This window comes from Streptococcus suis, assembly GCF_019794555.1.
Taxonomy (GTDB): Bacteria; Bacillota; Bacilli; order Lactobacillales; family Streptococcaceae; genus Streptococcus; species Streptococcus suis_AB.
This window is the reverse complement of sequence record NZ_JAIMEP010000008.1, coordinates 55,882-104,843: the sequence shown is the minus strand read 5'-3', so window position 1 is coordinate 104,843 and position 48,962 is coordinate 55,882. Positions and strand designations below refer to the sequence as shown.

The window sequence follows — 48,962 nt, the reverse complement described above, 5'->3', positions numbered from 1 at the left end:
GAACGGCTATTTGGCACAGCCAAGGAATACCATAATCTGCGCTACACGAGGGAAAAAGGCAAGTCCAAAATGGAGGATAAGATTGGACTGACTTTGGCGTGCTTAAATCTCAAAAAACTGGTCAAAAGGATGGCGGGAGAGCCTTTTTATTTTGTCCAGATGAGATGGTTTAAGCGCCAAAACAGACATTTTTCACTAAAAATAGTAAAAAAGACAAACACCGAAACGATGTTTGTCTGCAATCTGAACCTGCCAGTCTTGGCAGGCTTTTTGCGTTGTCGAAAGGCTGGTGACTAGATGACTTGGAAACAACTTATGCTAGACATACCCGTCTATGCACCAGAACTCTTGGAAGAAATGAAAGCCATAGAGGAATACCAAACAGGCTTACTGAAAAAACTAGAAAGACAGGACAATGCCTTAGAGTTGGAGGCTGTTTACCAAGTGGAACAAGCTCGCCTGACCGATATTGTCAAAGGCTATCTGGACATCAAGCGTAAGCCTGGTCACTATGCCCAAGCAGAGCAGAAATTGGCAGATGCCCACGGTCAGTTAATCGGTTTCCGCAAACATCTTCTGAACTTGCTACAGAAAGTGAATGAAGAGGACTTAAAAAATTTTCAAGTCAGTCTGCGTTTACTACCTGGTCAACGGGAGTTGGTTGATCCTCAGGCTCTTTATCAGACCAAGAAGCCTGCTAATGAGCTACAGATAGAAGATGAACTCATTCGCCAGTTGACCAGCGGAGAGAGTCAGTGGGTCTACCGTCCTGAACTCAATAGTGAAGAACTCCTTTGGTCCAACTTTTTCGCCAAGCTAGAGGCCAATAACGTCCGCCATTTGGCTGACCATCCTCTGACAGACCAAGAAAAGCACCAAATTCGCAACCAGCTCAACTTTGTCAATTTCTACGAAGCTGCCAAGTGGCTAGCAGGTGAGAATGGAATTGCCAAGGTGCAAGTCCAGCGAGAAGATGCCAGTCTGGGAACAATCCGACTAGAGGTTATCTGGCGTCACAATGTCGCAGGGGGCAAGTCCAGTTATGAGGTTGTCAACCAAGTTGTGACAGGTGGTGATGCTGCCAGACAAAGACGGGGAGATGTGACCCTCTTGATTAACGGACTACCCATGATTCAGATTGAGCTCAAAAGCCGTTCCCATCCCTATATGGATGCCTTTCGCCAGATTCGCAAATACGAGCAAGAAGGTCAGTTTAAGGGTATCTTTTCGAGCTTGCAGATGTTTGTAGTGTCTAATATTACGGAAACCCGCTACATAGCAGCAGCCAAGGAATCCAAGCTCAACGACCGCTTCTTGACCAAATGGGTGGATAAGCACAATCAAGCCCAGCCCCATCTCTTTGACTTTGCCAGAGAGGTCCTTTCCATTCCCATGGCTCACCAATTGGTCATGCAATATTCGGTGATTGACGATGACAAAAAAGCCCTTATTCTGCTCCGTCCTTATCAAATTCATGCCATCGAAGCTATCAGAGAAGCCAGCCGTCTACGCCAGTCAGGATATATCTGGCATACGACTGGTTCAGGTAAAACCCTGACTTCTTACAAGGTAGCTCGCAATCTCCTGCAAATCCCATCCATTGAGAAGACGATTTTTGTCATTGACCGTACGGATCTTGACCAGCAGACCACCGCTGCCTTTCTATCTTACGCGGAAAATGACATGATAGATATTGACCAGACAGACGATACCCAGCACTTATTGAAAAATCTGTCTTCAGAAGACCGCCGTGTCGTCGTCACCACTATTCAAAAACTCAATACCCTCCTGCGTCAATTTGAAGAGGGGTTTCATGAGAAATTCCACCAACGTGTTAAGAACCTAAATCTAGCCTTCGTTGTGGACGAATGCCACCGGGCTGTCACCCCAGAACGCCAGCGGATTTTGGAACAGTTCTTTGTTAACTCACTTTGGTATGGCTTTACAGGTACTCCTATTTTCAAGGAGAACAAGCGGGAGCAAAAAGGTGATTTAGCCCAGACGACAGAAGAACAGTATGGGCCATGTCTCCATGAGTACACAGTCAAAGAAGCCATCCATGACCGAGCTGTTCTTGGTTTCCAAGTGGAATACCAGACCACCATGCCTGGCTGGGCTGAGGATGAAATCGAAGACGAGTTTTACGACGATGAGCGGCACATGCTGACGGTGTTGGATGCTATTTTAAACAAATCCAAACGCAAACTTGGTTTCCAAAACGGTGTAGGGAAAACCTATGAGGGCCTACTGACTGTCAAGTCCATCGCCCGTGCTCAAGCTTATTATGACCTGATACAAGAAGTCAAGGCTGGACAGAAGAGCCTGACAATTTCGGAATCAGTCAAAAAAGTCTTGCCTGATTTTCCAAAAGTTGCGATCACATACTCAGTATCTGAAAATGACGAGTCTTCCTTTGCTAATCAAGACTACATGAGCAAGAGCTTGGAGGATTACAATGCTATGTTTGGTACGCATTTCACTCTGGCGTCTCTTGGTTCCTATAATACTGACCTCAACGACCGCTTGGCACGCAAAAAAGACAAGTATGCCTTCCGTGAGGAGCAGTTGGACTTGGTCATCGTGGTGGATCGCCTCTTGACGGGCTTTGATGCTCCGTGCTTGTCTACCATTTTCATGGACAGGCAACCTATGAAACCTCAGCACATCATCCAAGCCTTTTCACGCACAAATCGTCTCTTTGACGAGGGCAAAAAGTTTGGACAAATCGTTACCTTCCAGACTCCAGAACGCTTTAAGGAAAGGGTTGACGAGGCCCTCAGTCTCTACTCAAATGGTGGCGAGTTTGCGGTGCTGGCTCCGACTTGGTTGGAAGAAAAAGCCAAGTTCACGGAAAAGGTTCAGCAGTTGTTGGCGATTGCCCCAAATCCTGAAATGGTTCCAGACCTAGATGCCAGCAGTGATGCCGAGTTGAAACGCTTTGCCAAGGCCTTCCAGGAATTTGACAAGCTCTTTGCCTCCGTACAGGTCTATGCCGACTACGAGCAAGAGGACATGCTCAAGGAAATCGGGCTTAGTCTGGAGGATATTGAGAATTTTTCTGGACAATACCAAAATGTCATTGAAGAACTCCGCAGACGGCGGAAGGATGACGAGGGCATAGAAGATACGCCTTTTGATATTGAATACGAGCTGGAGTCTGTCCGTACGGATGAAATCAACTACCACTATATCATCTCCCTCATCCAGAACCTGATTGACAGTAAAAATCAAGTCATTCCTGACAAGGAGAAAAAGATGGTGGACAACTACATCGCCGACTTAGACAAGACCAATCCCAAACTCTCCCAACTCATCTCCAAAATCTGGCAGGAAGCCCAAACCAATACCCAAGATTACAAGGGCCAATCCATCGCCCACAAACTTGACGAGATGATTGACCTAACCATCCGTGAACAAGTCGTATCCACCGCACGAGATTGGTGTGTTGGCGAAGACGAACTCCAGTTTATCGTGGACAACTACCGAGTTGGAAAGGATAAGCAAATCGGAGAAAAAGCCCTTGTTGATACCTACGATTATACAAGCTACAAGGAAAACAAGGGCGACCAAGCCCTCAACAAGCTCAAATACAAAAAAGCCCTCAAAGAGGACTATATGAACATGATTGCGGAAGAAATCCTGCCATTGAGGGGGAGATAAGTATAGCATATTTTGAGAGATGATAATGATGGAAATATGCATCTCAAGTTTTTCTAGTATGTTATCGACTTGAGTAGATTAATTACTTTCCTTTAAGAAAGTAAAAATGAGGTGATTATTATGGAATACGCACGTAGACTAAGTAGAGAGGTTGATGTTTGTTTAAAGCTGGAAAATCCATTCTCTGAAAAGGAGGTCACAAATACATTACTTGCTAGAGTAACTAGACCAAGTGTTGATATGACCTTTGTGAGCATGGCAAATGGATTTTTTGATACAGCTATCTTATATTTATCACACATAAAAGATAATGGAGAAGATGGTGATTGTGAAGTATTATGTATTTTGCATAATATATTTATTGCCTTGGAATTGTCTCTTAAATCAATTTATAGTGGTTTTCACCAATATACAAGCGAAGATTGGATGATAGTCCGTAGTCAAATCGAAACAGGTCATAAGTTGACAGTGTTAGTTGGAAAAATTAGAAGCTGCTATCAAAAAAGCACTTCGAAAGATCCTAAAAAAAATTGGGTTAACGATAGGCTGAAATTGATTGAACGCTTTGTAGAATTTACAAATAATGCAAATATTGATTTTCAAAGTACACGTTATCCGGTAAATCGAGATTCAAAAAGATATGAGTATATGACAAAAGATATTAGTGTGGATATACAGTTATTAGAAGAATGGATTTTGTTGCTATGTAAAGTGTGTAATGATTTATTTGCGATTCATGATTCGCTAGGTGAAGCACGCTCTTCATATTGAACATAAAAAGGAGATTAAATGAAAACAAACAATAATATCCCAGCCTATCGTTTTCAAGGCTACACTGACGCTTGGGAACTGCGGAAGTTGGGGGAAGTGGGAGAAATAGAAAGAGAGAGTGTCAACCCCAAACTTTCTCCGAACAATATTTTTGAGGAATATAGTATGCCGTCGTTTGATGTAAATAGAAGACCAGCTTATGTATTAGGGAAAGAAATGTTAAGTTCTAGATTGAAAATACAGCGTAGTTCTCTTTTGATAAATAAGCTAAATGTTCGTCAACAGCGTATCTGGTTAGTTGAAACTCCTTCAGAGAATGCTATTTGTTCTTCGGAGTTTATGCCATTTGTTTCGGAAATGGTAAATTTAGAGTTTTTAAGAGAATTTTTTCTATCAAATGAAACAACAAAAAAATTAGAAGAACTTTCCACAGGTACTTCTAACAGTCAGAATCGAGTTTCTCCAAAAGATATAATAAACTTTAAACTCGCCATCCCCACCCTCCCCGAACAAGAAGCCATCGGCACTTTCTTCTCCACCCTGGACCGCCACATCACCCTTCATCAGCGTAAGTTGGACACGCTCAAGGAGCAGAAGATGACCTATCTCAAACTCTTCTTTCCAGCCAAGGGACAAACCAAGCCAGCCCTCCGCTTCCAAGGCTTTGTGGATGATTGGAAAGAAGTAAAAGTTTCAGATATTTTTCAAGTCACTAGAGGTCAGGTTTTATCTACTAATTTAGTTAGCGATACAAAATCTGATGAATATCCATACCCAGTTTATTCCTCCCAAACTAAGAATAATGGATTGATGGGTTTTTACAAAGATTATCTGTTTGACACCGCAATTACATGGACAACCGATGGTGCAAATGCTGGTACAGTTAGGTTTAGAGAAGGTAAATTTTATAGTACAAATGTTAATGGTGTTTTGTTATCGGATGAGGGATACAGTAATATAGCAATATCAGAAATTTTGAACACTGTTGCATGGAAATATGTTTCCAAAGTTGGTAATCCAAAATTAATGAATAATATCATGTCTGAAATAATATTATTAATTCCTGGTGGTTTTGCCGAACAACAAGTTCTTTCCTCATTCTTCCAAACTCTTGACCAAGAGATTGCTCAGGTGGAGGACAAGCTAGCTAGCTTGAAAGAGATGAAAAAGACACTACTCCGTAAATTATTTGTATAACAGAAAAGGAAATCAAATGGCACAAGAAAACAACTCACAATCCCTTTACCAGTCCCTTTGGAATGCGGCGGATATTCTCCGTGGCAAGATGGACGCTAACGAATACAAGTCCTACCTTTTGGGCTTGATTTTCTACAAATACCTGTCAGATAAGTTGCTTTTGGCGGTGTGTGACAACCTTGATGAATCCTTTGATAGTTTGTCACAGGCTCAAAGGCTCTATGAAGAAAATTTTGCGGATCCAGATGTTAAGGAAGATTTGCTAGATGTCCTTGATGATGAGCTGGATTACTTTATCGAGCCTGGCTTGACCTTTACAGCCTTGGTAGCAAAAGTCCACACCAGCAACTTCCAGTTGGAAGATTTGGCACAGGGCTTCCGTGACATTGAGCAGTCCAACGAGATTTTTGAAAACCTTTTTGAAGACATAGACCTCTACTCTAAAAAGCTGGGACCAACACCACAAAAGCAGAATCAGGTCATTTCAGCCCTGATCAAAGAACTCCATGAACTCAACCTCAGTAACCATGATGGGGATGTCTTGGGGGATGCTTATGAGTACCTGATTGGTCAGTTTGCCAGCGACTCAGGTAAGAAAGCAGGCGAGTTCTATACACCTCAAGCCGTTTCCCACCTCATGACCCAGATTGTCTTTCTTGGACGTGAGCGCCAAAAAGGAATGACCCTCTATGACCCAACCATGGGATCTGGCTCTCTCCTTCTTAACGCCAAACGTTACAGCAAAGAGGCTTCGACCGTTTCCTACTTCGGTCAGGAGATTAACACCTCGACCTACAACCTGGCCCGCATGAACATGATGCTCCACGGTGTTGCCATTGAAAACCAAAAACTTCATGTCGGTGACACTCTTGATGCGGACTGGCCAACGACCGAGCCGACAGATTTTGATGGTGTGCTTATGAACCCACCTTATTCTCAGAAGTGGAGTGGAGATGCTGGCTTCCTGCAGGATGCACGTTTCTCTAGCTATGGAGTATTAGCCCCCAAGTCTAAGGCTGACTTCGCCTTTTTGCTACATGGTTTCTACCATCTCAAGCATTCAGGTGTTATGGCCATTGTCCTTCCTCACGGGGTTCTCTTTAGGGGAAATGCAGAGCAGAAAATCCGTCAGCACCTTCTAGAAGAAGGAGCCATTGACACCGTGATTGGTCTACCAGCCAACATCTTTTATAATACCTCCATTCCAACCACAGTCATCATTCTTAAGAAAAACCGCACCAGTAAAGATGTCCTCTTTATCGATGCATCTAAAGAATTTGACAAAGGCAAAAACCAAAATATCATGACCGATGACCATATCGCTAAGATTTTGAAAGCCTATCAAGAACGTCAAGATGTAGACAAGTTTGCCCACCTAGCTAGCTTTGAGGAGATTGTGGAAAATGACTACAACCTCAACATCCCTCGCTATGTGGATACCTTTGAGGAAGAGCCTGTTGTTCCACTAACAGAGCTTGCGGATAAGCTTGCTCAAACTGATAAGGAAATCGCAGAAACTTCAGCACAGCTTGAAGCCATGCTAGGTCAGCTAGTCGGTACCACACCAGAAGCTCAGGCAGAATTAACTGCTTTTCTGGAAAAATTGAAGTAGTTAATTTTATGTATTCGCTATCCTCCTAAACCAGTTCGTGATATAATTATTTCATGAATGACTTCAAAGGAGACAAAGATGACAAACTTAAAAGAGCAGGTTGGTATTAAGGCTGCGGAATTTGTTACGGATGGTATGGTTGTTGGTCTAGGGACTGGGTCTACAGCTTACTATTTTGTTAAAGAAATTGGCCGTCGGGTTGCGGAGGAGGGGTTACAAATTATTGGTGTAACGACCTCGCATGCTACGGCAGAACATGCTGCGTCCCTTGGGATTCCACTAAAAAATATTGACGAAGTTGAGTATGTAGACTTAACGGTAGATGGGGCTGATGAAGTAGATGGAGCCTTTAATGGAATCAAAGGTGGCGGAGCAGCTTTATTGATGGAGAAAATTGTTGCGGTCAATAGTAAAGATTGTATCTGGATTGTTGATGAATCCAAAGTAGTTGAAACGCTAGGAGCATTTAAATTGCCAGTAGAAGTGGTTCAATACGGTTCTGAAAACCTATTTCGCTTGTTCGAATCAAAAGGTTATCGCCCAAGTTTCCGAATGAGTGATGGTGAAAAACTTGTGACGGATATGAAAAATTATATTATTGACCTCGATTTACATCGGATTGAAGATTCACTTGCATTGGCAGAAGAATTGGATCGGACAGTCGGAGTTGTTGAACATGGTCTCTTTATTGGTTTGATTTCCAAGGTAATCGTTGGTACGCCTGACGGTCCTCAAATAGTTGAAAAATAAATAAAGTGAAAACGCTTCTCAATTACTAACAATGAGAGGCGTTTTTATGGTATAATGAAAATACGAACGTTCGAAGTTAATGAGAATTCGTTTCCAATTTTATAGATGTTTTTTGCTATCCATTGCTTGCAAACCCTATGAATGAGTATAGATTTTCTAGAATGGAATCTATGCTCTAGGTGCTCGGGGATGATCCGAGCACGAAGAAGGCAGCAGATAATGCATTTATTAAAAGATGAAATTCCAGATATTTTACTGGTATTATGGTTGGAAATTAATTTTCTGTAACTCATGATTTAAAAAAGGAGACAATTATGCCTAAATTTAAACGTGTTCACTTGGTTGTTATGGATTCTGTCGGAATCGGCGCAGCACCAGACTCAGATAAATTTTTCAATGCGGGTGTAGCAGATACAGAATCTGACACTCTCGGTCACATTTCTGAAAAAGCTGGGCTTGATGTGCCAAACATGGCAAAAATTGGTCTTGGCAATATTCCTCGTGATACAGCGCTTGCGACAGTTCCTGCTGAAAGCCATCCAACCGGTTACGTGACCAAGTTGGAAGAGGTTTCGCTTGGGAAAGACACCATGACAGGACACTGGGAAATTATGGGTCTCAATATTACTGAGCCATTTGATACATTCTGGGATGGTTTCCCTGAAGAGATTTTGACAAAAATCGAAGAATTCTCAGGTCGTAAAATCATTCGCGAAGCAAACAAGCCGTATTCAGGTACAGCTGTCATTGATGACTTTGGCCCTCGCCAAATGGAAACTGGGGAGTTAATCGTCTATACCTCCGCAGACCCTGTGCTTCAGATTGCAGCCCATGAAGATATTATTCCACTTGATGAGTTGTATCGTATCTGTGAATATGCTCGCTCGATTACCCTTGAACGCCCTGCTCTTCTTGGCCGTATTATCGCACGTCCATATGTTGGTGAGCCAGGGAATTTCTCACGGACTGCGAATCGTCACGACTATGCAGTGTCACCGTTTGAAGCAACAGTCCTCAACAAACTAGCAGATGCGGGTGTACCGACTTACTCAGTTGGTAAAATCAGTGATATTTTCAATGGTTCAGGTATTACCAACGATATGGGTCACACTAAGTCAAATATGCACGGTGTCGATGTCTTGCTTGAAACGTTGCAGTTGCCTGAATTCGAGGAAGGTTTTACTTTTACAAACCTAGTTGACTTTGATGCTGTCTATGGTCACCGTCGCAACATCGAAGGTTACCGCGACTGCTTGCAAGAGTTTGATGCACGTATTCCAGAGCTTATTGATGCGATGCGTGAAGATGACCTACTCTTGATTACTGCAGACCACGGCAATGATCCATCCTATGCTGGAACAGACCATACACGTGAATATGTGCCACTTTTGGCTTACAGTAAGTCATTCAAAGGAAATGGAGTCTTACCAGTCGGTCACTTTGCGGATATTTCAGCCACTGTTGCTGAAAACTTTGGTGTGGAGACAGCCATGATAGGTGAAAGTTTCTTAGGAGCTTTAGTTTAATGGAAAAAGTTGTGATTTATCATAATCCTGCATGTGGAACATCGCGCAACGTCCTTGCTATTATCCGACATGTAGGAATTGAACCTGAAATTGTTCATTATTTGGATACCCCACCAAGTGAGGAAGAATTGCATGGTTTATTGTCCAAAATGGGAATAACAGCTAAAGATTTGTTACGAACCAATGTACCACCATATCATGAAATGGGGATTGATTGGGAAAGTGCATCTGAGGATACTATCATTTCGGCAATGGTTGTTGAACCAATTCTTATCAATCGACCAATTGTTGTGAGCTCAAAGGGTGTTAAATTATGTCGTCCTTCAGAGACAGTTTTGGAATTATTGCCACCAATGAAAACACCCTATGTTAAAGAAGATGGTGAAGTAGTTTTGCCTTTATAAATAGTTAGATTCTTAGGGTTTATCAAAGATTATAGAAAGGAAGTTTAATTAGCTAAGCTAATTGAATTTGGACGACAGTCCAGTATCATTGAACTTATGACATTAGTAGAAAAAATTTATGAAACAAAAGCGTTCTTGGAAGAAAAAGGTCTAGTGAAACCTGAATTCGGTTTGATCTTGGGGTCTGGCTTGGGTGAATTAGCTCAAGAAGTTGAAAATGCCATTGTTATTGATTATGCAGAAATTCCGAACTGGGGCAAATCAACGGTTGTTGGTCATGCTGGTAAGTTGGTTTACGGTGATTTGGCAGGACGTAAAGTCTTAGCTCTTCAAGGTCGTTTCCATTTTTATGAAGGAAATCCTATGGAGGTCGTGACCTTCCCTGTTCGTGTCATGAAAGCACTCGGTTGTGAAGGTGTGATTGTGACAAATGCCGCAGGTGGTATCGGCTATGGTCCAGGTACCTTGATGGTCATTACCGATCACATCAACATGACAGGTCAAAACCCATTGATTGGTGCAAACTTGGATGAATTTGGTCCACGTTTCCCCGATATGTCCAATGCCTACACTAAAGAATACCGTGAAAAAGCCCATGCCATTGCGGAAAAATTGGGTATCAAGTTGGACGATGGTGTCTATTTAGGTGTGACAGGTCCTACCTATGAAACACCTGCAGAAATCTTGGCCTTCAAGACTATGGGTGCTCATGCTGTTGGTATGTCGACAGTACCAGAAGTTATCGTGGCAGCTCACTCAGGTATGAAAGTCTTGGGAATTTCAGCTATTACAAACTTTGCGGCCGGTTTCCAATCGGAACTCAATCACGAAGAAGTTGTAGAAGTAACCGAGCAAATCAAGGACAACTTCAAGGGCTTGGTGAAAGCTATCTTGGCTGAGTTGTAAATTGGTGAAAGTGAGAGTACAATGATTACTTTTCACACTCTTGCTTCAGTACTTTTATCGTTTTCCAATCTAAATAAGAAGAATAATTATCAAGAAAGGTAAGGATCTACATGTCTATCCATATTTCCGCAAAACCAGGTGAAATCGCTGATAAGATTTTACTGCCTGGTGATCCACTTCGTGCTAAATTTATCGCTGAAAACTTCCTTGAAGATGCTGTTTGTTTCAATGAAGTCCGCAATATGTTTGGCTATACAGGTACGTACAAAGGTCATCGTGTTTCTGTGATGGGAACAGGAATGGGTATGCCATCTATTTCCATTTATGCACATGAACTGATTAACGAATATGGCGTAAAAAAATTGATTCGTGTGGGAACAGCCGGTTCTTTAAATGAGGATGTTCATGTCCGTGAATTGGTACTTGCTCAAGGGGCAGCCACTAATTCAAAAATGATGAATATTGACTGGCCAGAATATGATTTGCCCCAAATTGCCGATTTTGAATTGTTGGATAAGGCTTATCATATTGCTAAGAAACTTAACTTGACAACCCATGTCGGCAATGTCTTGTCATCAGATAGTTTCTATTCTCCAAAGCTATTCAGTCGGAACTTAGAATTAGGGAAATTGGGTGTGAAAGCTGTAGAAATGGAAGCAGCCGCACTTTACTATTTGGGTGCTAAGTTTGGTGTTCAAACACTTGCCATTATGACAATTTCTGATAGTTTGGTGAATCCAGAAGAAGACACTACAGCTGAAGAGCGTCAAAACACATTCACTGATATGATGAAGGTTGGTTTGGAAACTCTGATTGCAGATGAATGATAAAAAATCTTGATTGCTAAAAAAACGCAATCGTTTGAAAGACGAACCAATTTCTATTTGTACGGAACTTGGCTTGTCTTTTTTTGTTGAATAAGGTATAATATAGAAAACGGTTACATTTTTTAACTGAAACAATCGTGAATACTTACATAAATAAGTTTCCAAAAGGAGGAAAAGAATGATCAACTTACAAAACTTTGTCCAGTCTATGTACGCCAAACGTATCGAAGATTGCACAGACCAAGAACTCTATTATGCTTTATTAGCCTTCACTAAACAACAAAGTGAAGCCAAGTATACCAACGATCAGAAGAAAAAAGTTTACTACATTTCAGCTGAATTCTTGATTGGGAAATTATTATCGAACAACCTAATCAATTTAGGACTTTATGATGAAGTGAAAAGTCAGTTGGTTGCAGCTGGCAAAGATTTGATTACCATTGAAGATATGGAACTAGAACCATCACTTGGCAATGGTGGTTTAGGTCGTTTAGCTGCCTGTTTCTTAGACTCGATTGCAAGTCTTGGTTTAAATGGTGATGGTGTTGGCCTCAACTATCATTTTGGTCTCTTTCGTCAATTATTTGCCTACCATCAACAGACTGCCGTTCCAAATGGGTGGATTACTCCGCATTCATGGTTAACGGAATCACCGATTTCTTATCAGGTGCCATTTGCTCACTTCACACTGACTTCAAAGCTCTATGATATTGATGTACCAGGTTATAAAATGGAACGGAAAAACCGTCTGCGCTTGTTTGACCTAGGCTCAGTAGATGATAATATCATTTACGATGGTATAGAATTTGATAAAGAAGACATTTTCCGCAATTTGACTCTCTTCCTTTACCCAGATGATTCGACGGATGAAGGAAAAGTCCTTCGGATTTTCCAACAATATTTCATGGTGTCCAATGCTGCGCAACTATTGATTGATGAAGCGATTGCCAAAGGTTCTAATCTGCATGATTTGCCTGATTACGCTGTAATTCAAATCAATGACACCCATCCTTCATTGGTCATCCCTGAATTGATTCGTTTGTTAGAACTTCGTGGTATTTCATTTGATGAAGCGGTTGAAATCGTGAAAAAGATGACGGCCTATACCAACCATACCATTTTGTCAGAAGCTTTGGAAAAATGGCCACTTGATTTCTTAAACCGTGTTGTGCCACATCTGGTACCATTTATCGAAGAATTGGACCGTCGTGCGAAAGCTGTCAAGAACGATCCAGCGGTGAACATTATTGATGAACAAGGGCGTGTTCATATGGCTCACATGGATATTCATTATGGCTATTCCATCAATGGAGTGGCGGCCCTTCACACAGAAATCCTGAAAACTTCAGAATTGAAGGCTTTTTACGAGCTTTATCCTGAGAAATTCAACAACAAAACAAACGGGATTACCTTCCGACGTTGGCTGATGCATGCGAACCCAAGTCTGGCAAGCTACTTTGATGGCTTAATCGGACATGGCTATCACCATGATGCGAGTGAATTGGAAAAGCTTTTGGATTTCAAGGGAAACAAGGAACTTAAAGACTGGTTGGAAGAAACCAAACAACATAATAAACGGAAATTGCAACGTCATATTTCGAAAACTCAAGGTGTACAGGTTAACCCTGAATCCATTTTTGATGTGCAAATCAAGCGCATGCATGAGTACAAGCGGCAACAAATGAACGTATTATATGTCATTTACAAATATCTGGATATCAAAGCTGGGAATATCCCAACCCGACCATTAACCGTATTCTTCGGAGGAAAAGCGGCACCAGCCTATACAACTGCCCAAGATATTATTCACTTAATATTAGTATTGTCACAAGTTATTCAAATTGACCCAGATGTTGCCCCACATTTGCAAGTGGTGATGATTGAAAACTACAATGTAACCGAGGCGAGTTATATTATTCCAGCAGCAGATATTTCCGAACAGATCTCTCTTGCATCTAAGGAAGCATCTGGTACTGGCAATATGAAATTCATGTTGAATGGTGCGTTGACAATTGGTACGGATGATGGTGCCAATGTAGAAATCCATGAATTGGTTGGTGATGAAAACATCTACATTTTTGGTCAAGACAGTCAAACTGTTATTGATCATTATGCAAATGGAACCTACCACCCATACGCTTACTACGAACGCGATACAATCCGTCCATTGATTGATTTCATTACTAGTGATGTCGTTCGTCATGCGGGTGGTATCGATGAACGTCTATGGCGCTTACAAGATAATTTGAAACACAATGACCACTTTATGACCCTCTTAGACTTGGAAGATTACATTTTAACCAAGGAACGCATGTTGACAGATTATGAAGACCGTAATAGCTGGCTTGAAAAAGTGATTGTCAATATTGCCAAATCTGGATTCTTCTCATCAGACCGTACGATTCAACAGTACAATGATGATATCTGGCATTTGGAAGCTAAATAGCATAAAAGTGGACAGATAATCTAAAAAAATCTCACTCTGAACAACATTAGAATAAAAAATAGCTTAGAATGAACGTTGCTGATGACGTCATTCAAAGCTATTTTTTATGTTAAAGACTAGTTATCCAGATTTATTTTTTTTTTGAATTTTATAGTCGAATGAATTAGCTTTCAGACAAGGAACTGAGACGCAGGCTGTACTAGAGTACGGCAAGGCGAAAGTGACGATGTATCAAAGCTAATTCAAATGACTATGTTTTTGAAGAATTGACCAATTACTGATCGTCCAAGGAAATTTCCAAGAACAAAACCGATTGTATTGAGCAGGATGTCACCAAGATCAAAGAAACCTAATGAGAAAGTGTACTGGCAGACTTCAATTATCAGAATTACACCAATAAAAAGAGTTATTTTTTTCCAAGAAAAGGGAACGAGCAATCCTAGGGGTAAAAATAATAAGAGGTTAAAGACTAAGACAGCTGGATTGAGAAAAAGGTCTTGTGTGAAGGTGGAAAAGATATTCCAGTTGAAACCCTTGACGCCGATACTTTTGAAAAATAGGAGATAAATGAGGAGAAGTATATAGCTAGAATAGAAAAAGTAGAGAGTTGGTCTAGAAATTTTTGGTCTATAAATTAATCGAAATATGTTAAAGCAAAATGCAGTCATTAACAGGATTGCCGCAAGTGTCGGAATGACATCATAGGTCATAAATATAGTCGAAAACTGGAAAAAAAGAAAAGTCATAAAAATCCAGCGGCAGACTAAAAATGACAGGATGAGATTGATGCTATCGTATATTCTTTCTTTGTTCATTAAAAGTCTCCTTTCATCTTTATTATACGAATATTTTAGAGTGAGGTAAAGTGTTGCTCCAAAAAAAGTTTTCATTGACAATGTGCTATAATAGATTTTATGAATAAACGACCGACATCAGCCTACATTCACATTCCATTTTGCACTCAAATTTGTTACTATTGTGACTTTTCCAAGGTATTCATCAAAAACCAACCTGTCGATGAGTATTTGTCTGCCCTCATGGAAGAGGTCAAGTTTTACGACCTCCCAGCCCTTCGGACCCTATATATTGGTGGCGGAACACCTTCGGCTTTATCAGCAGATCAATTAGACTACCTCTTGACCAATCTTGAGAATTTGTTGGATTTATCTCAACTGGAGGAATTTACTATTGAGGCTAACCCTGGTGACCTGACAACAGACAAAATTGAAGTTCTAAAAAAATCTAAGTGTAACCGCGTATCATTGGGGGTTCAAACCTTTGATGACCGTATGTTAAAAAAAATTGGTCGTAGTCATAATCAAGCCCAAATTTATGAAACCATTGCTTCACTAAAAGCAGCTGGTTTTCATAATATTTCCATAGATCTTATCTATGCGTTACCTGGTCAGACAATGGAGCAAGTCAAAGACAATGTTGCAAAGGCCTTAGAATTGGATATTCCCCATATGAGTCTCTATAGCTTGATTTTGGAAAATCATACGGTCTTTATGAATCGTCAACGCCGTGGAAATCTTCATCTCCCCAATGAGGACGTAGAATCTGATATGTTTGATTACATCCTTCGGGAGTTAGAAAAAAATGGTTTTGAGCACTATGAGATTTCTAATTTTACCAAACCAGGATTTGAAAGTCGTCATAATCTCATGTACTGGGATAATGCGGAGTATTATGGATTAGGGGCAGGGGCTTCAGGCTATTTGGATGGCATGCGTTATCGTAACCGAGGCCCGATTCAGCACTATCTCAAATCAATTCGTGAGAAGGGCCATTCACGTTTACATGAGGAATTCCTCAGTAAAACGGAGCAGATGGAAGAAGAGATGTTTTTAGGCCTGAGAAAGAAAACGGGTGTCTCGATTGAACGATTTGAAGAAAAATTTGGTATCTCATTTGAAGAACGATATGGTCAGGTTGTTAGAGACTTAATAAATGAAGGTCTCTTACAGGAGGAGAACCATAGGCTTAGAATGACGAAAAAAGGATTATTTCTTGGAGATACAGTAGCTGAACGGTTTATTATTGAAGAGTTGTAGAGGGGTGAGTTAAATGGGATTAAAATACCAAGAAAATCTAACTATTCCATTTGATATGTGTGATGTGCAACATGAAATTAAATTACCAGCTTTTATTTCATATTGTCTGGGAGTGTCAGGACGCCAATCAGAGTCAGTTGGACGAAGTGATGTATTCATTTTTGAAGAATTTGGATTAATCTGGGTAGTGACTGATTATGAGCTGAACATTCATCGCTTACCAACTTATAATGAATCCATCACCATTGTGACAGACGCGATTGCCTATAATAAATTTTTCTGCCATCGAATGTTCTATATTTATGATGAAAATGGCAATCTTTTACTCGATATACTCTGCTATTTTGTGTTGATTGATTTTGAAACTCGAAAGGTAGCTCCAGTTCCAGAAGTATTGATTGAGCCATTTCTATCTGAACAGGTCAAAAAATTACCACGGGCACACAAATACCATGAGCTGGATGCACCAATTGTTCAGGAGTTTTCGGTTCGCTATTTTGATTTGGATATGAATGGTCATGTCAACAATAGTAAGTACTTAGAATGGATGTATGAATCGCTAGGATACGATTTTCTGCTCTGCCATGTTCCTAAAAAAATTCAATTAAAATATATCAAGGAAGTAGCTCCTACAAGTCAAGTGAGTTCTAGATTGGTTACAACAGCATTACATAGCCAACACGAAATCGTTGTAGAGGGGCATATTCATGCACAAGCTACAATTGTATGGAGGGAAAGAGATGACGCAAGATAAGTGGTTGGATTGGGCTGTGCGTCTACAAGCCATCGCTCAAACAGGTTTAGCCTATGGGAAAGATGTTTATGATATTGAACGTTTTGAAGAAGTGCGGCAAATTGCGGCAGAAATGTTAGTGGAGCCTTCAGGGCAACCTTTGGAAGTAGTGAAAGAGCTATTTTGTAATGAATCTGGCTATCAGACACCGAAACTTGATACTCGCGCAGCCATTTTTCAGGATAACAAAATCTTGTTGGTTCAGGAAAATGATGGGCTTTGGTCTTTGCCTGGCGGTTGGTGTGACGTAGATCAATCGGTTAAGGATAATTTGATAAAAGAAGTAAAAGAAGAAGCGGGACTTGAGGTTGTAGCAGAACGGGTTGTGGCGATTTTGGACAAACATAAGAATAATCCAGCCAAGTCTGTACACCGTGTAACAAAGGTATTTATTCTTTGCAAGGTTATTGGTGGGGAATTTCAACCAAATTCGGAAACAATCGGCTCTGCTTATTTTGAACTGAACGACTTGCCACAGCTATCTTTAGGGAAAAATACACCAGAACAAATAGCTCTTTGTTTTGAAGCTAGTCATGCCAAACATTGGGAAACACGATTTGATTAAGGAGGAAAAATGACGTACCAAGGATACTTGATTGATTTAGATGGGACAATTTATGAAGGGAAAAAGCGCATACCAGCTGGGGAACGATTTGTACATCGATTGCAGGAACGACAAATTCCCTATTTATTTGTGACCAATAATACCACCCGCAGACCTGAAACGGTGCAGGCCATGCTGGCTGAGCAATTCAATATTGTGACGCCACTCGAAACCATCTACACTGCAAGTCTCGCTACTATCGACTATATGAATGATTTGGGTAAAGACAAGACCGTTTATGTAATCGGTGAAGATGGGCTAAAATCAGCTATTTATGAGGCAGGTTACGTTGAGGATACAACTAATCCTGCCTATGTCGTTGTTGGGCTAGACACTGATTTGACTTATGAAAAACTCACGATTGCTACATTAGCGATCCAAAAAGGAGCAACCTTTATTGGCACCAATCCAGATTTGAATATTCCAACTGAGCGTGGGCATTTACCAGGAGCAGGTTCATTATTGGCGCTATTAGAAGCTGCAACTCGGATCAAACCAGCCATCATTGGAAAACCAAAATCCATCATTATGGATAAGGCTTTAGAGATACTGGGAACTGAAAAGAGTCAGACAATTATGGTTGGTGATAATTATTTGACAGATATTCGTGCAGGTATTGATAATGGTTTTTCAACCCTTTTGGTACTTACTGGTTTTACGAAACCAGAAGAAGTAGCTCATTTACCAATTGCGCCAACCCATGTGTTGAATAGTTTAGATGAATGGAGCTTTGATGAAAACTAAACTACAAGTATTCGGAACGGTTTTATTTGTGCTGTCGGGTGCAATCCTTGCTACCATTTATTTGGCATGGCTAGTGTTTCCTGTTGAAATTTCTTATCTAGGGCTGGAAAAAAACGTCTATATGAAATCGGCAGATATCTCATATAATTTCAATATTTTGATGAACTATTTAACCAATCCATTTCAGACAGTTTTAGACATGCCTAACTTTTCTTCCTCAGTTGATGGTCTCAAACATTTCGCTGATGTGAAAAAACTATTTCATATAGCGCAAGGTGTGTTTGTTCTAAGTTTTCCCGCTTTTTTCTTGTTCATCAAACAGATTCTTTTAAAAGGCCATGGCTGGTTGGTTCAAAAAACCTTCTTGTGGATGATGCTTGCACCGATTGTCATCGGCTTAATGGGGCTTCTTATAGGATTTGACCAATTCTTTGTTCTTTTTCATACGGTCCTTTTTCCTGGTGATTCTACTTGGTTATTTGACCCAGCCAAGGATCCTGTCATTTATATTTTACCTGAGGAATTTTTCTTGCATTGCTTTATTTTATTTTTTGTTTTTTACGAAGTGTTCTTCGGGGCAATGCTTGCGTGGTCTCGAAAAAGCAATCAATTGGCAAGTTGACCTAGGATAGATTTTTATGATTTAAAATCAAAAAAGATTGACAAACGGATGCATTCATAGTAAAATGATAAAGACTTTGAAATTGAGGGGAGTGAAAAAAATGTCAAAAACAGTAGTACGCAAGAACGAATCACTTGATGATGCTCTTCGTCGTTTCAAACGTGCGGTTACTAAAGCTGGTACTCTTCAAGAAACACGTAAACGTGAATTCTACGAAAAACCATCTGTAAAACGTAAACGTAAATCAGAAGCAGCTCGCAAGCGTAAAAAATTCTAATTGAATTTAAGACAGCTTTTGGGCTGTTTTTTATTTACATTTTACCTTACCTAACTTATAATAGATATGTAGAATTGAATCAAGTCACATTTTTCATGAAAAAAGGAGTTTTTGCATGAGTATTTTAGTAACAGGTGGTGCTGGTTATATTGGTAGCCATACAGTTGTTGAATTGTTAAAATTGGGTAAAGAAGTTGTCATTGTTGACAATCTTTCTAATTCAAGTATTTTGGTTTTGGATAGGATTGAGGAGATTACAGGAAAGAGACCGACCTTCTATCAGCTAGACGTAGCAGACAAACAGGGATTGCGTCAGGTATTCGAGAAAGAAAATATCGAGTCAGCGATTCATTTTGCTGCATTTAAGGCAGTAGGAGAATCAGTTCAAAAACCTGGTGCTTATTACGAAAATAATATCATGTCCATTCTTTCATTGGTTGAAGTGATGGCTGAGTATGATGTGAAGAAAATTGTCTTTTCATCTAGTGCTACTGTTTATGGCAGTTTTAATCCCTCTCCTTATCAAGAGGACATGCCAGTAGGAGTTCCAACTAGCCCGTATGGTCAAACGAAAGTCATGTGTGAACAGATTCTTCGCGACATTTATGTTTCTGATCCAGATTGGTCTATTTCGTTGTTGCGCTATTTCAATCCAATTGGAGCTCATGAGTCAGGCTTGATTGGGGAAGATCCGTCAGGCATTCCAAATAACTTGATGCCATTTGTAGCTCAGGTAGCAGTTGGGAAACGTGAATTTCTCAATATTTTTGGAAATGAATACGATACGCCAGATGGGACTTGCGTACGAGACTATATCCATGTTGTTGATTTGGCCAAAGGACACGTACGAGCATTAGAAAAATTAGATGAAGCTAATCAGGTTTATACATATAACCTAGGTTCTGGTCAAGGAACAAGTGTCTTAGAATTGGTAAATACTTTCATTCAAGTAACTGGTGTAGATGTTCCGTATCGCTTTGCACCAAATCGAGCAGGAGACCTTCCGTCCTTTTATGCGAATGCAGATAAAGCTCTGGCTGAACTAAACTGGAGAACAGAAAAAACAATTGAAGACATGTGTCGAGATACGTGGAACTGGCAATCGAAAAATCCAAATGGATACGAAGGATAAGACAAGATGTGAGTGGAGGCTCACATCTTCTTTTTCCAACAAAAAAGACAGGTAATTCACCTGTCTCATCAATCAAGAATTATTTTTTCAATAAATCACGGATTTCAGTAAGCAATTCTTCTTGTGTTGGAGCAGCAACAACCACTTCTTCCTCAACCTTCTTAGGCAATGCTTTTTCAGCAGCTTTAACGATGAAGAAAAGAACAGTACCGATGATCAAGAAGTTGATAACAGCGCTCAAGAAGTTACCGTAAGTAACACCGTTCCAGCTCAAATCAGCAATCTTATCTGCACCAGCAGCTTTCAAAGCTGGGTTCAACAAGAGTGGAGTAATCAAATCAGTAACGAATGAATCGATGATGGCTTTGAAGGCCGCACCAAAAATTACTGCAACAGCAAGGTCAATAACATTTCCTTGGAATAAAAATGCTTTTAAATCTTTCAACATATCCTAAATATGTCCTTTCATAAATATTTTCTTTTTCTATTATAACCGCTTTTCTTTTTTTTACAAGTATAACGACTTGAAAGTTTTACTTTTCAAGAAATTTATTATACAATATAGAATGTTAAAATGTGCAGATTCTCTGGATTTATATGGGGGTAACCGGTGTTAGCAAAAGAAAAAATAAATGAGCTTAAGCAATCGGTTAACATTGTAGATATTATTGGTGAGTCGGTTGCGCTTACCAAAGCGGGGCGTAATTATTTAGGTTTGTGTCCTTTTCATGGGGAAAAAACACCTTCTTTTAACGTAGTTGAAGATAAGCAGTTTTATCATTGTTTCGGTTGTGGTAAATCAGGAGATGTTTTCAAATTTATTGAAGATTTCCGTGGCGTTACATTTGCTGATGCCGTGGCAATTATTGCAGAAAAAGCTGGTTTTCAAACTGAATTCATTCCCACTAATCAGCAGGCAGAATCAAGACAGCATCCCCATCAGGTTCTTTTTGATATACACAAGGATGCCGCAAAATTTTATCATGCCTTCTTAATGACGACGAAGATGGGTGAAGAGGCAAGGAGATACTTGCATCAACGTGGTTTGACTGATGAAGTGATTCAAACTTTTCAAATCGGTCTCTCACCACCTGAGCAAAATATCCTTTATCAAAAATTATCAGCAGAGTACAATGAGGCAAACTTACTACAGTCGGGCTTATTTAACCCGAGTGAAGGGGATATGATATATGACGCATTTCAAGGTCGAATTATTTTTCCTTTGAGTGATGAATATGGTAGAATTATCGCATTCTCGGGTCGTATTTGGACGAAAAAAGACCAAGAGAATAAGCAACTAGCCAAGTATAAAAACTCTCGCAGCACGCCGATTTTTAATAAGAGCTATGAGCTGTATCATTTGGATCAGGCTAAGGCTACTATCAAAAAACAACGGGAAGTGTATCTAATGGAAGGTTTTTTGGATGTCATTGCGGCGCATCGGGCTGGTATCGAAAATGCCGTTGCCTCCATGGGAACAGCATTGACACAAGAGCATGTTGGTCACCTTTCTAAATTTTGTAAAAAAGTTGTCCTTACATACGATGGAGATAAAGCTGGCCAGGCTGCAACTATGAAAGCACTGGATGAGTTGCAAAATTTTCAGATAGACATAGTCAAGTTTCCTGATAATATGGACCCGGATGAATTTTTACAGAAGAATTCTCCAGAGGCACTGCAACAGATATTGGAAAAATCAAGGATGAGTGATGTTGAGTTTTTAATTCAGTACCTCAAACCTGAAAATCCTGATAACTTGCAAATGCAAATTGAATTTGTTGATAAGATTGCACCGATTATTGCAAAAACACCATCGATTACTGCTCAAAATTCTTATATATACAAAGTGGCAGATTTATTGTCTGATTTTGACTATACACAAGTTGAGTTAGCGGTCAACAATGCACGACTGCAACAACGGCAAGAACGGTCAGTACAAGACAATAGCCAAACTGATCGATCAAGGCTGTTGCCAGTCCAACCGCTTGTACGTGTAACAAGCTTGGTACGAGCTGAAAATCATTTACTGTCTCGGATGGTGGAACACGCTTATATTTTAAATGAATTTCGATTACGAGATGATTTTTATTTTGCGACTCCTGAACTTCAAGTCCTATATGAAGTTTTAAGGGAGCAGGGAGAAATCACGAGTTTTGAATTGTCTCAAATGGAAGCTTCAGTTCAGCAGGCATGGTATCGAATGTTGGAAGAACGTTTGCCAGAAGAAGTTGCTCAGGGTGAAATAGAAGAACTTGAGCATAGACGAAATAAAGAATTATTGAAAAAGGAGAATCAGTTAATTTCGCGAAATATTCGTGAACAGTCCCATATGGGAAATAGTGACATTGCACTTGATGAGTTGCAACAATTGCTCGAAAGAAGAAAACAAATGGAGTAAATATGACAAATAAAAAAGATAAAAAAACAGAAGTAACAACCTTTGATATTCAAGTTGCAGAATTTATTCGTAACCATAAGAAACAAGGGTCTGCTACCGATGATGAAATCAATGACCAATTAGTTATCCCCTTTACATTGGATGCGGATGGTATTGATGATTTGCTTCAGCGTATTCAAGATGCCGGAATTTCGATTGTTGATAAAGAAGGTAATCCATCGGCACGGGCATTACAAGTTGAAGAAGAACCAGAATTATCTGACGAAGAATTGCTAGGAAGTAATTCGGCAAAAGTAAATGATCCTGTTCGGATGTATTTGAAAGAGATTGGTGTTGTTCCACTTTTGACCAACGAAGAGGAACAGGAATTAGCCTTGGCAGTAGAAGCTGGTGATCCAGAAGCAAAACAACGTCTGGCAGAAGCCAACTTGCGTTTGGTTGTTTCTATTGCGAAGCGATATGTTGGTCGTGGTATGCAGTTTCTTGATTTGATCCAAGAAGGAAATATGGGTTTGATGAAAGCTGTTGACAAATTTGATTACTCAAAAGGATTCAAATTTTCAACATATGCGACATGGTGGATCCGTCAGGCCATTACTCGTGCTATCGCAGATCAGGCTCGTACCATTCGGATTCCAGTACATATGGTGGAAACAATCAACAAATTGGTCCGTGAACAACGTAATCTTCTCCAAGAGTTAGGTCAAGATCCGACACCGGAACAAATTGCAGAACGTATGGATATGACTCCTGAAAAAGTTCGTGAAATTCTTAAAATTGCTCAAGAACCTGTTTCCCTTGAAACACCTATCGGAGAAGAGGATGATAGCCATTTAGGAGATTTCATCGAAGATGAAGTGATTGAAAACCCAATTGACTATACAACTCGTGTTGTACTGCGTGAACAATTAGATGAGGTATTGGATACTCTTACTGATCGTGAAGAAAACGTATTGCGTCTTCGTTTTGGTTTAGATGATGGTAAAATGCGCACGTTAGAAGATGTTGGTAAAGTCTTTAACGTAACCCGTGAACGCATCCGCCAAATCGAAGCCAAAGCCCTCCGTAAACTCCGCCACCCATCCCGCAGCAAACCACTCAGAGATTTTATTGAGGATTGATTTTGTCTGGGAGACAAAATCAACCGCTCGCTGAAAACTAGAAACGAGCGAGGAATAAGCCTACGGATAGGCTTTCTCAACGTCCGCCTAGAAATCCGAGAGCGGACAAGTTCGGTGGCACTTATCAGGTCGCTTGCTAAAAATTTGAAACAAGCGAGGGTCCGGGGGAGGTTTTGACACAAACTTCGTTTGGTTCATTTCTAGTATTGAACTTATGAAAAAGAAAGAGAGAAAAATGGCGTATACAGAAGATCAAATTAAAGATATCCAGGAGCGTATTTTTCAAGCTCTTGAAGATGTGATTGACCCCGAACTAGGGATAGATATTATCAATCTAGGGTTAATTTATGAAATTCGTTTTATTGATGGCAAAGCTGAAATTGATATGACTTTGACCACAATGGGCTGTCCCTTAGCTGATTTGATTACAGATCAAATACATGATGTTTTAAAAGATGTCCCAGAAGTGACTGAAGTGGATGTAAGACTGGTCTGGTCACCGGCTTGGACTGTTCAAAAAATGAGTCGTTATGCTCGTATTGCATTAGGAATTAAGTAATATAGATATGTGATGGTTTCGAACGTTCGAAACCATTTTTTAAAGAATGTTTGTTTTTTTGAATAAAATATTACAAATTCTACTTGTCAAAGGGCAATTTCCGTGTTACAATAAACAGGCCTAGGAAAAGTAGCGATACCTATTCTAGCAAATATCAGACCTATATGGGACAGAAAATTGTCATAACCAAAGCCTACGGACAGGCGGGTCGAATGCCGAAGCGTGGCGAAAGCCACATTATTGATTGAGTTAAAAGCTCAAATTTTATAAGTTGATTTTAGGGTTTACCCTAATTCTTACATCAAATTTTAGTGTGGTGAAAGCACACGTCATCTTGTGAAACGGTCAATAAAGTACGTATATATTTGCACTGGAGAGTAGGAAACGGTAGGCACATAAACTCAAGAGAAGAATAAAAAACGTCAATAACGATTGTAGAGCAGGAGATACCCTGCTCTTTTTTACTTGTTTAAAAAGGGCAAAGATAAGATGTTGTACTATAAGTAAAAACAAAGGAGTTTTTCTACATGAAAAATCAACACCAGGCCCCTATTTATGAGGGATTGGTCAAATTAAGACGCAAACGGATAGTTCCTTTTGATGTTCCGGGTCATAAACGGGGACGCGGAAATCCAGAGCTTGTTGAGCTTCTAGGTGAGAAGTGTGTTGGCATTGATGTCAATTCCATGAAACCCTTAGATAATTTAGGGCATCCTGTTTCGATCATTCGTGAAGCAGAAGAATTGGCAGCGGAAGCATTTGGAGCCAGTCATGCTTTTCTTATGGTTGGAGGAACTACATCTTCAGTCCAGACCATGATTTTAGCAACATGTAAGGCAGGGGATAAAATTATCCTTCCTCGAAATGTTCATAAATCAGCCTTGAATGCTTTGGTTTTATGTGGGGCTATTCCTGTTTATGTTGATATGACCGTTCAGCCAAGGATTGGAATTGCTCTTGGACTGGAGAACGATGCATTTGCACGGGCGATTGTTGAGCATCCAGATGCAGTCGCAGTTTTGATAAATAATCCAACTTATTATGGTATTTGTTCGGATGTAAAAACTCTCACTGAGATGGCCCATAAAGTTGGTATGAAAGTTCTAGTGGATGAGGCTCATGGGGCTCACTTGCATTTTTCTGATCAACTTCCTTTATCCGCTATGGATGCTGGTGCCGATATGGCTGCTGTTTCCATGCATAAATCAGGTGGTAGTTTGACACAAAGTTCCCTTTTGTTGGTAGGGCCTGAAATGAATGTTGAATATGTTCGTCAAATTATCAACCTAACTCAGTCTACTTCGGCATCTTACTTACTTTTGTCTAGCTTAGATATTTCAAGGAGAAATCTGGCTCTCCGTGGGAAAGAGTCTTTTGAAAAAGTCATTGAAATGGCTGAATATGCTCGTCGTGAAATCAATGCAATTGGCGGTTATTATGCCTATTCAAAAGAATTGATTGATGGACAGTCTGTGTATGATTTTGATGTGACAAAACTTTCTATTTACACACAAGGTATTGGCTTAACTGGTATCGAAGTCTACGATCTTCTGCGAGATGAATATGATATTCAGATTGAATTTGGTGATATTGGAAATATCTTGGCCTATATTTCAATTGGAGACCGTTTGCAAGATATTGAGCGGTTGGTGGGTGCTTTAGCGGATATCAAGCGCTTGTATTCACGTGATGGTTCTGATTTAATTTCAGGGGAATACATCCAGCCTCAATTGGTCTTATCCCCTCAGCAAGCATTTTATGCAGAACGTGAGAGTCTCTCGCTACAAGATGCTGTTGGACAGGTTTGTGGGGAATTTGTTATGTGCTACCCGCCTGGCATTCCGCTTTTGGCACCAGGTGAACGAGTGACCCAGGAAATTGTAGATTATATTATTTTTGCCAAGGAACGTGGCTGTTCTGTTCAAGGAACAGAGGATCCAGATGTTAATTTTATCAATGTGATTAAGGAGAAATAGGCATGGAAATGTGGTTTTCAGAAGTTCAAACACCTGATGTAAAATTGTCCATTCGCACCAGTCAACAACTTTATGCTGGAAAAAGCGAATACCAAGATATAGCTGTGTTGGACTCGCCAGCCTTTGGAAAAATTTTAACCCTTAATGGTCGTGTTTTATTCTCGGATGCTGATGACTTTGTCTACAATGAGATGGCAGTACATGTACCAATGGCAGTTCATCCAAATCCTAAGAAAATCTTGATTTTAGGTGGTGGAGATGGTGGAGTTGCTCAAGTTCTCAGTATGTATCCTGAAATCGAACGCATTGATGTAGTAGAGCCAGATGAGTTATTGGTTGAAGTGTGTCGTCAGTATTTCCCAGACTATGCATCAGGACTTGAAGATGAGCGTGTAGAGGTTTATTTGCAGGACGGCCTGCGGTTCTTGCGCAATTGTGAAAATGAATATGACATTATCATCAATGATGCGACAGATCCATTTGGACACACGGAAGGGTTGTTTACCAAGGAATTTTACGGTAATGCATACAGGGCTTTGAAGGAAGATGGCATTATGGTCTACCAACATGGTTCGCCATTCTATGATGAGGATGAGTCAGCTTTTCGTTCCATGCATCGCAAGGCTAGTCAATCATTTCCAATTAGTCGTGTCTATCAAGCCCATATTCCAACTTCAGCAGCAGGTTATTGGTTATTTGGATTTGCTTCTAAAAAATACCATCCAATTGAAGATTATGATAAGGAAAAATGGAAAGCGCGCGAGCTTTTTACAGAATATTATACAGCTAACCTTCATGTGGGAGCATTTCTCTTGCCCCGCTATGTTGAAGACATTTTAGAAGAAGAGGAGAAAAGAAAATGAGTCGTTTATTAGTCATTGGTTGCGGTGGTGTAGCCCAAGTTGCCATCAGCAAAGTGTGTCAGGCAGAAGATACTTTCAAGGAGGTCATGATTGCCAGCCGTACCAAGTCAAAGTGTGATGATTTGAAGGCTGCCTTAGAAGGAAAAACTTCCGTAAAAATTGAAACTGCCCAAGTGGATGCGGACAAGGTAGAAGAAGTGATTGCCTTGATTGAAAGCTACCAGCCAAAAGCTGTTTTAAACGTTGCCCTCCCATACCAAGATTTGACCATTATGGACGCTTGTTTGGCGACTAGTGTGGACTACATTGATACAGCCAATTATGAAAGTGAGGATACTGAAAATCCAGAATGGCGTGCTATTTACGAAAAACGTTGTGAAGAAGAAGGATTTACAGCCTACTTTGATTACTCATGGCAGTGGGCTTATAAGGAGCGTTTTGAAAAAGCAGGGCTGACAGCGCTTTTGGGATCCGGATTTGATCCAGGGGTGACCAGTGTATTTTCTGCTTACGCATTGAAGCATTATTTCGATGAAATCCACTATATCGACATCCTAGACTGTAACGGTGGGGATCATGGCTATCCATTTGCGACCAACTTCAACCCTGAAATCAACTTGCGTGAGGTTTCTGCCCCAGGTTCCTACTGGGAAAATGGCAAATGGGTGGAAGTGGAAGCCATGTCTATCAAGCGAGAATATGACTTCCCAGAAGTGGGTCAAAAAGACATGTATCTTCTCCACCACGAAGAAATCGAATCGCTGGCTAAGAATATTCCAGGTGTGAAACGGATTCGCTTCTTTATGACTTTCGGTCAATCCTACTTGACTCATATGAAATGCTTGGAAAATGTTGGTCTCTTGCGGACAGACCCAATCAATTTCAACGGTCAAGAGGTGGTGCCAATCCAATTCCTCAAAGCCCTCTTGCCTGATCCAGCCAGCCTTGGTCCACGTACTGTTGGGAAAACCAACATCGGCTGTATTTTCACAGGTGTCAAAGACGGTCTGGAGAAGACCATCTACATCTACAACGTATGTGACCACCAAGAGTGCTATAAGGAAGTCGGTTCACAGGCTATTTCTTACACAACTGGTGTACCAGCCATGATTGGTACCAAGCTGGTTATGGACGGGACTTGGAAGAAACCAGGTGTCTATAACTTGGAAGAATTGGATCCAGATCCATTTATGGACCTGCTCAACCAGTATGGTCTACCTTGGCAGGTAGTAGAAAATCCAGTTTTGGTGGACTAGATGAGAATAGGACAAGTCCCAACACCAGCCTATGTCATTGACGAGGCAAAGCTGGTAAACAATCTAGAAATTCTTAAGTCGGTCCAAGACCGCACAGGCTGTAAGGTCCTTTTGGCCCAAAAAGCTTTCTCCATGTATGCCACTTACCCGCTGATCAGTCAGTATCTGGCTGGAACAACTGCATCAGGCCTCTATGAAGCTAAGCTGGGTCGTGAGGAGTTTGGGGGCGAAGTCCATGTCTTTGCTCCAGCCTTCAAGGATGCGGATTTGGAGGAGATTTTGGAGATTGTGGACCATATCGTCTTTAACTCAGAGCGCCAGCTCCGCAAGCACGTGGACAAATGCCGAGCAGCTGGAGTCAGTGTTGGCCTGCGGATTAATCCAGAGTGCTCCACCCAAGGTGACCATGCCCTCTATGATCCCTGCGCAGCAGGTTCTCGCTTCGGTGTTCGTATTGACCAGTTTTCAGAAGACCTGCTGGACTTGGTGAATGGCCTGCATTTTCACACCCTCTGTGAGCAAAATTCGGATGATTTGAAAAAAACCTTGGATGCTGTTGAGGCCAAATTCGGTCCCTATCTACACCGTATTAAATGGCTCAATATGGGCGGAGGCCATCATGTGACCAGAGAAGATTATGATCTGGACTTGCTGATTTCCTCTATCCAGCACATGCAGGAAACCTATGGATTAGAAGTCTACATTGAGCCTGGTGAAGCCATTGCCCTCAATGCAGGCTATTTGGTGACAGAAGTTTTAGACATTGTCGAAAATGGCATTGAGACGCTTGTGTTAGATGCATCGGCTACTTGCCATATGCCAGATGTCTTGGAAATGCCCTATCGCCCACCACTACGAAACGGCTTTGAAGCTGAGGAGAAGGACTATACTTACAGACTGTCTTCCAATACTTGTCTGACGGGCGACATCATCGGCGATTATTCCTTTGAAAAGCCTGTGGAGATTGGTGACAAACTCTATTTTGAAGATATGGCCATCTATTCCTTTGTCAAAAATAATACCTTCAATGGCATCGGTCTGCCAAGTTTGGTTTTGATGGATCAGACAGGCGACTGTCGGATTATCAAAAGCTTTGGCTATGAAGATTTCAAGGGGAGGTTGTCATGATAGAAAGTCCAAAAGCAGCTGGCTACCGCATGCCTGCTGAGTATGAGCCCCATCACGGTACCCTAATGGTGTGGCCGACTCGGCCAGGATCCTGGCCCTTTGATGGTCAGGGGGCAAAAAAAGCCTTCAGCCAGGTCATTAAAACCATTGCTGAAAGCGAGCAGGTCTATCTCTTGGTCGATGAGGCACACCGTGAGGAGGCCCAATCCATGCTGGGGGCTGGCATTGCCTACCTGGGCATCCCTACCAACGACGCTTGGGCGCGTGATACAGGTCCGACGGTTTTGGTTCATGAAAATGGCAGAGCTTTGTCTGTCGATTGGGCCTTTAACGCTTGGGGCGGAAGCTATGATGGTCTTTATCAGGATTATGAGGCAGATGATCAGGTGGCTAGTCGCTTTAGTCAGGCCATCGGTCTGCCAGTCCACGATGCCCATCCCTTTGTCCTAGAAGGAGGAGCCATCCATAGCGACGGTGAGGGAACCATCTTGGTGACAGAATCCTGTTTACTGAGCCCAGGCCGCAATCCTCATCTGACCAAGGACCAGATTGAGCAAGTGCTTCTAGATACTCTCGGAGCTGAAAAGGTTCTCTGGCTTCCATACGGAATTTTCAATGATGAAACCAATGAACACGTGGACAATGTTGCGGCCTTTGTCGGCCCAGCTGAGATAGTTTTAGCCTGGACGGATGATGAGTCGGACCCCCAATATGCCATGTCCAAGGCTGATTTGGACTACTTGGAAGAGCAAGTGGATGCCAAGGGCAGAAAGTTGACCGTCCACAAACTGCCTATTCCAAAACATCCTATTCTAGTAACAGAAGAGGATTTGCCAGGCTATATCTATGAAGAAGGGGAAGAAGAACGGACTGCTGGCGAACGCTTGGCAGCTTCCTATGTGAATTTTTACGTCAGCAACGGTGCGGTTTTAGTGCCCCAGTTTGAAGATGAGCATGACGCGCATGCACTGCATCTCCTAGCGCAGCTTTTTCCAACCAGAAAAGTCGTCGGCATACCAGCCCGCGACATCCTACTTGGAGGTGGGAATATACACTGTATCACCCAGCAAATCCCATTTTATGGGGCTAAATGTCTCTGATTCGACGTCGTTGAATTGCCCATCATGAATTTATGAAAAGGATCAAAAAAATGAGAAATGTTACTGTTGCTGCTGTTCAAATGCAATGCAGTCATGTTTTAGCTGAAAATCTGGCGACTGCAGAGCGTTTGGTCAGACAGGCTGCTGGTCAGGGAGCGCAGATTATTCTCCTGCCGGAACTCTTTGAGCGTCCTTATTTTTGTCAAGAACGCCAGTATGATTATTATAACTATGCCAAGTCTGTAGAGGAAAATGATGCTGTTCAGCACTTTATTCCTATCGCCAAAGAATTACAGGTGGTATTGCCTATTTCCTTCTATGAAAAAGATGGAAATAGCCTCTACAATTCCATTGCGGTCATTGATGCGGATGGTAGTGTTTTGGGAGTTTACCGTAAGACTCATATTCCTGACGACCATTATTATCAGGAGAAGTTTTACTTCACACCGGGAAATACTGGGTTTAAGGTCTGGGAAACTCGCTATGGCAAGATTGGTATTGGCATCTGTTGGGACCAATGGTTTCCAGAAACTGCTCGCTGTTTGGCTCTAAATGGGGCAGAATTGCTTTTTTATCCAACAGCTATCGGCTCAGAGCCGATTTTGGATACAGATAGCCAAGGTCATTGGCAACGGACCATGCAAGGACACGCTGCGGCCAATATCATGCCAGTTATTGCAGCTAACCGTATTGGCTTGGAAGAAGTGCAGCCATCTGACGAAAATGGTGGACAGTCTTCCAGCTTGTGTTTCTATGGTTCCTCTTTCTTGACTGATGGGACAGGAGAACTTTTAACAAAGGCGGGACGTGATGAAGAAGTTGTCTTGCTTGCAACGTATGATTTGGATAAGGGAGCGCGTGAACGTTTGGATTGGGGACTCTATAGAGACCGCAGACCGCATATGTATCGACGTATTTCGGAATAATACTCTTCGAAAATCAAAATTATCCGTTGTCAACTTGCCTTGATGAACTCCAGTTCTATCATCGGCTTTGTTTCCTAGGCTATTTTTGATTTTCATTGAGTATAAGAAGCAGAAAGAATTCTTCAAAATACTAAAAAAACTTGGTTGATTGAACCAAGTTTTTTATTTCAAAAAATGATGTAGCCAGTAGCTACCGTAGATCCAAAAATAGCTGTATGCAATGATGGAAAATGGTCGACAGATTAGGATAATCGAAATGAACTTCCGATAGCTCATACTTGTCAGCCCAGAAATCATCACAACAATATCGGCTGGAGTGAAAGGGAATAACATACAGAAAACGAAGAATATTTCATAACCTCGCTTATTGTCAACTTTCTTTTCATATTTATCGAATGTTTCTTCGTTCATAAATAAGAGACAGAATTTTTTACCATATCTCCGAGCGAGCCAGAATAAAATAATACTTCCAATATTTATTCCAATGTAATTTAGGATGAAACCCCACCAAAATTTAAAGACAAGGAAACCAACGACAGTTGTTACCCCACCAGGAATGATAGGGAAAACAACTTGAATAATTTGTAATCCTATGAAAGTTAAGCTGCCATAGACACCTTGATTTTGTAATAAATTGGATAATGCATTCTGATCATTTAATATTCCGATTTTGTAAAGCCAAAACAGGAAAATAGCTGTTCCAATTAGTACAAATATACTTAATACTTGAATAGCTTTTTGAAAGAATTTATACATAATTTCATTCTACCATATTTCTTTTGTAATTAAAATTCAGGAATATAAATAAATATTCTTTGCAATTCGTTCAAGAATCTGATATAATAACTCTCGTATCTAACCCACGGGGTTGTTACGGATTCGACAGGCATTATGAGGCTTGTTCTGCAACTCATCGGCAGATGTAAAAATGCCAGTTAAATATAACTGCAAAAAATACAAATTCTTACGCATTAGCAGCTTAATAACCTGCCTGCGTGACCATTCTCAAATTGCTTGTGTTTGTTGATTGGTCTTAATTTTACAAGCTACGTTGGAATTGAGTCAGGCTGTTCCAAAAGAGATTTACTGACTCGCTTGTACTCGGTTTGAGTTATGTATCAAGTCCAAGTTAAAGTAAGACATAACCTATGGTTGTAGACGAATAAGTTAGCAGGTGTTTGGACGTGGGTTCGACTCCCACCAGCTCCATATATGGAAGATTACTCAAGAGGCTCAAGAGGCCGTGTTGGAAACGCGGTAGGCGTGTAACAGCGTGCGTGGGTTCGAATCCCATGTCTTCCGTATTGCAAGAACGATTTAAAATCGTTCTTTTTTATTTTTTAAACGAGTCTTTCCATCAAAAATGTTCACTTTAAGGTACATGCAACTTGATTTTTAAGGAAAATGTGGTATGATAAGTGACAATATACTCATGAAAGAGATGGAAATACTATTGAATGTTCAGAAATTAGCAAAAGTTGAGTTGCATTGTCATCTAGATGGTTCATTGTCGCTTTCACTTATTCGAAAACTTGCTCAATTAGCTAATCTCTCTCTACCAGAAGAAGATAGTGATTTATGTCAGCTAGTTAGTGTTGATGGCAAGGTGGATAGTTTGATGACCTATTTGAAAAAGTTTGATGTTATTCGTCCACTGTTACAAACTTCTGAGGCTCTCGAATTAGCTACGTACGATGTTGTGCAACAAGCTGCAATGGATAATATTTTGTATATTGAAATTCGTTTTGCACCCGAGTTATCAACTGATAGAGGTCTCACTGTCCTAGAGGCCGTAGAAGCAGTTTTGGCAGGATTAGAGCGGGCTCAGAAAGATTTTCATATAGTGGCTAAATTATTGGTCTGTGGATTAAAACAAACCAATCCAAGTCAGACTAAAGAAATCTTTTCAGCTATTGCAGATTTGGCCCCTAAAGGCTTAGTTGGTTTTGATTTTGCAGGAAATGAGGCAGAATATCCAACGGAGGATTTAGAAGAGCTTATCCAATTTACACAATCCTTGGGCTACCCTATCACATTTCATGCTGGTGAATGTGGCTGTGTGACCAATGTTGCTCATGCTCTGGCACTTGGTATTAAGAGGATTGGACACGGAACCGCCCTCTATAAGAACCCGGAGGTTATTCAGGAACTTATTCATAGTGGAGCAACGGTCGAAATGTGTCTAACATCAAACCTCCAAACTGGAGCTGCCTCATCACTAGCAAGCTTTCCTTATTCTCAACTGATAGAGGCGGGAGCAAAAATCACAATCAATACCGATAATCGAACCGTTTCAAATACAAACTTAAATAAAGAGTACCAACTGTTTGTCGAACATTTCGGTACAACTAAAGAAGATTTTTATCAATTTAATCGTCACGCCATTCATGCAAGTTTTGCTAGCGAGAAAGAAAAGGAAAAATTGTTACGCTTTCTTTCGCTTGCCTACCAACAATAACCTGTAAAAAGAAAGCTCTAAACCACGTCCGAGTGACATGGGAAGAGCTTTTTATTATTGTAGGTTCAACTTCTTGGTCATGATATAATGGGTACCAAAGTAATAACCAAAGGCCAAGACAATATTTAATAATACAAAGAACGGATTTGGATATAAAGAGCTAATAGTCTCTGCATATACATCTCCTTGGTTGATATAATAGAACATACTGATTGAGCCTGACAAAATACTGATACCGATGTAAGTTAAAATGGCAAATAGTAATCGATGATCTCGAAATAGTTGACCAACTGAAATAGAGAAGTAGATAAGTAGGATTCCCCTTATACTCTCAATCAATGTACTAAGAGCATATGCGATGAATACACCGATATCAACTTGCTGAAACACGTATTGCAGTTCAGGAATTAATAATTCATTCGTTGACATCAGTACGAAACTGATTACTATTCCAATAGCTAGGAGAGCAGTTATTCCTGCCAAGAAGTACCATACTAAAGAGGCGACTAGTTTACTAAGGATCAGTTGGTGACTATTGACAGGAAGGGTCATGGTTAAGTATCCTTGTCTTCCGTATATATTGCTTCTAAAACGGTTGATGACCAGAACGAAAGTTGATAGAAAGAGCGCTGCAATTAGAATACCGAATACCATTGATGAAGTACCGAAAAGGAACATTTCTGCGTTTGCAGTATTCACAGCAGATGTAGTTGATTTTAATACCAAAGCCTGTATCCAAAAACCTAATACGACTGAAAGAATAATGACTCCCAAGTAGATTCCCAAATACCATTTTCCAACGGATTTGAATTCATATTTTAATAGTTTTTTAAACATTACAATCCCCTTACATGTTCTGCTTTAAAATCTTGACGGAAGAGTGAATCAATGGATTCTCCTGTTTCAATTCTCAAATCATCTACGTTCCCTTGTCGGATAACACTACCGTACTGTAGGAAAATAACTTCATCTAATATTTGTTCTACATCAGCAATTAAATGGGTAGAGATGATTACGGAAGCTGTTGGAGAATAATTATTCACAATCGTACGAAGAATATAGTCTCGTGCTGCAGGATCAACTCCGCCAATTGGTTCATCTAATACATACAATTGCGCTTGTCGACTCATAACTAATATCAATTGAACTTTTTCTTTGTTCCCTTTTGAGAGATGTTTCATTCGACTATTCAAATCAATTTGCAACTCCGCTAAGAGGGTGCAGGCACGTTCCATATCAAAATCTTTGTAAAAATCTGCAAAAAAATGTACAGCTTCAATTACTTTCATTTGTTCGTCCAAATAGGTTGTATCTGGAAGATAGGAAACGATAGCTTTTGTTTCTGGTGAGGGGGTACGACCATTAATGAGAACTTGACCATACTCAGGTTGAAGTAAGCCGTTGATAATCTTAATCATGGTTGTTTTTCCTGAACCATTTGGACCTAACAAGCCAATTATTTTTCCAGCTGGTAATTTCAAGTTAACATTGTTCAGTGCGACAGCACCTCCATATGACTTGGAAACTTGTTGTAACTCGACCAGTGTAAACGCATTATTCATAAGAAACTCCCTTCAAGAAATCATCTAGTTGTTTAACTAATTCGTCTTGCTTGAAACCTAAATCAAGCATATTTGTAACAAAATTATCTAATTCATTCTGTGCTAATCGGAGACGAGTTCGCCGGATTAGTTCGTCGTTATCTGTCACATATCTGCCAGTGGTTCTAACGGAGTAAACGAATCCTTCTGTTTCTAAGTCAGACAAGGCCCGTTGGACTGTGTTGGGGTTTACACCAGCAGTCTCAGCTAAATCTCGGACAGTAGGAAGTTTGTCTCCTGATTTTAATTGGTTTGTTACTATTTGTAATTTTATGGTATTACTTATCTGGATGTATATTGGGATGTTATTATCAAATTTCCAAGCCATGATTAGTGCCTCTCTATAGGTTAGGTTATGTTTGTATTTTTGTTCTATATACATAATACAATAAAATTTCTTGGACTGCAAGAGAAAAGTTTTATCAAGATGTATTTTTGACAATAAATAAGAGGTTAGAATGATTTTTAAATTGAAAATATGGTGAAGATAGGTTGTAAAACTTGAACTTTGAATTTTGGAATTACCGAACCACGAAATGCGTGGTATCGATATTTTTGGTATAATGTATATAATAATAAAAGGAGAACACCATGCTAGCGCAATTAGATACAAAAACCGTCTATACCTTTATGGATAGCATGGTTACAATTGAAGAATACGTTAAACGTGCAAAAAATCTTGGCTATCAGACTATAGGAATCATGGATATTCATTCTTTGTACGCTGCATATGGATTTTTGGAAACCTGTCAAAAAGAAGGGCTCAGACCCATCATTGGTTGTGAATTGGACTGGAAATATAATAACGGCCAATCAGAAATTTTAACGAAACTGATCGCATTATCGACAAAGGGTTACCAAAACCTGATGAAAATCTCTACCGCAAAAATGACAGGTCAAGATGATTTTGATTCGATTCGTCAATTTCTTCAAGATATTGCAGTTATTGTCCCTTTTAAAGATGGTGTCGATAAACTTGATTTGGGGGTAGACTATTATATAGGTATTTATTCAGATACACCAGTTCAGTCTTTTGACCATCCTGTCCTTCCGTTACATACAGTGCGTTATTTTCAAGAAAATCAACTAGAGAGTCTTCAAGTTTTACGTGCTATCAGAGACAATATTCCTCTTAATCAAGTAAACGAAATTGAACACCAGCAAGTTTTACTATCTGCTGAAAGATTAACGATGATCTTCAAGGAGCGATATCCTCAGGCAATCTCCAATCTTGCACAATTAGTGGAAAATGTTTCTTATCATCTTGATAAAAAAGTTAAACTTCCTCGATTTAATCGTCAGCGACCTGCAGTTGAGGAATTGAGAGAAAAAGCACAAGCAGGCTTAGCGGAAAAACAATTGGATTTCCCCCTTTATCAAGAACGTTTGGATAAGGAATTGGCCATCATTCATCAGATGGGATTTGATGATTATTTCCTGATTGTATGGGATTTACTTCGATTTGGTCGTAGCCAGGGTTACTATATGGGAATGGGACGAGGATCAGCTGTAGGAAGTTTGGTTGCTTATGCATTAAATATTACAGGTATTGATCCTGTCAAACACAACTTGCTATTTGAACGGTTTCTAAATAGTGAACGGTATTCTATGCCCGATATAGATATTGATATACCGGATGTCCATCGCTCGGATTTTATCCGTTATGTTCGTGATCGCTATGGTACGACGCATGCGGCTCAAATTGTGACCTATTCTACTTTTGGAGCCAAGCAAGCTATCCGCGATGTCTTTAAGCGTTTTGGAACACCGGAATATGAACTGACCAATATTACTAAAAAAATTTCTTTTCGTGATAGTCTGGAGTCCGCTTATCAGAGAAACGCCGCATTTCGCCAAATCATCAATAGTAAAATAGAGTATCAAAAAGCCTTTGCTATTGCTAGACAAATTGAAGGCCAGCCAAGGCAAACATCAATTCATGCTGCTGGTGTTGTGGTTAGTGACGAGGACTTGACGGATACTATTCCATTAAAAATCGGCGACGATATGCTGATAACACAGTATGATGCTCACGCGGTTGAAGCTAATGGACTTCTAAAGATGGATTTTCTGGGGTTAAGAAACCTGACATTTGTTCAGAAAATGGCGGAATTGGTCAAGAAGAAATATAATAAAACGATTGATATTGCTGCAATTGATTTGGAGGATTCGGCAACTTTAGAATTATTTGCCAAAGGGCTGACCAAAGGTATTTTTCAATTTGAACAGCCAGGTGCCATTAGCTTATTAAAACGTGTAAAACCTACTCGTTTTGAGGATATCGTAGCTACTACAAGTTTGAACCGCCCTGGTGCGAGTGATTATTCAGAGAATTTTGTTCAACGAAAACAGGGCAAAGAAGCAGTCGTCTTGTTAGATCCATCAATTGCTTCTATACTTGAACCGACCTACGGGATTATGCTTTATCAAGAACAGGTCATGCAGATTGCTCAAGTGTATGCTGGATTTACGCTTGGGAAAGCCGACTTGCTCCGTCGAGCCATGTCTAAGAAAAATGCTCAGGAAATGCAAGCGATGGAGGCTGATTTTTTAATAGGAGCTGAAAAGAATGGCCATGAGAAGTCAAAAGCCAAAGATATTTTTGCGATGATGGCCAAGTTTGCTGGCTACGGTTTTAATAGAAGCCATGCTTATGCTTATTCAGCCCTTGCCTTTCAGATGGCTTATTTTAAAACTCATTATCCAGATGTATTTTTTGAAGTGATGTTGAATTATTCGAATGTAGCTTATATTCATGATGCCTTGCAATTCGAATTTCAGATTGCCCCATTGTACATCAATACCATTCCTTACCATGATAAATTTGAGCAAGATAAAATCTACATGGGCCTAAAAACTATTAAAGGATTATCTAAAGATTTCGCTATTTGGATAATAGAAAATCGACCATTCATTACATTTGAAGATTTTATTCTACGACTACCTCATCAATATAGAAAACAAGAACAGTTATTGCCGTTGATACAACTTGGTTTATTTGATGAGATTGAGTCGAATCGGAAGAAAATAGTTGAAAATCTTGAAAATCTGTTCGTTTTTGCGGAAGCATTTGGGACTTTTTTTGCGGAGGAAGCCTATAGTTGGAAAGAAGTAGATGATTATAGTGATATTGAAAAGTATACGATGGAGCAAGAAATTGTTGGGGTTGGAATTAGTCCGCACCCACTGCTAGCTCTAAGGAAGCATTCTACCCATCACCTGACAGAGATTGCAGATTTAGTAGTTGGAAATAAAGAGACCGTATTAGTGCAAATTCAAACTGTAAGAATTATTCGTACGAAAAAAACTGGGGAGCAGATGGCCTTTCTACAAGTAACCGATACAAAACATAAATTGGATGTTACTTTATTTCCTGAAACTTACAGAAAATATCAATCGTTTTTAAAAGAAAATGTCATTTGTTATTTGACTGGAAGGGTTCAGGAACGGGATAATCAACACCAACTCGTGCTGGATTATTTAGAATTGGTCGCACAAGAAAAGCTTTGGATATTGTTAGAAAACAAAGAGAATGATTTTGCAATTGCTCGCATTTTAGAAAAATATAGGGGAACAATTCCCGTTGTGCTACACTATCAAGATAGTAATCAGACAATTCAAGCTGAGACTTATATGGTAATGAAAACGCCTCAATTAGAAGAAGAATTGGCAGAATTTGTTATGAAAGCGATTTTTCGATAAAAAATTAGCAAAAAGTCAAGCAAGTTTATCTTAAGTATGTTATAATAGGGCAGTTAAAATGAAAAGTTAAAGGAGCATAAACGAATGAAACGTATTGCTGTTTTGACCAGTGGTGGTGATGCCCCTGGTATGAACGCTGCTATTCGTGCAGTTGTTCGCCAAGCAATTTCAGAAGGAATGGAAGTTTATGGAATCAATGAAGGTTACGCAGGTATGGTTGCGGGTGATATCCATGAATTGTCTGCACGTTCTGTAGGTGATGTAATTTCACGTGGAGGAACATTCCTTGGTTCAGCTCGTTATCCAGAATTTGCCAAATTAGAAGGGCAACTTAAAGGGATTGAGCAATTGAAAAAACATGGTATTGAAGGTGTAGTTGTCATTGGTGGTGACGGTTCTTACCATGGTGCAATGCGCTTAACAGAACATGGTTTCCCAGCTATTGGTCTTCCGGGAACAATTGATAATGATATCGTAGGTACAGATTTTACAATCGGTTTTGATACAGCTGTAACTACAGCTATGGACGCAATTGATAAGATCCGTGACACTTCTTCAAGTCACCGCCGTACTTTCGTTGTTGAAGTAATGGGACGTCATGCGGGAGATATTGCTCTTTGGGCTGGTATTGCTTCTGGTGCAGATGTTATCGTTGTTCCAGAAGAAGAGTATAATATCAGTGAAATTGTAGAGCGTATAAAAGCTGGCTACGAAAATGGTAAGAAGCATAGCATTATTGTCTTGGCTGAAGGAGTTATGCCTGCTGCGAAATTTGCTGAAGAGTTGAAGGCAGCTGGTGATACTAGCGATCTTCGTGTGACTGAACTCGGTCATATTCAACGTGGTGGTTCACCGACAGCACGTGATCGTGTACTTGCATCTCGTATGGGAGCTCATGCGGTTAAACTATTGAAAGAAGGTCGTGGAGGCCTTGCAGTAGGTATCCGCAATGAACAAATGGTAGAAAATCCAATTCTAGGAACTGCAGAAGAAGGTGCCTTGTTCAGCTTGACTGCTGACGGTAAGATTGTTGTAAATAATCCACACAAAGCAGATTTGGAAATGGCTGATTTAAATCGTAACTTGTCTATTTAAAGTAGCGTTGTTTTATAGTGTTAATTTAGGGTCATAAGACCATAAAAATAAAAGGAGTTTTATTTATCATGAACAAACGTGTCAAAATCGTTGCAACTCTTGGTCCTGCGGTTGAAATCCGCGGTGGTAAAAAATTCGGTGACGATGGTTACTGGGGCGAAAAATTAGATGTTGAAGCATCTGCTCAAAAAATTGCCCAATTGATTACTGAAGGTGCTAACGTATTCCGTTTCAACTTCTCACATGGTGACCACCAAGAGCAAGGTGAACGTATGGCAACTGTACGTCGCGCCGAAGAAATTGCTGGTAAAAAAGTAGCTTTCTTGTTGGATACAAAAGGTCCTGAAATTCGTACTGAGTTATTCGAAGGTGATGCAAAAGAGTATTCTTATACAACTGGTGAGCAACTTCGCGTAGCAACAAAACAAGGCATCAAATCAACTAAAGAAGTGATTGCTTTGAACGTCGCTGGTGGTCTTGATGTATTCGACGACGTTGAAGTTGGTAAACAAATCCTTGTAGACGATGGTAAACTTGGATTGACAGTTATCGCTAAAGATGAAGAAACACGTGAGTTCATCGTTGGTGTTGAAAATGATGGTGTTATTGCAAAACAAAAAGGTGTAAACATTCCTTACACTAAAATTCCTTTCCCGGCTCTTGCAGATCGTGATAACGCAGATATTCGTTTTGGTCTTGAGCAAGGTTTGAACTTTATCGCAATTTCATTTGTACGTACTGCAAAAGACGTTGAAGAAGTGCGTAACATCTGTAAAGAAACTGGTAACGATCATGTTCAATTGTTCGCAAAAATTGAAAACCAACAAGGTATCGATAATATTGATGAAATCATCGAAGCAGCTGATGGTATCATGATTGCGCGTGGTGACATGGGTATTGAAGTACCGTTTGAAATGGTTCCAGTTTACCAAAAAATGATTATCACTAAAGTGAATGCGGCTGGTAAAGCAGTTATTACGGCAACAAACATGTTGGAAACAATGACTGAAAAACCACGTGCAACTCGTTCAGAAGTTTCAGACGTGTTCAACGCAGTTATCGATGGTACAGATGCTACAATGCTTTCTGGTGAGTCAGCAAATGGTAAATACCCTGTTGAATCAGTTCGCACAATGGCAACTATTGCTAAGAATGCTCAAACATTGTTGAATGAATACGGTCGTTTGACTTCAGATCACTTTAACCGTGCTTCTAAAACTGAAGTTATCGCATCTGCAGTTAAAGATGCTTGTCATTCAATGAACATCAAATTGGTGGTAACTGTGACAGAAACTGGTTTCTCAGCTCGTCAAATTTCTAAATACCGCCCAGATGCAGATATTCTTGCAATTACTTTCACAGAGAAAGTTCAAAAATCATTGATGGTGAACTGGGGTGTTATTCCAGTAGTAACTGAAAAACCAGACTCAACTGATGATATGTTTGAATTGGCAGAACAAGTTGCTTTAGAGCAAGGTCTCGTTGAATCCGGAGATAATATTGTGATTGTTGCTGGTGTACCAGTAGGTGTGTCAGGTTCAACAAACACAATGCGAGTTCGCACTGTAAAATAATCTATAAAGAAAAAGCCTATTGTATCAACGATTATTCGTTGTGCAGTAGGTTTTTATTTTTTTAGGCAATTGCAAGAAGTATGAATCAGTTCTCAAATCTATTAAATATAGGGAAAAATAAAAGAGTCAAAGGCTAGTTTTTGACTCTTTTAATATACTTATTAGGTGAGTATGGTGTTCGATCAAAGTTTAATTCGTATCCAAGAATTTCGTTTGCGATTTGCCAACCGATAATTGGCCCATTTGTTAAACCAGTAGAGCCTAGACCGCTAGCTACCCAGACATTAGGCATATCCTCAATATTTCCGTAGAATGGAGAATAAGTTGAAGTATAGGCGCGCGTTCCAATGCGAGATCTGGCTACAGGATAATTTGCCAAATCAGGCATAAATTCGGCTATTTTATCATGCATGGCTTGGATTTTTTCAGGGTCTATTTCTAAATCGTACCCCATATCATCTTCATGAGTTGCACCAATAATGATTTTTCCATTTTCAAATGGTAGGATGTCAATCTCTCCGTAAGGCATACAAACTGGCCAATTATCTGTATCGAATTCTGTATCTAATTCTAACAATTGTCCTTTTTGTGGTCGAACATCCACTTGATAACCAAGAGGTTCAAGAATATGTGGCAACCAGGCCCCTGTGGCTAAGATTATATGGTCAGCACTAAGCACTTGATGGTCTACTTCGACTGTATTGGCATCTAACAGTTTTGCCTGTCCTTGTAGAAGCGCTCCGCCATTTTTTAACACTTGCTCTTGAAGGATATCAATCAAACGCCCACCATCAATACGACCGCCACCTTCTAAATGGATACCAAAAAAATCGGGTTTGAGCGGTGGAAGGTACTGGCTGATTTCTGCGCCAATTAAGGGGGTGATTTTCCCGATAGTTGGAGTGTCAACACGACGGTCCTCCGCTATTTTTTGGATTTTATCAAGTAGTTCAGGTTTGCTTTTTAGGCCGATAGTTCCAGTCTGTTTGAAGGGAATCTCAGTAGCACCCGATTTTTCCAAATCGGCTACCAATTGACGGTAGAAAACAGCACCATCGGATGTTAACTTATACCAGTCTTTATTTTTCTTTTGAGCCATCCATGGGCAAATGATACCAGCAGCTGCTCGAGTAGCTGTTCCGACACCTGAATCAATGAGAGTAAGATTGACTCGTTCTTCTTGGGAGAGATAAAAGGCTGCAGTAGAGCCAACAATTCCTCCGCCTATAATAATAACTTGTTTTTTCATAAGTTAATTATATCACAAATTCATAAGTTTATTTATTTTTTTCAACATGATACAATAGAAAATAAGAAAAATTGAGGAGTTCGTGTGTCAGATATAATGTATCCTGAGGTCCTAACCGTTGGAAGTGGGGCCGTAAAAGTTGCAACAGTCGGAGATAGTTTGACTTATGGATATGGCTTAGAGAATCGTGAAAAAGATGCCTATCCTTGTATTCTAGCTGAGAAACTTGGCTCACATTATCAAGTTTCAAATTATGGTTTGAGTGGGCGTTCACTTCAGTCAACTGCAGATTTTCCTTATTTTAATGAGGAAAATGCTCAGTTATCTTTGGACAGCGAAGCGGATATTGTGATTATTATGATAGGCAGTAATGATAGCCGAGCGCCTTATTGGAATAGAGAACGGTTTGTCCGGGAGTATAAAGAAATGGCAGAGCGTTATGCCAATCTTTCAAGTCAGCCAGATGTCTATCTTGTTATTCCACCTTTCGTTCCAACCAGTCGCTTTGGATTGAATAATCAAATTGTTGAAGCAGAACTTCAAACAATTATTACTGAAATAGGGAATCAATTGGATCTTCCTGTTATAAATCTCTATTCGGTAACAAAAGGTCATAATGAGTATTATAGTGATGGGCTCCATTTGAATCCCCAAGGAAACCAAGTAATTGCTTCAGAAATTCACCGTCATCTCGTCAATGAAATAGTTTGAAATATGATATAATGTTAAGTGAAAGGGTGAGATTATGGTTAGAAGAGATTTTGTAAAACACATTGTATTGTTATTATTGTTACTAACGGGAATCATTGGTTTACGTGTTTGGTTTTTTGAGCCAGTAACAATTACCAAAGATGATTCAAATACTTATTTACATGAAAATGATTCCATTATTGCATTTAAAAATGCAACGATTGAACATGGAGATTTCATTTTGTATGAGATTGATGGTCACGAATATGTCAGTAGAGTCATTGCGATGACTAATGAGAGAGTTACTTATATGGATGATGTATTGTATCGAAACGAGGTTGTTGTGGATGAGACCTATTTAAAAACTCCTCAATTTCAAGAGTACTATACAGAGGATTTAACAATTGCAACGATAACAAATGGGGAATATCAAGTGATACCAAAAGATTATTTCTTGGTTCTAAATGATAATCGCACAAATAAAGATGATAGTAGGACTTTTGGTTTGATTCCTAAAAAAAATGTGATTGGTCGATTAACATTTAGAATTAGTCCCTTGACTAAATTTGGATTTATTGAAACTGGATTAGTTAGTGATAACTAGTCTTTTTCTTTCATTATAATTCCCGAAACAGGACTATACCAATTTTTGCGTTGACAAACCGAAATGCTTATTGTATACTGTTTTTACTGGTTCATTGGCCTGAAATAGGGCTATACCAATTTTATTAATAATGAAAGAAAATGTTAGTTAACATCTTAGGTAAATAATATGTGTGGAATCGTTGGTGTTGTAGGAAATACAAACGCAACTGATATTTTGATTCAAGGACTTGAAAAATTAGAATACCGTGGTTATGATTCAGCAGGTATTTTTGTGACGGGTGGTGAGCAAGCTCATCTTGTGAAAGCTGTTGGTCGCATTGCAGAATTGTCTGCAAAAGTTGGCGATAAGACTGAAGGGACAACAGGAATCGGTCATACTCGCTGGGCGACTCATGGGAAACCAACTGAGAATAACGCTCACCCTCATACGTCTCAAACTGCTGGACATATCCTTGTTCACAACGGTGTGATTGAAAACTATGCAGAAATTAAGGAAGAGTATCTTGCAGGTCATGATTTGAAAGGGCAGACAGATACAGAAATTGCTGTACACTTGATTGGTCAATTTGTTGAAGAAGGTTTGTCAACTCTAGAAGCCTTCAAAAAAGCATTGAAGATTATACAAGGGTCATATGCCTTTGCCTTGATTGATGCTACGGATGCAGATACAATCTACGTTGCCAAAAATAAATCTCCACTTTTGATTGGTCTTGGTGATGGCTATAACATGGTCTGCTCAGATGCCATGGCTATGATTCGTGAGACAAGTGAATATATGGAAATTCACGATAAGGAATTGGTTGTCGTGAAAAAAGATAGTGTTGAAGTCATGGACTATGATGGCAATGCGATTGAACGTGGTAGTTATACAGCTGAGCTTGATTTGTCAGATATTGGTAAGGGAACTTATCCATACTACATGCTCAAGGAAATCGACGAGCAACCAACTGTTATGCGTAAATTGATTAGCGCATATACTAATGAAGCTGGTCAGGTAACGGTTGATGCGGATATTATCAAGGCAGTACAAGAAGCTGACCGTATCTATATCTTGGCTGCTGGAACTTCCTATCACGCAGGATTTGCCTCAAAAGACTTCTTGGAAAAATTGACAGACACACCAGTAGAGTTGGGAATTTCATCTGAGTGGGGTTACAACATGCCACTTTTGAGCAAAAAGCCGCTCTTTGTCATGATTAGCCAGTCAGGTGAAACTGCTGATAGCCGTCAGGTATTGGTTAAAGCTAATGAAATGGGCATTCCAAGCTTGACAGTAACCAATGTACCAGGCTCAACACTGTCACGCGAAGCAACTTACACCATGTTGCTCCATGCAGGACCAGAAATTGCGGTAGCTTCTACAAAAGCCTACACTGCACAGATTGCGACTTTGGCAATCTTGGCTAAGGCTGTTGGTGATGCAAATGGCAATGCTTACGCAAAAGATTTTGATTTGGTACATGAATTGTCAATCGTAGCACAATCCATCGAGGCTAGCTTGTCAGAAAAAGATGTGATTGCTGAAAAAGTGGAAAAACTCTTATCAACCACTCGCAACGCATTCTATATCGGTCGTGGTAGTGACTACTACGTTTCTATGGAAGCCAGCTTGAAATTGAAAGAAATTTCATACATCCAATGTGAAGGCTTTGCGGCAGGTGAATTGAAACACGGTACCATTTCATTGATTGAAGACGGTGTTCCTGTCTTGGCCTTGATTTCAAATCATCCACACCTTGCAAGCCATACTCGAGGCAATATTCAGGAAGTAGTGGCGCGTGGTGCCAATGTCTTGACAATTGTAGACGAAGCAGTAGCTAAGGAAGAAGATGACATCACTGTTACAACAGTCCATCCATTCTTGTCAGCGATTGCTATGGTCGTTCCAACACAGTTGATTGCTTACTATGCAACATTACAACGCGGGTTGGATGTTGATAAACCACGTAATTTGGCTAAATCAGTAACAGTTGAATAATTTGTAGAGGAGGTTTGGTGAATCCAAATCTTCTTTTTGCAAAAATATTGCAATAATATACAATCCGATGGAGAATTTATTAAAAATTCTTTGAAATAAAGGATATTTTTTGATATACTAGAACCTACTAATTCTTTTAGGAGAACTCTATGGATTATGTTTTGGAAGTCCTACCAAGCCTATTGAGTGGGGCGGTTGTCTCCTTGCAGGTATTTTTTTTCGTATTAATTTTATCCCTGCCTTTAGGAGCAGTTTTTGCGTTTTTGATGCAGATTCGATTTAAACCCTTGCAGTGGTTGTTGCATATCTATGTACTAATTATGCGTGGAACACCATTGCTGTTACAATTAATCTTTGTTTACTACGTTTTACCAAGTGTGGGTATTACTTTTGATCGAATGCCAGCGGTTATTCTTGCTTTCACCCTAAATTATGCGGCTTATTTCTCAGAAATTTTCCGAGGGGGGATTGAAGCCATCCCTGCCGGCCAATACGAAGCTGCTAAAGTATTAAAATTTACACCCGTTCAGACGATTCGATATATCGTTTTACCACAGGTAGTAAAAATAGTACTACCTAGTGTTTTCAATGAAGTAATGACATTAGTGAAGGACACTTCATTGGTTTATGCTCTTGGGGTGAGCGATCTCTTGCTAGCTAGTCGAACGGCTGCCAACCGAGATGCAAGCCTAGCACCAATGTTTATTGCAGGTGCTATCTACCTTTTGATGATTGGAGTTGTGACACTCGTTTCTAAACAGGTAGAAAAGAAATTTGACTACTATAGATAGGAGGAAGCCATGTTAGAATTACGTAATCTTACAAAACGTTTTGGTAACAAACAGATTTTCTCCAACTATGATTTAGTTATTCCTGAGGGGGAAATTGTAGCTATTGTTGGTCAATCAGGTGGTGGTAAAACGACCTTATTGAGGATGTTGGCAGGATTGGAAACCATTGATTCAGGAACATTGATTTACAATGGTCAAACTTTACCGCTTGAAGAATTAGAGAAACGACATTTGCTGGGCTTTGTCTTTCAAGATTTCCAGCTTTTTCCACACTTATCCGTTTTGGAAAATTTGATTCTTTCTCCAATAAAAACACAGAACATGTCTCGTTCAGATGCGGAAGACAAGGCCCATAAACTATTGGATACTCTTGGGTTAGCCAACCATGCGACTGCTTATCCATTTTCCTTATCGGGTGGGCAAAAGCAACGAGTGGCCCTAGCCCGTGCTATGATGATTGATCCTGAGATAATTGGTTATGATGAACCAACTTCAGCCTTGGACCCCGAATTGAGAAAAGAAGTTGAAAAATTGATTCTTGAAAATCGGGCGACAGGTATAACGCAAATCGTAGTGACTCATGATATGCAGTTTGCTGAAAATATCGCAGATGAAATCATCAAAATTGAACCAAAACATTGAGGTAATTAAAATGATGAATATGAAAAAGATTGTTTTAGGAGCAGTTGCTCTCGTATCGAGTCTCGCTTTAGTAGCATGTGGGTCTACCGACTCAGCAACCAAATCAGATAACTGGTCTACCTACGAATCTGAAAAATCTATTACGATTGGGTTTGATAAAACCTTCGTTCCTATGGGATTTGAACAAACAGATGGTTCTTATACAGGTTTTGATATCGATTTAGCAAATGCTGTTTTTGAAAAACATGGAATAACTGTTGAATGGCAGCCAATTGACTGGGACTTGAAAGAAACGGAATTAACGAATGGCAATATCGATTTAATTTGGAATGGATATTCAATTACGGACGAACGGAAAGATAAAGTTCTTTTTACCAATCCTTACATGGACAACCAACAAGTTCTTGTCACCAAAAAATCTTCCAACATCAGTCAGGTATCTGATATGAAAGACAAGGTGCTGGGCGCGCAAGCCGGTTCCTCAGGATATTCAGTGTTTGAAGGCCAGCCTGCTATCCTAAAAGATATTGTGCAAAATAATGATGCAAGCCAATATGCAACATTCAATGAAGCCTTGATTGACTTGAAAAATGATCGTATTGATGGTCTCTTGATTGACCGAGTATATGCTAATTACTACTTGCAACAAGAGGGAATCATTGATGACTATCATATCATTGATGCTGGATTTGAAAATGAAGCATTCGCTGTTGGAGCTCGTCAGTCAGATACGACACTTGTAGAAAATATCAATAAAGCATTTACTGAATTGTACAAAGAAGGTAAGTTCCAAGAAATCTCTCAAAAATGGTTTGGTGAGGATGTGGCGACTGATGCAGTAAAAAACTAAAAATATAAATAAAAGAGCCTAGTGCTCTTTTTTGGTGCAAAAGAAAAGCCAGTCGTTCGACTAGGCTTGTTTCT

44 protein-coding genes, 1 tRNA gene, 1 other RNA gene and 1 pseudogene (1 of these 47 running past the window's edge) are annotated in these 48,962 nt (G+C 40.0%); 39 read left to right on the top strand and 8 right to left on the bottom strand.

Features of this window, described 5'->3' with window-relative positions:
• The 11 genes and pseudogenes from K6V48_RS12090 to glgP form a co-directional block, all read left to right on the top strand.
• Positions 1–297, top strand: a pseudogene (locus K6V48_RS12090) (hypothetical protein); the annotation flags it as partial.
• Positions 298–3,660 (top strand): type I restriction endonuclease subunit R, encoded by a 3,363-nt coding sequence (locus K6V48_RS05365; protein ID WP_261311048.1) that lies wholly within the window; start codon positions 298–300, stop codon positions 3,658–3,660.
• Between the two features lie 120 nt (positions 3,661–3,780).
• On the top strand, positions 3,781–4,431 hold the full coding sequence (locus K6V48_RS05360; RefSeq protein ID WP_172103619.1) for a hypothetical protein: 651 nt from the start codon (positions 3,781–3,783) through the stop codon (positions 4,429–4,431).
• Positions 4,432–4,449: 18 nt separating this feature from the next.
• Positions 4,450–5,628: a restriction endonuclease subunit S gene (locus tag K6V48_RS05355; RefSeq protein ID WP_222368385.1), complete on the top strand. Its 1,179-nt coding sequence runs from the start codon at positions 4,450–4,452 to the stop codon at positions 5,626–5,628.
• A gap of 16 nt (positions 5,629–5,644) precedes the next feature.
• Positions 5,645–7,240, top strand: coding sequence for a type I restriction-modification system subunit M (locus K6V48_RS05350; protein ID WP_222368382.1), 1,596 nt, complete (start codon positions 5,645–5,647; stop codon positions 7,238–7,240).
• Positions 7,241–7,318: 78 nt separating this feature from the next.
• Positions 7,319–7,990 carry a ribose-5-phosphate isomerase RpiA gene (rpiA, locus tag K6V48_RS05345; RefSeq protein WP_222368379.1) on the top strand — a complete coding sequence of 224 codons (672 nt, stop codon included), beginning with the start codon at positions 7,319–7,321 and terminating at the stop codon, positions 7,988–7,990.
• Positions 7,991–8,304: 314 nt separating this feature from the next.
• A complete protein-coding gene (locus tag K6V48_RS05340; RefSeq protein ID WP_172055661.1) occupies positions 8,305–9,516 on the top strand; it encodes a phosphopentomutase in 1,212 nt (403 codons plus the stop codon).
• Positions 9,516–9,920, top strand: a complete 405-nt coding sequence (arsC, locus tag K6V48_RS05335; RefSeq protein WP_222368376.1) for an arsenate reductase (glutaredoxin) — start codon at positions 9,516–9,518, stop codon at positions 9,918–9,920. Before K6V48_RS05340 ends, arsC begins: the two co-directional genes overlap by 1 nt.
• Positions 9,921–10,016: 96 nt before the next feature.
• On the top strand, positions 10,017–10,826 hold the full coding sequence (locus tag K6V48_RS05330; RefSeq protein ID WP_222368374.1) for a purine-nucleoside phosphorylase: 810 nt from the start codon (positions 10,017–10,019) through the stop codon (positions 10,824–10,826).
• Between the two features lie 110 nt (positions 10,827–10,936).
• A complete protein-coding gene (deoD, locus tag K6V48_RS05325) occupies positions 10,937–11,653 on the top strand; it encodes a purine-nucleoside phosphorylase (protein WP_222368372.1) in 717 nt (238 codons plus the stop codon).
• Positions 11,654–11,831: 178 nt separating this feature from the next.
• Positions 11,832–14,099 (top strand): glycogen/starch/alpha-glucan family phosphorylase, encoded by a 2,268-nt coding sequence (gene glgP, locus K6V48_RS05320; RefSeq protein WP_222368370.1) that lies wholly within the window; start codon positions 11,832–11,834, stop codon positions 14,097–14,099.
• Positions 14,100–14,341: 242 nt separating this feature from the next.
• Here the strand turns inward: glgP and K6V48_RS05315 are convergent, their stop codons facing one another.
• On the bottom strand, positions 14,342–14,767 hold the full coding sequence (locus K6V48_RS05315; protein WP_261311051.1) for a VanZ family protein: 426 nt from the start codon (positions 14,765–14,767) through the stop codon (positions 14,342–14,344).
• A 246-nt stretch (positions 14,768–15,013) separates the two neighbouring features.
• Here K6V48_RS05315 and hemW point away from each other — a divergent pair, with 246 nt between their 5' ends.
• The 7 genes from hemW (at position 15,014) to galE (ending at position 20,325) form a co-directional block, all read left to right on the top strand.
• Positions 15,014–16,153, top strand: a complete 1,140-nt coding sequence (gene hemW / locus K6V48_RS05310) for a radical SAM family heme chaperone HemW (protein ID WP_222368364.1) — start codon at positions 15,014–15,016, stop codon at positions 16,151–16,153.
• 13 nt (positions 16,154–16,166) lie between these two features.
• A complete protein-coding gene (locus K6V48_RS05305; RefSeq protein ID WP_222368361.1) occupies positions 16,167–16,907 on the top strand; it encodes an acyl-ACP thioesterase domain-containing protein in 741 nt (246 codons plus the stop codon).
• Positions 16,894–17,511, top strand: coding sequence for an NUDIX hydrolase N-terminal domain-containing protein (locus K6V48_RS05300; protein WP_222368359.1), 618 nt, complete (start codon positions 16,894–16,896; stop codon positions 17,509–17,511). Before K6V48_RS05305 ends, K6V48_RS05300 begins: the two co-directional genes overlap by 14 nt.
• A 9-nt stretch (positions 17,512–17,520) precedes the next feature.
• Positions 17,521–18,294 (top strand): TIGR01457 family HAD-type hydrolase, encoded by a 774-nt coding sequence (locus tag K6V48_RS05295; protein ID WP_172024578.1) that lies wholly within the window; start codon positions 17,521–17,523, stop codon positions 18,292–18,294.
• Complete coding sequence (locus K6V48_RS05290; protein ID WP_172038518.1) at positions 18,284–18,916, top strand: TIGR01906 family membrane protein; 633 nt, start codon at positions 18,284–18,286, stop codon at positions 18,914–18,916. The genes K6V48_RS05295 and K6V48_RS05290 overlap by 11 nt, the downstream gene beginning before the upstream one ends.
• Before the next feature lie 100 nt (positions 18,917–19,016).
• Positions 19,017–19,193 carry a 30S ribosomal protein S21 gene (rpsU, locus tag K6V48_RS05285; RefSeq protein WP_000048054.1) on the top strand — a complete coding sequence of 59 codons (177 nt, stop codon included), beginning with the start codon at positions 19,017–19,019 and terminating at the stop codon, positions 19,191–19,193.
• Between the two features lie 115 nt (positions 19,194–19,308).
• Positions 19,309–20,325, top strand: coding sequence for a UDP-glucose 4-epimerase GalE (galE, locus tag K6V48_RS05280; RefSeq protein ID WP_172038517.1), 1,017 nt, complete (start codon positions 19,309–19,311; stop codon positions 20,323–20,325).
• Between the two features lie 79 nt (positions 20,326–20,404).
• Here galE and mscL read toward each other — a convergent pair whose 3' ends face one another.
• On the bottom strand, positions 20,405–20,773 hold the full coding sequence (gene mscL, locus K6V48_RS05275; protein WP_222368356.1) for a large conductance mechanosensitive channel protein MscL: 369 nt from the start codon (positions 20,771–20,773) through the stop codon (positions 20,405–20,407).
• A 162-nt stretch (positions 20,774–20,935) separates the two neighbouring features.
• On the opposite strand from mscL, the gene dnaG reads away from it, so the two are divergent.
• The 9 genes from dnaG (at position 20,936) to aguB (ending at position 31,652) form a co-directional block, all read left to right on the top strand.
• Entirely contained in the window at positions 20,936–22,723 is a 1,788-nt protein-coding gene (gene dnaG / locus K6V48_RS05270) for a DNA primase (protein WP_172066384.1), read from the top strand.
• Positions 22,724–22,725: 2 nt separating this feature from the next.
• Entirely contained in the window at positions 22,726–23,844 is a 1,119-nt protein-coding gene (gene rpoD / locus K6V48_RS05265) for an RNA polymerase sigma factor RpoD (protein ID WP_172016399.1), read from the top strand.
• A gap of 235 nt (positions 23,845–24,079) precedes the next feature.
• On the top strand, positions 24,080–24,403 hold the full coding sequence (locus tag K6V48_RS05260) for a metal-sulfur cluster assembly factor (RefSeq protein ID WP_024392443.1): 324 nt from the start codon (positions 24,080–24,082) through the stop codon (positions 24,401–24,403).
• Positions 24,404–24,930: 527 nt separating this feature from the next.
• Entirely contained in the window at positions 24,931–26,379 is a 1,449-nt protein-coding gene (locus K6V48_RS05255; RefSeq protein WP_222368353.1) for an aminotransferase class I/II-fold pyridoxal phosphate-dependent enzyme, read from the top strand.
• 2 nt (positions 26,380–26,381) lie between these two features.
• On the top strand, positions 26,382–27,242 hold the full coding sequence (speE, locus tag K6V48_RS05250; RefSeq protein ID WP_024392685.1) for a polyamine aminopropyltransferase: 861 nt from the start codon (positions 26,382–26,384) through the stop codon (positions 27,240–27,242).
• Entirely contained in the window at positions 27,239–28,498 is a 1,260-nt protein-coding gene (locus K6V48_RS05245) for a saccharopine dehydrogenase family protein (RefSeq protein ID WP_222368350.1), read from the top strand. Before speE ends, K6V48_RS05245 begins: the two co-directional genes overlap by 4 nt.
• The gene (nspC, locus tag K6V48_RS05240; RefSeq protein ID WP_222368348.1) at positions 28,499–29,626 is read left to right on the top strand and encodes a carboxynorspermidine decarboxylase; all 1,128 of its coding nucleotides are present in this window, start codon (positions 28,499–28,501) and stop codon (positions 29,624–29,626) included.
• Positions 29,623–30,726, top strand: coding sequence for an agmatine deiminase (gene aguA, locus K6V48_RS05235; RefSeq protein WP_222368345.1), 1,104 nt, complete (start codon positions 29,623–29,625; stop codon positions 30,724–30,726). The genes nspC and aguA overlap by 4 nt, the downstream gene beginning before the upstream one ends.
• A 50-nt stretch (positions 30,727–30,776) precedes the next feature.
• Complete coding sequence (gene aguB, locus K6V48_RS05230; protein ID WP_222368395.1) at positions 30,777–31,652, top strand: N-carbamoylputrescine amidase; 876 nt, start codon at positions 30,777–30,779, stop codon at positions 31,650–31,652.
• Positions 31,653–31,814: 162 nt separating this feature from the next.
• Here the strand turns inward: aguB and K6V48_RS05225 are convergent, their stop codons facing one another.
• Positions 31,815–32,408, bottom strand: coding sequence for a TVP38/TMEM64 family protein (locus tag K6V48_RS05225; protein ID WP_222368342.1), 594 nt, complete (start codon positions 32,406–32,408; stop codon positions 31,815–31,817).
• Between the two features lie 108 nt (positions 32,409–32,516).
• On the opposite strand from K6V48_RS05225, the gene ssrA reads away from it, so the two are divergent.
• From ssrA to add, 3 genes are all read left to right on the top strand, one after another.
• Positions 32,517–32,864, top strand: a transfer-messenger RNA (tmRNA) gene (gene ssrA / locus K6V48_RS05220).
• A gap of 2 nt (positions 32,865–32,866) precedes the next feature.
• Positions 32,867–32,954, top strand: a tRNA-Ser gene (locus tag K6V48_RS05215).
• Between the two features lie 139 nt (positions 32,955–33,093).
• Positions 33,094–34,110 carry an adenosine deaminase gene (add, locus tag K6V48_RS05210; protein WP_222368393.1) on the top strand — a complete coding sequence of 339 codons (1,017 nt, stop codon included), beginning with the start codon at positions 33,094–33,096 and terminating at the stop codon, positions 34,108–34,110.
• Positions 34,111–34,164: 54 nt separating this feature from the next.
• Here add and K6V48_RS05205 read toward each other — a convergent pair whose 3' ends face one another.
• Genes K6V48_RS05205 through K6V48_RS05195 form a run of 3 tightly spaced genes read right to left on the bottom strand, consistent with a single transcriptional unit; the run spans position 34,165 to position 36,039 of the window.
• Positions 34,165–34,947 (bottom strand): hypothetical protein, encoded by a 783-nt coding sequence (locus K6V48_RS05205; protein ID WP_024396258.1) that lies wholly within the window; start codon positions 34,945–34,947, stop codon positions 34,165–34,167.
• Entirely contained in the window at positions 34,947–35,672 is a 726-nt protein-coding gene (locus K6V48_RS05200; RefSeq protein ID WP_024396257.1) for an ABC transporter ATP-binding protein, read from the bottom strand. The genes K6V48_RS05205 and K6V48_RS05200 overlap by 1 nt, the downstream gene beginning before the upstream one ends.
• A complete protein-coding gene (locus tag K6V48_RS05195) occupies positions 35,665–36,039 on the bottom strand; it encodes a GntR family transcriptional regulator (protein ID WP_024396256.1) in 375 nt (124 codons plus the stop codon). Before K6V48_RS05195 ends, K6V48_RS05200 begins: the two co-directional genes overlap by 8 nt.
• Before the next feature lie 263 nt (positions 36,040–36,302).
• Between K6V48_RS05195 and K6V48_RS05190 the strand changes: the two genes are divergently transcribed.
• The 3 genes from K6V48_RS05190 to pyk all read left to right on the top strand — a co-directional run bounded on the left by K6V48_RS05190 (position 36,303) and on the right by pyk (position 42,082).
• Positions 36,303–39,413: a DNA polymerase III subunit alpha gene (locus tag K6V48_RS05190; RefSeq protein WP_222368339.1), complete on the top strand. Its 3,111-nt coding sequence runs from the start codon at positions 36,303–36,305 to the stop codon at positions 39,411–39,413.
• 84 nt (positions 39,414–39,497) lie between these two features.
• Positions 39,498–40,508 carry a 6-phosphofructokinase gene (gene pfkA / locus K6V48_RS05185; RefSeq protein ID WP_105127014.1) on the top strand — a complete coding sequence of 337 codons (1,011 nt, stop codon included), beginning with the start codon at positions 39,498–39,500 and terminating at the stop codon, positions 40,506–40,508.
• Positions 40,509–40,576: 68 nt separating this feature from the next.
• On the top strand, positions 40,577–42,082 hold the full coding sequence (gene pyk / locus K6V48_RS05180) for a pyruvate kinase (protein ID WP_172071262.1): 1,506 nt from the start codon (positions 40,577–40,579) through the stop codon (positions 42,080–42,082).
• Between the two features lie 133 nt (positions 42,083–42,215).
• Here pyk and K6V48_RS05175 read toward each other — a convergent pair whose 3' ends face one another.
• Positions 42,216–43,331, bottom strand: coding sequence for an NAD(P)/FAD-dependent oxidoreductase (locus K6V48_RS05175; protein WP_222368337.1), 1,116 nt, complete (start codon positions 43,329–43,331; stop codon positions 42,216–42,218).
• 84 nt (positions 43,332–43,415) lie between these two features.
• Between K6V48_RS05175 and K6V48_RS05170 the strand changes: the two genes are divergently transcribed.
• The 6 genes from K6V48_RS05170 (at position 43,416) to K6V48_RS05145 (ending at position 48,888) form a co-directional block, all read left to right on the top strand.
• Complete coding sequence (locus K6V48_RS05170) at positions 43,416–44,042, top strand: GDSL-type esterase/lipase family protein (protein WP_222368334.1); 627 nt, start codon at positions 43,416–43,418, stop codon at positions 44,040–44,042.
• Between the two features lie 34 nt (positions 44,043–44,076).
• A complete protein-coding gene (gene lepB, locus K6V48_RS05165; RefSeq protein ID WP_105127010.1) occupies positions 44,077–44,625 on the top strand; it encodes a signal peptidase I in 549 nt (182 codons plus the stop codon).
• Between the two features lie 168 nt (positions 44,626–44,793).
• A complete protein-coding gene (gene glmS / locus K6V48_RS05160; RefSeq protein WP_222368331.1) occupies positions 44,794–46,605 on the top strand; it encodes a glutamine--fructose-6-phosphate transaminase (isomerizing) in 1,812 nt (603 codons plus the stop codon).
• Between the two features lie 149 nt (positions 46,606–46,754).
• Positions 46,755–47,396, top strand: a complete 642-nt coding sequence (locus tag K6V48_RS05155) for an amino acid ABC transporter permease (protein WP_024392702.1) — start codon at positions 46,755–46,757, stop codon at positions 47,394–47,396.
• A 9-nt stretch (positions 47,397–47,405) separates the two neighbouring features.
• The gene (locus K6V48_RS05150; RefSeq protein WP_222368329.1) at positions 47,406–48,038 is read left to right on the top strand and encodes an amino acid ABC transporter ATP-binding protein; all 633 of its coding nucleotides are present in this window, start codon (positions 47,406–47,408) and stop codon (positions 48,036–48,038) included.
• Positions 48,039–48,057: 19 nt separating this feature from the next.
• Entirely contained in the window at positions 48,058–48,888 is an 831-nt protein-coding gene (locus K6V48_RS05145) for an amino acid ABC transporter substrate-binding protein (protein WP_172038539.1), read from the top strand.
• A gap of 60 nt (positions 48,889–48,948) precedes the next feature.
• Here the strand turns inward: K6V48_RS05145 and K6V48_RS05140 are convergent, their stop codons facing one another.
• A protein-coding gene (locus tag K6V48_RS05140) for a cation diffusion facilitator family transporter (RefSeq protein WP_222368327.1) crosses the window boundary here: on the bottom strand, positions 48,949–48,962 show its 3' end. 1,180 nt of this gene lie beyond the right edge of the window; 14 of the gene's 1,194 nt are visible here — the last part of the coding sequence; the start codon falls outside the window, past its right edge; it ends in the stop codon at positions 48,949–48,951.

Coding starts and splice junctions, on each gene's coding strand:
- K6V48_RS05365 (WP_261311048.1), top strand. CDS start 298: ATGACTTGGAAACAACTTATGCTAGACATACCCGTCTATGCACCAGAA.
- K6V48_RS05360 (WP_172103619.1), top strand. CDS start 3,781: ATGGAATACGCACGTAGACTAAGTAGAGAGGTTGATGTTTGTTTAAAG.
- K6V48_RS05355 (WP_222368385.1), top strand. CDS start 4,450: ATGAAAACAAACAATAATATCCCAGCCTATCGTTTTCAAGGCTACACT.
- K6V48_RS05350 (WP_222368382.1), top strand. CDS start 5,645: ATGGCACAAGAAAACAACTCACAATCCCTTTACCAGTCCCTTTGGAAT.
- rpiA (WP_222368379.1), top strand. CDS start 7,319: ATGACAAACTTAAAAGAGCAGGTTGGTATTAAGGCTGCGGAATTTGTT.
- K6V48_RS05340 (WP_172055661.1), top strand. CDS start 8,305: ATGCCTAAATTTAAACGTGTTCACTTGGTTGTTATGGATTCTGTCGGA.
- arsC (WP_222368376.1), top strand. CDS start 9,516: ATGGAAAAAGTTGTGATTTATCATAATCCTGCATGTGGAACATCGCGC.
- K6V48_RS05330 (WP_222368374.1), top strand. CDS start 10,017: ATGACATTAGTAGAAAAAATTTATGAAACAAAAGCGTTCTTGGAAGAA.
- deoD (WP_222368372.1), top strand. CDS start 10,937: ATGTCTATCCATATTTCCGCAAAACCAGGTGAAATCGCTGATAAGATT.
- glgP (WP_222368370.1), top strand. CDS start 11,832: ATGATCAACTTACAAAACTTTGTCCAGTCTATGTACGCCAAACGTATC.
- K6V48_RS05315 (WP_261311051.1), bottom strand. CDS start 14,767: ATGACTGCATTTTGCTTTAACATATTTCGATTAATTTATAGACCAAAA.
- hemW (WP_222368364.1), top strand. CDS start 15,014: ATGAATAAACGACCGACATCAGCCTACATTCACATTCCATTTTGCACT.
- K6V48_RS05305 (WP_222368361.1), top strand. CDS start 16,167: ATGGGATTAAAATACCAAGAAAATCTAACTATTCCATTTGATATGTGT.
- K6V48_RS05300 (WP_222368359.1), top strand. CDS start 16,894: ATGACGCAAGATAAGTGGTTGGATTGGGCTGTGCGTCTACAAGCCATC.
- K6V48_RS05295 (WP_172024578.1), top strand. CDS start 17,521: ATGACGTACCAAGGATACTTGATTGATTTAGATGGGACAATTTATGAA.
- K6V48_RS05290 (WP_172038518.1), top strand. CDS start 18,284: ATGAAAACTAAACTACAAGTATTCGGAACGGTTTTATTTGTGCTGTCG.
- rpsU (WP_000048054.1), top strand. CDS start 19,017: ATGTCAAAAACAGTAGTACGCAAGAACGAATCACTTGATGATGCTCTT.
- galE (WP_172038517.1), top strand. CDS start 19,309: ATGAGTATTTTAGTAACAGGTGGTGCTGGTTATATTGGTAGCCATACA.
- mscL (WP_222368356.1), bottom strand. CDS start 20,773: ATGTTGAAAGATTTAAAAGCATTTTTATTCCAAGGAAATGTTATTGAC.
- rpoD (WP_172016399.1), top strand. CDS start 22,726: ATGACAAATAAAAAAGATAAAAAAACAGAAGTAACAACCTTTGATATT.
- K6V48_RS05260 (WP_024392443.1), top strand. CDS start 24,080: ATGGCGTATACAGAAGATCAAATTAAAGATATCCAGGAGCGTATTTTT.
- K6V48_RS05255 (WP_222368353.1), top strand. CDS start 24,931: ATGAAAAATCAACACCAGGCCCCTATTTATGAGGGATTGGTCAAATTA.
- speE (WP_024392685.1), top strand. CDS start 26,382: ATGGAAATGTGGTTTTCAGAAGTTCAAACACCTGATGTAAAATTGTCC.
- K6V48_RS05245 (WP_222368350.1), top strand. CDS start 27,239: ATGAGTCGTTTATTAGTCATTGGTTGCGGTGGTGTAGCCCAAGTTGCC.
- nspC (WP_222368348.1), top strand. CDS start 28,499: ATGAGAATAGGACAAGTCCCAACACCAGCCTATGTCATTGACGAGGCA.
- aguA (WP_222368345.1), top strand. CDS start 29,623: ATGATAGAAAGTCCAAAAGCAGCTGGCTACCGCATGCCTGCTGAGTAT.
- aguB (WP_222368395.1), top strand. CDS start 30,777: ATGAGAAATGTTACTGTTGCTGCTGTTCAAATGCAATGCAGTCATGTT.
- K6V48_RS05225 (WP_222368342.1), bottom strand. CDS start 32,408: ATGTATAAATTCTTTCAAAAAGCTATTCAAGTATTAAGTATATTTGTA.
- add (WP_222368393.1), top strand. CDS start 33,094: ATGGAAATACTATTGAATGTTCAGAAATTAGCAAAAGTTGAGTTGCAT.
- K6V48_RS05205 (WP_024396258.1), bottom strand. CDS start 34,947: ATGTTTAAAAAACTATTAAAATATGAATTCAAATCCGTTGGAAAATGG.
- K6V48_RS05200 (WP_024396257.1), bottom strand. CDS start 35,672: ATGAATAATGCGTTTACACTGGTCGAGTTACAACAAGTTTCCAAGTCA.
- K6V48_RS05195 (WP_024396256.1), bottom strand. CDS start 36,039: ATGGCTTGGAAATTTGATAATAACATCCCAATATACATCCAGATAAGT.
- K6V48_RS05190 (WP_222368339.1), top strand. CDS start 36,303: ATGCTAGCGCAATTAGATACAAAAACCGTCTATACCTTTATGGATAGC.
- pfkA (WP_105127014.1), top strand. CDS start 39,498: ATGAAACGTATTGCTGTTTTGACCAGTGGTGGTGATGCCCCTGGTATG.
- pyk (WP_172071262.1), top strand. CDS start 40,577: ATGAACAAACGTGTCAAAATCGTTGCAACTCTTGGTCCTGCGGTTGAA.
- K6V48_RS05175 (WP_222368337.1), bottom strand. CDS start 43,331: ATGAAAAAACAAGTTATTATTATAGGCGGAGGAATTGTTGGCTCTACT.
- lepB (WP_105127010.1), top strand. CDS start 44,077: ATGGTTAGAAGAGATTTTGTAAAACACATTGTATTGTTATTATTGTTA.
- glmS (WP_222368331.1), top strand. CDS start 44,794: ATGTGTGGAATCGTTGGTGTTGTAGGAAATACAAACGCAACTGATATT.
- K6V48_RS05155 (WP_024392702.1), top strand. CDS start 46,755: ATGGATTATGTTTTGGAAGTCCTACCAAGCCTATTGAGTGGGGCGGTT.
- K6V48_RS05150 (WP_222368329.1), top strand. CDS start 47,406: ATGTTAGAATTACGTAATCTTACAAAACGTTTTGGTAACAAACAGATT.
- K6V48_RS05145 (WP_172038539.1), top strand. CDS start 48,058: ATGAAAAAGATTGTTTTAGGAGCAGTTGCTCTCGTATCGAGTCTCGCT.